Annotated in this window: 57 protein-coding genes (1 of these 57 only partly in view); 17 read left to right on the top strand and 40 right to left on the bottom strand. The window is 63.3% G+C overall.

The window, feature by feature from the left end:
- Window positions 1-203 precede the first annotated feature (203 nt).
- Together rimM and rpsP are read right to left on the bottom strand one after the other, a co-directional pair.
- Window positions 204-794: a ribosome maturation factor RimM gene (rimM, locus tag GPT34_RS09780; RefSeq protein WP_291011622.1), complete on the bottom strand. Its 591-nt coding sequence runs from the start codon at window positions 792-794 to the stop codon at window positions 204-206.
- Window positions 795-870: 76 nt separating this feature from the next.
- Window positions 871-1,125, bottom strand: a complete 255-nt coding sequence (rpsP, locus tag GPT34_RS09785) for a 30S ribosomal protein S16 (RefSeq protein WP_291011625.1) — start codon at window positions 1,123-1,125, stop codon at window positions 871-873.
- Window positions 1,126-1,348: 223 nt separating this feature from the next.
- Between rpsP and GPT34_RS09790 the strand changes: the two genes are divergently transcribed.
- Window positions 1,349-1,879 carry an N-acetyltransferase family protein gene (locus GPT34_RS09790; RefSeq protein ID WP_291011627.1) on the top strand — a complete coding sequence of 177 codons (531 nt, stop codon included), beginning with the start codon at window positions 1,349-1,351 and terminating at the stop codon, window positions 1,877-1,879.
- Window positions 1,876-2,334, top strand: a complete 459-nt coding sequence (locus tag GPT34_RS09795; protein ID WP_291011630.1) for an NINE protein — start codon at window positions 1,876-1,878, stop codon at window positions 2,332-2,334. The genes GPT34_RS09790 and GPT34_RS09795 overlap by 4 nt, the downstream gene beginning before the upstream one ends.
- Window positions 2,335-2,345: 11 nt before the next feature.
- Here the strand turns inward: GPT34_RS09795 and GPT34_RS09800 are convergent, their stop codons facing one another.
- The 19 genes from GPT34_RS09800 to GPT34_RS09890 all read right to left on the bottom strand — a co-directional run bounded on the left by GPT34_RS09800 (window position 2,346) and on the right by GPT34_RS09890 (window position 21,856).
- Window positions 2,346-3,419 (bottom strand): putative sulfate exporter family transporter, encoded by a 1,074-nt coding sequence (locus GPT34_RS09800; protein WP_291011633.1) that lies wholly within the window; start codon window positions 3,417-3,419, stop codon window positions 2,346-2,348.
- On the bottom strand, window positions 3,412-4,422 hold the full coding sequence (locus GPT34_RS09805; protein WP_291011637.1) for an Ldh family oxidoreductase: 1,011 nt from the start codon (window positions 4,420-4,422) through the stop codon (window positions 3,412-3,414). The genes GPT34_RS09800 and GPT34_RS09805 overlap by 8 nt, the downstream gene beginning before the upstream one ends.
- Window positions 4,419-5,342 carry a hydroxyacid dehydrogenase gene (locus GPT34_RS09810; RefSeq protein WP_291011639.1) on the bottom strand — a complete coding sequence of 308 codons (924 nt, stop codon included), beginning with the start codon at window positions 5,340-5,342 and terminating at the stop codon, window positions 4,419-4,421. Before GPT34_RS09810 ends, GPT34_RS09805 begins: the two co-directional genes overlap by 4 nt.
- A 107-nt stretch (window positions 5,343-5,449) precedes the next feature.
- The gene (locus GPT34_RS09815) at window positions 5,450-5,896 is read right to left on the bottom strand and encodes a tripartite tricarboxylate transporter TctB family protein (protein ID WP_291011641.1); all 447 of its coding nucleotides are present in this window, start codon (window positions 5,894-5,896) and stop codon (window positions 5,450-5,452) included.
- Entirely contained in the window at window positions 5,889-7,394 is a 1,506-nt protein-coding gene (locus tag GPT34_RS09820; protein ID WP_291011642.1) for a tripartite tricarboxylate transporter permease, read from the bottom strand. The genes GPT34_RS09815 and GPT34_RS09820 overlap by 8 nt, the downstream gene beginning before the upstream one ends.
- Window positions 7,395-7,430: 36 nt before the next feature.
- Window positions 7,431-8,393, bottom strand: coding sequence for a tripartite tricarboxylate transporter substrate binding protein (locus tag GPT34_RS09825; RefSeq protein ID WP_291011644.1), 963 nt, complete (start codon window positions 8,391-8,393; stop codon window positions 7,431-7,433).
- A gap of 103 nt (window positions 8,394-8,496) precedes the next feature.
- Window positions 8,497-9,498, bottom strand: a complete 1,002-nt coding sequence (locus tag GPT34_RS09830; protein ID WP_291011646.1) for an alcohol dehydrogenase catalytic domain-containing protein — start codon at window positions 9,496-9,498, stop codon at window positions 8,497-8,499.
- 250 nt (window positions 9,499-9,748) lie between these two features.
- On the bottom strand, window positions 9,749-10,924 hold the full coding sequence (locus tag GPT34_RS09835) for a UxaA family hydrolase (protein ID WP_291011648.1): 1,176 nt from the start codon (window positions 10,922-10,924) through the stop codon (window positions 9,749-9,751).
- Window positions 10,925-10,965: 41 nt separating this feature from the next.
- On the bottom strand, window positions 10,966-11,247 hold the full coding sequence (locus GPT34_RS09840; RefSeq protein ID WP_291011650.1) for a UxaA family hydrolase: 282 nt from the start codon (window positions 11,245-11,247) through the stop codon (window positions 10,966-10,968).
- A 360-nt stretch (window positions 11,248-11,607) separates the two neighbouring features.
- Window positions 11,608-11,808, bottom strand: a complete 201-nt coding sequence (locus tag GPT34_RS09845; RefSeq protein WP_291011653.1) for a hypothetical protein — start codon at window positions 11,806-11,808, stop codon at window positions 11,608-11,610.
- 264 nt (window positions 11,809-12,072) lie between these two features.
- Window positions 12,073-13,272, bottom strand: a complete 1,200-nt coding sequence (gene serC / locus GPT34_RS09850) for a 3-phosphoserine/phosphohydroxythreonine transaminase (protein ID WP_291011656.1) — start codon at window positions 13,270-13,272, stop codon at window positions 12,073-12,075.
- A 271-nt stretch (window positions 13,273-13,543) separates the two neighbouring features.
- Window positions 13,544-14,308 (bottom strand): SDR family oxidoreductase, encoded by a 765-nt coding sequence (locus tag GPT34_RS09855; RefSeq protein ID WP_291011658.1) that lies wholly within the window; start codon window positions 14,306-14,308, stop codon window positions 13,544-13,546.
- Entirely contained in the window at window positions 14,305-15,921 is a 1,617-nt protein-coding gene (gene betC / locus GPT34_RS09860) for a choline-sulfatase (RefSeq protein WP_291011660.1), read from the bottom strand. The genes GPT34_RS09855 and betC overlap by 4 nt, the downstream gene beginning before the upstream one ends.
- Before the next feature lie 34 nt (window positions 15,922-15,955).
- Window positions 15,956-16,930 (bottom strand): tripartite tricarboxylate transporter substrate binding protein, encoded by a 975-nt coding sequence (locus tag GPT34_RS09865; protein WP_291011662.1) that lies wholly within the window; start codon window positions 16,928-16,930, stop codon window positions 15,956-15,958.
- A gap of 63 nt (window positions 16,931-16,993) precedes the next feature.
- Window positions 16,994-18,307, bottom strand: coding sequence for a histidinol dehydrogenase (hisD, locus tag GPT34_RS09870; protein WP_291011665.1), 1,314 nt, complete (start codon window positions 18,305-18,307; stop codon window positions 16,994-16,996).
- 58 nt (window positions 18,308-18,365) lie between these two features.
- Entirely contained in the window at window positions 18,366-19,703 is a 1,338-nt protein-coding gene (locus tag GPT34_RS09875) for a TRAP transporter large permease (protein WP_291011668.1), read from the bottom strand.
- 27 nt (window positions 19,704-19,730) lie between these two features.
- Entirely contained in the window at window positions 19,731-20,255 is a 525-nt protein-coding gene (locus tag GPT34_RS09880) for a TRAP transporter small permease (RefSeq protein WP_291011671.1), read from the bottom strand.
- A 37-nt stretch (window positions 20,256-20,292) separates the two neighbouring features.
- Window positions 20,293-21,456, bottom strand: coding sequence for a TRAP transporter substrate-binding protein (locus GPT34_RS09885; RefSeq protein WP_291011674.1), 1,164 nt, complete (start codon window positions 21,454-21,456; stop codon window positions 20,293-20,295).
- A 145-nt stretch (window positions 21,457-21,601) separates the two neighbouring features.
- On the bottom strand, window positions 21,602-21,856 hold the full coding sequence (locus GPT34_RS09890; protein WP_291011676.1) for a hypothetical protein: 255 nt from the start codon (window positions 21,854-21,856) through the stop codon (window positions 21,602-21,604).
- Between the two features lie 253 nt (window positions 21,857-22,109).
- Here GPT34_RS09890 and GPT34_RS09895 point away from each other — a divergent pair, with 253 nt between their 5' ends.
- A complete protein-coding gene (locus tag GPT34_RS09895; RefSeq protein ID WP_291011679.1) occupies window positions 22,110-23,117 on the top strand; it encodes a LacI family DNA-binding transcriptional regulator in 1,008 nt (335 codons plus the stop codon).
- A gap of 14 nt (window positions 23,118-23,131) precedes the next feature.
- Here the strand turns inward: GPT34_RS09895 and GPT34_RS09900 are convergent, their stop codons facing one another.
- The 7 genes from GPT34_RS09900 to GPT34_RS09930 all read right to left on the bottom strand — a co-directional run bounded on the left by GPT34_RS09900 (window position 23,132) and on the right by GPT34_RS09930 (window position 27,928).
- The gene (locus GPT34_RS09900) at window positions 23,132-23,914 is read right to left on the bottom strand and encodes an inositol monophosphatase family protein (RefSeq protein WP_291011682.1); all 783 of its coding nucleotides are present in this window, start codon (window positions 23,912-23,914) and stop codon (window positions 23,132-23,134) included.
- Complete coding sequence (locus GPT34_RS09905; protein ID WP_291011685.1) at window positions 23,911-24,624, bottom strand: GntR family transcriptional regulator; 714 nt, start codon at window positions 24,622-24,624, stop codon at window positions 23,911-23,913. The genes GPT34_RS09900 and GPT34_RS09905 overlap by 4 nt, the downstream gene beginning before the upstream one ends.
- A gap of 68 nt (window positions 24,625-24,692) precedes the next feature.
- On the bottom strand, window positions 24,693-25,253 hold the full coding sequence (locus GPT34_RS09910) for a DUF3299 domain-containing protein (protein WP_291011688.1): 561 nt from the start codon (window positions 25,251-25,253) through the stop codon (window positions 24,693-24,695).
- A 50-nt stretch (window positions 25,254-25,303) separates the two neighbouring features.
- Window positions 25,304-25,531: a hypothetical protein gene (locus GPT34_RS09915; protein ID WP_291011864.1), complete on the bottom strand. Its 228-nt coding sequence runs from the start codon at window positions 25,529-25,531 to the stop codon at window positions 25,304-25,306.
- A 20-nt stretch (window positions 25,532-25,551) separates the two neighbouring features.
- On the bottom strand, window positions 25,552-26,763 hold the full coding sequence (locus GPT34_RS09920; RefSeq protein WP_291011691.1) for an ABC transporter permease: 1,212 nt from the start codon (window positions 26,761-26,763) through the stop codon (window positions 25,552-25,554).
- Window positions 26,760-27,419, bottom strand: coding sequence for an ATP-binding cassette domain-containing protein (locus tag GPT34_RS09925; RefSeq protein ID WP_291011694.1), 660 nt, complete (start codon window positions 27,417-27,419; stop codon window positions 26,760-26,762). The genes GPT34_RS09920 and GPT34_RS09925 overlap by 4 nt, the downstream gene beginning before the upstream one ends.
- A 5-nt stretch (window positions 27,420-27,424) precedes the next feature.
- On the bottom strand, window positions 27,425-27,928 hold the full coding sequence (locus GPT34_RS09930; RefSeq protein ID WP_291011697.1) for a Fur family transcriptional regulator: 504 nt from the start codon (window positions 27,926-27,928) through the stop codon (window positions 27,425-27,427).
- A gap of 85 nt (window positions 27,929-28,013) precedes the next feature.
- On the opposite strand from GPT34_RS09930, the gene aztA reads away from it, so the two are divergent.
- The 4 genes from aztA to GPT34_RS09950 are packed head-to-tail and all read left to right on the top strand — an operon-like array spanning window position 28,014 to window position 31,649.
- Complete coding sequence (gene aztA / locus GPT34_RS09935; RefSeq protein ID WP_291011699.1) at window positions 28,014-28,835, top strand: zinc ABC transporter ATP-binding protein AztA; 822 nt, start codon at window positions 28,014-28,016, stop codon at window positions 28,833-28,835.
- The gene (locus GPT34_RS09940; protein ID WP_291011700.1) at window positions 28,832-29,737 is read left to right on the top strand and encodes a metal ABC transporter permease; all 906 of its coding nucleotides are present in this window, start codon (window positions 28,832-28,834) and stop codon (window positions 29,735-29,737) included. Before aztA ends, GPT34_RS09940 begins: the two co-directional genes overlap by 4 nt.
- An 18-nt stretch (window positions 29,738-29,755) precedes the next feature.
- Window positions 29,756-30,697, top strand: a complete 942-nt coding sequence (locus GPT34_RS09945; protein WP_291011701.1) for a metal ABC transporter substrate-binding protein — start codon at window positions 29,756-29,758, stop codon at window positions 30,695-30,697.
- A 55-nt stretch (window positions 30,698-30,752) separates the two neighbouring features.
- Window positions 30,753-31,649, top strand: coding sequence for an EamA family transporter (locus GPT34_RS09950; protein ID WP_291011866.1), 897 nt, complete (start codon window positions 30,753-30,755; stop codon window positions 31,647-31,649).
- Window positions 31,650-31,920: 271 nt separating this feature from the next.
- Here the strand turns inward: GPT34_RS09950 and GPT34_RS09955 are convergent, their stop codons facing one another.
- From GPT34_RS09955 to GPT34_RS09965, 3 genes are read right to left on the bottom strand one after another with little or no spacing between them, the layout of a single operon-like run.
- Window positions 31,921-32,355, bottom strand: coding sequence for a gamma-glutamylcyclotransferase family protein (locus tag GPT34_RS09955; protein WP_291011704.1), 435 nt, complete (start codon window positions 32,353-32,355; stop codon window positions 31,921-31,923).
- Between the two features lie 46 nt (window positions 32,356-32,401).
- Entirely contained in the window at window positions 32,402-32,950 is a 549-nt protein-coding gene (msrA, locus tag GPT34_RS09960; RefSeq protein WP_291011707.1) for a peptide-methionine (S)-S-oxide reductase MsrA, read from the bottom strand.
- Between the two features lie 35 nt (window positions 32,951-32,985).
- Window positions 32,986-33,888 carry a LysR family transcriptional regulator gene (locus tag GPT34_RS09965; RefSeq protein ID WP_291011710.1) on the bottom strand — a complete coding sequence of 301 codons (903 nt, stop codon included), beginning with the start codon at window positions 33,886-33,888 and terminating at the stop codon, window positions 32,986-32,988.
- 103 nt (window positions 33,889-33,991) lie between these two features.
- On the opposite strand from GPT34_RS09965, the gene GPT34_RS09970 reads away from it, so the two are divergent.
- Entirely contained in the window at window positions 33,992-35,194 is a 1,203-nt protein-coding gene (locus GPT34_RS09970) for an acyl-CoA dehydrogenase (RefSeq protein ID WP_291011713.1), read from the top strand.
- Between the two features lie 156 nt (window positions 35,195-35,350).
- On the opposite strand, the gene GPT34_RS09975 is transcribed toward GPT34_RS09970, so the two are convergent.
- The 7 genes from GPT34_RS09975 to GPT34_RS10005 all read right to left on the bottom strand — a co-directional run bounded on the left by GPT34_RS09975 (window position 35,351) and on the right by GPT34_RS10005 (window position 41,821).
- Window positions 35,351-35,827 (bottom strand): DM13 domain-containing protein, encoded by a 477-nt coding sequence (locus GPT34_RS09975; RefSeq protein ID WP_291011716.1) that lies wholly within the window; start codon window positions 35,825-35,827, stop codon window positions 35,351-35,353.
- Between the two features lie 261 nt (window positions 35,828-36,088).
- Window positions 36,089-37,015 carry a LysR family transcriptional regulator gene (locus tag GPT34_RS09980; protein WP_291011719.1) on the bottom strand — a complete coding sequence of 309 codons (927 nt, stop codon included), beginning with the start codon at window positions 37,013-37,015 and terminating at the stop codon, window positions 36,089-36,091.
- 90 nt (window positions 37,016-37,105) lie between these two features.
- A complete protein-coding gene (locus GPT34_RS09985) occupies window positions 37,106-37,915 on the bottom strand; it encodes an alpha/beta hydrolase (RefSeq protein WP_291011722.1) in 810 nt (269 codons plus the stop codon).
- Window positions 37,915-39,216 (bottom strand): TRAP transporter large permease, encoded by a 1,302-nt coding sequence (locus tag GPT34_RS09990; RefSeq protein WP_291011725.1) that lies wholly within the window; start codon window positions 39,214-39,216, stop codon window positions 37,915-37,917. The genes GPT34_RS09985 and GPT34_RS09990 overlap by 1 nt, the downstream gene beginning before the upstream one ends.
- 14 nt (window positions 39,217-39,230) lie before the next feature.
- The gene (locus GPT34_RS09995) at window positions 39,231-39,734 is read right to left on the bottom strand and encodes a TRAP transporter small permease (protein WP_291011727.1); all 504 of its coding nucleotides are present in this window, start codon (window positions 39,732-39,734) and stop codon (window positions 39,231-39,233) included.
- Window positions 39,735-39,740: 6 nt separating this feature from the next.
- Complete coding sequence (gene dctP / locus GPT34_RS10000) at window positions 39,741-40,745, bottom strand: TRAP transporter substrate-binding protein DctP (RefSeq protein WP_291011729.1); 1,005 nt, start codon at window positions 40,743-40,745, stop codon at window positions 39,741-39,743.
- 62 nt (window positions 40,746-40,807) lie between these two features.
- On the bottom strand, window positions 40,808-41,821 hold the full coding sequence (locus GPT34_RS10005; RefSeq protein WP_291011731.1) for a D-cysteine desulfhydrase: 1,014 nt from the start codon (window positions 41,819-41,821) through the stop codon (window positions 40,808-40,810).
- Between the two features lie 281 nt (window positions 41,822-42,102).
- Here GPT34_RS10005 and GPT34_RS10010 point away from each other — a divergent pair, with 281 nt between their 5' ends.
- From GPT34_RS10010 to GPT34_RS10050, 9 genes are all read left to right on the top strand, one after another.
- Window positions 42,103-43,587 carry a potassium/proton antiporter gene (locus GPT34_RS10010; RefSeq protein ID WP_291011734.1) on the top strand — a complete coding sequence of 495 codons (1,485 nt, stop codon included), beginning with the start codon at window positions 42,103-42,105 and terminating at the stop codon, window positions 43,585-43,587.
- Between the two features lie 155 nt (window positions 43,588-43,742).
- Window positions 43,743-44,498: a TetR/AcrR family transcriptional regulator gene (locus GPT34_RS10015; RefSeq protein WP_291011735.1), complete on the top strand. Its 756-nt coding sequence runs from the start codon at window positions 43,743-43,745 to the stop codon at window positions 44,496-44,498.
- The gene (locus GPT34_RS10020; protein WP_291011737.1) at window positions 44,495-45,676 is read left to right on the top strand and encodes an efflux RND transporter periplasmic adaptor subunit; all 1,182 of its coding nucleotides are present in this window, start codon (window positions 44,495-44,497) and stop codon (window positions 45,674-45,676) included. The genes GPT34_RS10015 and GPT34_RS10020 overlap by 4 nt, the downstream gene beginning before the upstream one ends.
- 12 nt (window positions 45,677-45,688) lie before the next feature.
- Window positions 45,689-48,883: an efflux RND transporter permease subunit gene (locus GPT34_RS10025; protein ID WP_291011740.1), complete on the top strand. Its 3,195-nt coding sequence runs from the start codon at window positions 45,689-45,691 to the stop codon at window positions 48,881-48,883.
- 42 nt (window positions 48,884-48,925) lie between these two features.
- Window positions 48,926-49,630 (top strand): protein-L-isoaspartate O-methyltransferase, encoded by a 705-nt coding sequence (locus tag GPT34_RS10030; protein ID WP_291011742.1) that lies wholly within the window; start codon window positions 48,926-48,928, stop codon window positions 49,628-49,630.
- A 21-nt stretch (window positions 49,631-49,651) separates the two neighbouring features.
- Window positions 49,652-49,999 (top strand): rhodanese-like domain-containing protein, encoded by a 348-nt coding sequence (locus GPT34_RS10035; protein ID WP_291011745.1) that lies wholly within the window; start codon window positions 49,652-49,654, stop codon window positions 49,997-49,999.
- A 31-nt stretch (window positions 50,000-50,030) separates the two neighbouring features.
- Complete coding sequence (locus GPT34_RS10040) at window positions 50,031-51,392, top strand: TolC family outer membrane protein (protein ID WP_291011748.1); 1,362 nt, start codon at window positions 50,031-50,033, stop codon at window positions 51,390-51,392.
- A 13-nt stretch (window positions 51,393-51,405) separates the two neighbouring features.
- Window positions 51,406-52,509, top strand: a complete 1,104-nt coding sequence (locus tag GPT34_RS10045; RefSeq protein WP_291011751.1) for a rhamnan synthesis F family protein — start codon at window positions 51,406-51,408, stop codon at window positions 52,507-52,509.
- A gap of 162 nt (window positions 52,510-52,671) precedes the next feature.
- Window positions 52,672-53,940, top strand: a complete 1,269-nt coding sequence (locus GPT34_RS10050; RefSeq protein ID WP_291011754.1) for an O-antigen ligase family protein — start codon at window positions 52,672-52,674, stop codon at window positions 53,938-53,940.
- On the opposite strand, the gene GPT34_RS10055 is transcribed toward GPT34_RS10050, so the two are convergent.
- Both GPT34_RS10055 and neuC read right to left on the bottom strand, forming a co-directional pair.
- Window positions 53,915-54,841 carry a class I SAM-dependent methyltransferase gene (locus GPT34_RS10055; protein ID WP_291011757.1) on the bottom strand — a complete coding sequence of 309 codons (927 nt, stop codon included), beginning with the start codon at window positions 54,839-54,841 and terminating at the stop codon, window positions 53,915-53,917. The genes GPT34_RS10050 and GPT34_RS10055 overlap by 26 nt on opposite strands.
- A gap of 277 nt (window positions 54,842-55,118) precedes the next feature.
- Window positions 55,119-56,130, bottom strand: partial view of a UDP-N-acetylglucosamine 2-epimerase gene (gene neuC, locus GPT34_RS10060; protein WP_291011759.1) — the 3' portion only. Its footprint extends 146 nt past the window's final position; only the last 1,012 of its 1,158 coding nucleotides appear in the window; the start codon falls outside the window, past its right edge; its stop codon occupies window positions 55,119-55,121.

Consider the following 56,130-nt stretch of genomic DNA (forward strand, 5'->3'; position numbering starts at 1 on the left):
CGGAGCCCTGAGTCGAAGTACCGCGCGCGCCGGTGAGTGGTAGAAGCAAGTGCGTTGGGTACGAGACGGATTATCAAACCCGCACGCCTGGGAGGGAATTCATGGCGCGAGGTGACCCATCTCAGCGAACGCCGTGGACCCGGCTCCGCCGGGCCGCAGGCATTGTCCCCCTGAAGGGCAAAGCCGCGCAGCGGCGCAGGGGGTCAGTAATCGGTCTGCCAGTCGACCACGATGCGCCGGGCCTTCAGATCCACCTCGTCCACGTAAGCGGCGACAAACGGGATCATGCGTTCGGTGGCCTGCAGCTCACCTTCTGCAGTGTCGGTGGATTCCAGCACCAGCACCGAATGAGGGCCGGTGGGCATGAGGTCGCGCACCACACCCATGGGCTCGCCTTGGCGGTTGACCACGGCCAACCCGATCAGGTCGACCCAGTAGTACTCGCCTTCGGGCGTGGCCGGAAAGGCGCTGCGTGGCAGGTAGATGCGCACGCCTTTGAGGGCTTCGGCGGTGTTGCGATCCTCCACCGATTCCAGCCGGGCCACCACACCGTCGGCGTGCGGCTTGATCTCGGCCACTTGCACCCGAACGCTGTCCGAAAACGCGTCAAAACCGCGCGCGAAGCGAGCTTCGGGCGGTTGCAAAAACCAGGTGGTGGAAGCAAGCAGAGCGTCGGTGTCGGCGCTGTGCGGCTGGATACGGACCCAGCCTTTGATGCCCCAGGCGTCTTGAATGCGCCCCAGCTCGATCGCATCGACCGGCAGCGGGGCCGGCTCGAACGGGCTGGGCGACATGCCTGAAAGGACGCAGATCTGAGGGGATCAGGTCAGGCAGGCCATTCCTCTCGGGAACAACCCGCCTGGAACCACCTCAGGCCGGGGCCTTGGCGGCGTGTTGCTTGACCAGACGCGCCACGGTGGGCGACGGCTCGGCACCGACGCCGGTCCAGTAGGTCAGGCGGTCCAGGGCCACGCGCAGCGGCTCTTCACCACCGCGGGCCAGCGGGTTGTAGAAACCGATGCGCTCGATGAAGCGACCGTCACGGCGGTTGCGCTTGTCGGCCACCACAATGTTGTAGAACGGACGGGCTTTTGCACCGCCGCGGGAGAGTCGGATGACGACCATGATTTATCCTTCGGGTGGAGAGGCACCAAAATCGGTACCCCACCGGGTTGCTAAGGCCTTGGCCACCGCAACCCGTTTCATTGCAACGCTTGAGACACACGACTGACCACCCGGTCAGCGAAACGCCACAAAACCCGCGATTATAGCCCTGCGCCAGCGCTCCATCGACAGGAGCGCCCACGGGCGAGAGCGCCTGCACCGCCCACACGTCACCACCCACCTCATGCCTCTGATTCGCCCCAGCCACGAGCAAGACCTCGCCGCCATCACCCGCATCTACGCCCACCATGTGCTGCACGGCACCGGCACCTTCGAGACCACGCCACCCAGCGAGGCCGACATGACCACCCGGCGGGCCGACGTGCTGTCCAAAGGCCTGCCCTGGCTGGTGGTCGAGGAAGATGGCGTGGTGCTGGGCTTTGCCTACGGCAACTGGTTCAAGCCGCGCCCGGCCTACCGTTTTTCGGTGGAGGACTCGATCTACATGGCGCCCGAAGCGGCCGGCAAAGGCCTGGGCCGCGCCCTGCTCACCGAGCTGATGGCCGCGCTGGAGCGTGCCGGCGTGCGGCGCGTGATGGCGGTGATTGGCGACTCTGCCAATGTGGGCTCCATCGGCGTGCACAAAGCGCTGGGCTTTGAAGTCGCCGGCACCATCCCGTCCTGCGGCTGGAAGTTTGATCGCTGGCTCGACATCGTGCTGATGCAGCGCAGCCTGGGTGCTGGTGACAGCACGGTGCCAGAGGCCCAGCCATGAGTGGCGCGGCCCGCAACAAGACCCTGGCCGCCTGGCTGGCTGCGCTGTTCGGCAGCCTCGGCCTGCACCGTTTCTACCTGCGCGGTCTGGACGACTGGATCGGCTGGCTGCATGCCATTGCCGCCGGACTAGGCTGGTGGGGCGTGGAGCGGGTGCAGCTCTACGGCCAGGACGACAAGCTGTCCTGGGTGCTGATTCCGTTTTTGGGGGGATCGATCGCGGCGGGATGCCTGGCCGCCATCGTCTATGCCCTGACCGACCCGGAGAAGTGGGCGGGCTGGTTCAACGCCGACCGCCGTCCCTCAGTGCAGGCCGCCACCACCAACTGGCTGACCATTGCCGCGCTGGTGTTCGCCCTGCTGCTGGGCACGATCGCCTTCATGGGCAGCCTGGCCTTTGGCGTACAGCACTACTTCGAATACCAGATCGAAGAGGCGCGCAAGATCAGCCAGTGACCCTGGCCAGGTCAGCGTGCCCCGGCCAGGCCGAGACCCATCACCGCCAGCAGCACAAACAGGCCGATGAACAGCGTCTCGCTGACGAACAGCATCAGCGGTTTCCAGCCCAGTTGCAGCAGCTCCTCGATGCTGGTCTTGATGCCAGCCGCCGCGATCGCCAGCACCAGGCACACGCGCGAAGCATCGGTGGCGCCCTGCACCACCACCGCCGGGACCAGCCCGGACGATGCGAGCAGCATCATCACCACGAAGGCCAACAGAAAGCCCGGGATCAGGGGCATGTTGAGATCTTTGCCTTCGGCCGGCTGCTGGCGGCGATAAAGCAGCGAAATCACCATCACCACCGGCATCAAGAGCATCACGCGAAACAGCTTGACCACGGTGGCGGTGTCGCCCGCGTCAGGGCCGAGCATCATGCCCGCGGCCACCACCTGCGCCACGTCGTGAATGGTCCCCCCCAAAAACACCCCCGCCGGCCCGGCCGCCAGGCCAAGTACCTGGATCAGCAAAGGGTAGAGCACCATGGCCACGGTGGAGAGCACGGTCACCGCCACCACCGCCAGCAAGGTGAAGCGCTCGTTGGCTTTGGTCTGTGGCAACACCGCTGAGATGGCGAGTGCCGCCGAGGCACCGCAGATGGCCACCGAGCCGCCCGAGAGAATGCCCTCCTCGCGGGTGCGCCCCAGCAGCTTGGCCCACCAGACACCCATGAAGATGGTGAGCACCAGCGCCAACAGGATCACCACCGCGACCTCCACGCCCAGTTGCGACACCTGGTTGAGCGTGATGCGCACACCCAATAGCGCCACGCCCACACGCAGCACCGTGCGGCCACAGAACTCGATGCCCGGCTTGGCCTGCGGGTTACCATGAATGAAGTGAAACGCCAGGCCGATCAGCAAGGCATAGAGCAGCTGCGGGCCACCGTAGTGTTCGGAGAGAAAGGTGGAGGCCAGGGCGATGACGCCGCACACGAGCACCCCGGGTGCCAGCACACGCGAGCGCGCCACCCAGTGCAGCGGGTGCCAGGCCGATCGCTTCGGTGCTGACGCGGCCATGCCTGTTTCGCCGGTATCAGCCATTCGCCAGCGCCTTGAGCGATGCCACCACGGCGTCCGCCACTTCCAGGCCATGCGCCTCGGCGTGCCGATGCGCCACTTCGCGCCGCGCGCCCGGCAGGCGAACGCCCTCGTCGGTCAGCATCTCGCTGAGCAGGACTTCAATCCGGTCGAAGTAGCCGTTCTGACCCGCCAGCGCACCCGGGTCCACCACGATGAAGAGCTGGCCCAGGTGCGGACGGTTGCCCTCGTCGACAAAAAAGCTGTCGGCCTCGAAGCCGAAGTTGGCGCCAATGAGGGCGGTCACCAGCAGCTCGACCATCAGCGCCAGCATCGCGCCCTTGGGGCTGGAGGCGGCGCCCAGCGGCAGCATGGAGCCCGCGAGCGCAGCGTGGGCATCCGTCGTGGGCTGGCCCTGGGCATCGAGCGCCCAGCCGGCCGGAATCGGCTCGCCCTTCTTGGCCGCCAGCATCACCTTGCCGCGCGCCACCTCGGACAGGCTCAGGTCAATAAGCAACGGGTCTGCGTCTCGGCGCGGGAACACGGCGGCGATGGGGTTGGTACCGAAGATCGCGTGCTTGCCACCCGCCGCCGGCATGGCGGCCGGCGAGTTCGCCAGACCCAGACCGACCATGCCGGCATCGGCCACCGCGCGCAGGTGGTCCACCACTACACCGCAGTGATGGCTGTTCATGACACCGACCAGCGCCACGCCCTGCGTGCGCGCCAGGGCAACGGCTTCGGTCATCGCGAGGTCGCAGGCTGGAAACGCTAGGCCTTCCTGCGCGTCCACCAGCAGCGCACCGCCCTTTCGCCGAACCACCGTGGCCTGAGCCGAACCATTGACGCGCCCGTTGCGCAGATGGGTGGCGTACTGCCCCACCCGCGAGAGCCCATGACCGCCCTGCCCCTGGGACTCAGCCAGCACCAGCGCGCGCGCTGTGCTCGCCGCCATCAGGGGACCAGCGCCGGCGGCCTTCAGGGCAGCGGTCACCAGGGTGCGGGCTTCTTCGAGAGACAGGTTCATTTGAGTGCCTTGAGCAATTGGTCGGCGATGAGGTGACTCACCCGTTCGTTGGACTCCGTGGTCACGCCGGCGATATGAGGCGTGAGCACCAGGTTCGGACATCCCTGCCAGTGCGGTGATGCGGGCAAAGGCTCGGTCTCGAAGACATCGATCGCAGCGCCTCCTAGCGATCCCCCCTTGAGCGCAACAGCCACCGCCAGCTCGTCCACCACCCCGCCCCGCGCGGTATTGATCAGCACGGCGCCCGGCTTCATCTGGCCCAGGCGGGTGGCGTCAAACAGACCCCGCGTGCTGTCCACCAGAGGCACATGCAGGCTGATCACATCGGCACGCGCCACCAGCTCATCCAGGTCGACGCAGCGCACACCCGACTGACCGTAGGCAGGTGCGTCCGCGGCCATGAAGGCGTCGTGGGCAATCACGTGCATGCCGATCGCTTTCGCCAGGCGCGCGGTGAGCTGACCGATGTGACCGAAGCCCACCAGTCCCAGGGTCTTGCCCGCGACCTCACGCCCCTGCGACAGGGCCGCTCGCGGCCACTGGCCGGCCGCCACCGCAGCGGTGCTGGTGTAGCCACCCCGCAGCAACAACATGGCGGAGGCAATGACGTACTCGGCCACGCTCAAGGCATTGGCGCCCGTGGCCGGAATGACAACCAGGCCTCGCGCCTCGCAGGCTGCGACGTCGATGTTGTCCAGGCCCACCCCGAGGCGCGCCACGACACGGCAATGCCCCAGCGCATCGAGCAGCGGACCCCGCACCTGGGTTCGGTTGCGCACCACCAGGGCATCGGCCAGAGATGCCTTCTTCAGCAGGCTTGGTGCGTCGTCGACCAGATTGGGCTCGTAGACCACGGTGTGCGATTCGCGCAGGCGGTCGACAGCTTGCTCGTCCATGAACTCACAGATCAGGATGTGCATGACAAGGCGCTTTCAAGTTCGAGAAAAAGAGATGACAGCAGAGGCCACGCTCAGGCAAGCGCGAGTACCCGTGTTCGTTGCGTTAGCCGGTACGTGGAGTCGACAGATCAAGGCAGCGGAACCTGCAGCACCATCTTGAAAAGCACATAGAGACCCACCAGCACCACCGCTCCCGCGGCGCCATACAGCATCGCGACGCGTGGTGTCCATCGGTCGTGTTGCGCGAGCACCAGCAACAGGGCAAAAGCGATGGCACTGCTCGCCAGAAAACCCAGCGCTGGCAGCGCAAAGGCCCAGCCGAGCATGACGGCCGCCACGCCCAGTCGCCGCCCATGAGAGCCCTCAAGGGCGCCGCCGGCGCGGGTCCTGCCCAGCGCCACCAGGACGATGTACAGGCCACCCAAACCCACCAGCAGGCTACCAATGGCGCGCGGGAACACGGCACCCAGGTCCGAAAAATCGGCCGAGTAAAACAACGCGGCGGCGCCCACCGCGATCAGCAGCACGCTGCCGATGGCGCCACGCAGGTCGGGACGCGACGATGAATCAGCCATGTCTTGCCTGGGCCAGCCGGTTGCGCCGCTTGATCCACAGAGGCCAGAGCAGCCCGAGCACGATGAAGGCGATGATGGCCAGCGAGATCGGTCGGCCGAAGAACTCGTCGAGCACGCTGCCCCTGGCGCCGCCGATCAGGTGACCTTGCACAAAGCCACGTTCGGCAATGGCGCCCAAGATGAGTCCAAGCACGATCGGCGAGGCACTGAAACCCCATTGCGCAAGGCCCCAGGCCAGCACACCCAGCACCACCATCTGCTGCACTTCGTGCACGTTGTTGTGCACAGCGAAGCTTCCCAGGATGGTGAGCAGTGCCACCGCAGGCACCAGCACCGCCTTAGGGATAGCGAGGATGGAACGGAATGCAAACCGCCCGATCAGCAAGCCCACCGGCAGCATGATGATGGTGGCCAGGATCAGGCCCCAGATGAAGGTGTAGACGATGGGGCCCTGCTGGGTGAACAGCGTGGGGCCGGTACGAATGCCTTGCACCAGCAGGGCGCCCAGGATGATGGCGTCGGGGGGCGTGCCGGGAATGCCGAGCACCAGCGTCGGGATGAAACCGCCGCCCACGGTGGCGTTGTTGGCAGACTCGGTGGCCACAATGCCATCGGGCTCACCGCGGCCGAAGTTGTCGCGCCGGGGCGATGTGCGTTTGGCTTCGGAGTAGGAGACCAGTGCGGCAATCGAGCCGCCAGCGCCGGGCAGGATGCCGATCACCGTGCCGATGACGGAGCTGCGCGCCAGGTTGAACTTGGCGCGCCGAAGAATGCCGTAGGCTTCGCGCAAGCGGAAGCCTGCGACTTGCTGGGTCGCCTGAAGATGGCGCACCGGGGTGGCAGCCAGCTCGATCAGCACCGGTACGCAATACAGGCCGATGAGGGCCGACACCACGTCGATGCCGCCCAGCAGCGACTTGAACTCGCCCACGTAGCGCACATCGCCACCCACCTCGGCCACGCCCACCATCGACAGCAGCAGCCCCAGGCAGCCACCCATCAGACCCTTGACGATGCTGCCCTCGCCCAGCGAGGCGATCAGGGTGAGACCAAAGACGGCCAGCCAGAAGTACTCGACCGGTCCGAACTTCAACGCCACCGTGGCCATGGGTGGCGCGAGCAGCAACAAGAAACCGGCGCCCACCAATCCGCCCACGACAGACGACAGGCAAGCCAGTGTGAGTGCGAGGTCGCCTTTGCCGGCACGCGCCATCGGGTAGCCGTCGAAGGTGGTGGCGATCGACGACGGTGTACCCGGCGTGTTGAGCAGGATAGCGGCGTAAGCACCACCGTAAATGGCACCGGTGTAGATGGCACCCAGCGCAATGAGCGCGGTGGACGGTGGCATCGAAAAGGTGAAGGGCACCAGCACCGCCACCGCCATGGTGGCGGTGAGACCGGGCAGAGAGCCGATCACCGTGCCCGCGATCACGCCTGCCAAAGCAAACATGAGGTTCAGCGGTGTGAGCGCCTCCAGCAGGTATTCGAAGCTTCCCATGGGGTGTGGCGGCGCTCGATGAAGGGCTCTGCGGACTTATTTTTTGACGATACCCATGTCCTTCGCCAAGGCCTCGTAGCGAGTCTGGATGCCAGACATGAAAGCAGCCATCTTGTCAGGACCGACGTTCAACATGGCAAACCCGCCCTCTTCCATTTTCTGGATGAAACCCGGGTCGGCATTGATCTTGGCCAGGATGTCGGCCATCTTGGCTTTGACGTCGGGCGGTGTGCTCTTGGGCACGGCCACACCCCGGTAAGCACCGCCCACCAGATCAAAGCCCTGCTCCTTGAAGGTCGGGCAGTTGGGCAGCTTGGGGTGACGCTTTTCCATCGCCACGGCCAGGCAACGCACCTGGTCACCCAGCTGTATCTGCACCGTGGTGTAGGCCCAGCTGCCGGCCACTTGCTTGCCCAGCAGCGCTGCGTTGGACGGCCCGGTACCACCGAACGGCACGTAGGTGGTCTTGATGCCGGCGAGCTTGTCGAACTGCTGCTGCGCAAGGTGGTTGGCCGAGTTGGTGCCCGAGCCCGACAAGGTGGTGGCGCCTGGTGCCGCCTTGGCCCCGGCAACAAAGTCTTTCAGCGTCTTGAATGGGCTGTCGGCCGGCACGATCAGCGCGTCGGGCGTGTAGTGGAACCAGTACAGCGTGGTGATTTCGTCGGTCTTGTAGCCCACGTCCTTTTGCAGCGGCTGCAACACGATGTGCGGCAAGTTGGTGCCCATGACGGTGTAGCCGTCTGCAGCCATGCCGTTGAGCTGCGACCAGCCTGCGGCACCACCGGCGCCTGGCCGGTACTGGATCGCCATGCTCTGCCCGGTGAGCTGCTTGAACACGGGCTCTTGCAGTCGGGCAGACACGTCGGACTCACCGCCTGGGCCAAACGGGATGATGTAGTTGACCGTTTTGTCCGGGAAACCGGCGGCGCCGGCCATTGTCGCGGCGGCCACCAGGGCAGCGGCGGTGAGTGTTTTGTGCAGGGAAATGCGCTGGGTCATGATTTGTCTCCTAATTTCTCTCGTTTCAAAAGGCCTCGAAATCTTCGCAATGACAAAGAAGCCGAGACAGCAAGCCAACTCCAACAAAGCCGACTTGCCACCCCTAAGGTATCAGAACCACCTTGCTGGTGGCCAGACGGCCACTGTCCAGATCGGCAAACGCCTGCGCACCTTCGTCAAGCGAGACGCTCTGCACCCAGGACAAGTCCCCAAATGCACCTTCATGCAGCAGCTTCACCGTCGCGCGCAAATCGGCTGTGGTGTAGGTGTAGGTGCCCATGAGCGTGATCTCGGCCAGGGTCAGCTTGCGCATGTCGATTTCACTGGCCCAGTCCTGCAGACCCACATGCATCAGGACGCCACCGGGCTTGACGGCTGTCAGCGCAGCGGTCCGGGTCAGCTTGCTGCCCACCGCGTCGATCACGTAGTCGAAGCCGTTCTCCTGCGGCTGGGTTTCGCGCGGATCGTAGGTTGCTACGCCAGCGTGCTTCTCGGCCGACCGGCGGCGCAGCGGGTTTACCTCGGCCAGCACCGTATCCCGACAGCCGTAGGTCTTGAGCAACAGCGCTGCCAGCATGCCGATGGCACCGCCGCCGATGATGAGGGTGCGGTTCTCTGGCAGCGGCCGCGCCATGGCCTTGAGGCTCATGTTGATCGCGTGCAGCGCAGTAGCAGCCGGTTCGGTGAGCGCGGCATACAGGGCGGGCATGTCCTGCGGTATGTCGATCAGCGAGGCCGCCGGGATCGACATGTATTCGGCAAACGCACCTGGCCGCGTCATACCCACCATGGTGCGGCGGCTGCAGAGGTTGTTGCGGCCTTGCACACAGTAGTCGCAGGTGCCGCAGGTGATGAGGGGATTGCCTGTGACACGCAAACCCTCCTGGTAGGCGGGCGCCGCGCTCTTGACCACCGTGCCGCAGAACTCATGGCCCAGCACCAGGCCTGGCTTTCGGCGCGGATCGTGGCCATGGAACGCGTGCATGTCAGAGCCGCAGATGCCCACCGCATCGATGCGCAAGACCACTTCGCCATCGCACAGCTCAGGTTCCGGCCGATCGAGCAATTGCACTTCCAGGGGCTGGGTATAGACGAGGGCTTTCACGGGCTGATCTCCGGTTGGCGCAATGGACTTGCTGGGCAGTGTGGCCGCGATTCATCGTGATGAATTGGCCGATGAACGGTGAGCAGCGACAGCCTTGGTGCGAAACCCCCTGCGGCCTTGAAATCTCGCAAGGCCACTCGCCTGGCCGCCCGCATCAACGGACGCCTTGGCGCGATCGCCAGGGCACCGAAGAAGCGAACCGATCCAGACTCAGGTCATCCAGGACTGCCCATCGGGCCGGCATAGGGCATCAAGCGCTCTCGTAGAGGCGCGTCAATACAAATTCGCGGTGGCCCAGGGCTTCGGCCGCCGTGAGGCGTCCGTTGGCCGTTCGCAGCATCATGTCGAGCAGCAGGTCCCCGGCTCCGTCCATGTTGATTTCTCGCTGCAGCAGGCCCGAGGTATCGACGTCAACGTGCTCACCCATCGTGCGCACCGTGCGCGGGTTCGCGCACAGCTTGATCACAGGCACGATCGGATTGCCGACGATATTGCCCTGCCCGGTCGGGAAGAAGTGCACCACGTAGCCAGCAGCTGCGCACAGCGTGACCATTTCGGCTGCGGCCGAGCTTGACTGCATGAACCACAGACCCGGGCCAGAGGGCGTCTCGGCGTAGTCGAGCACACCGTCGACCATGCACTTCTTGCCGATCTTCTGGATGTTGCCCAGCGCCTTCTCTTCGATCGTCGTCAGGCCGCCGGCGATGTTGCCCTTGGTCGGCTGCGAGTCGGAAAGGTCCGACGTCTTGTGGCGATCGATCATGGCCTGATAGCGATCAAACATGTCCATGAACTTGGCTTTGACTTCCGGCGTTCTGCACCGCGCGGCCACCAGGTGCTCACCACCTGTCAGCTCACTGGTCTCGCCGAAGCACAGCGTCGTGCCCAGGTCGTACATCTTGTCAAAGGCATTGCCCACGGTGGGGTTCGCGCCGCAGCCCGAGGTGGTGTCGGACTCGCCGCACTTGGTGGACACCCACAGATCGCTGATCGGGCAAACCTCGCGCTGCTTTTCCGAAGCATCCTGAAGCAGTTCGCGGGCGGCTTTCGACGCCTTCATGATGGTGGCGTGGTCACCATTCTGCGAAATCGAGAAGCTCTGGACAGGCTTGCCGGTCTTGGCAATGCCGTCGGCCACGAGCTTGGTCCAGGCGGGTTCGATGCCGATCACGACCACGGCAGCCACGTTGGGGTTGGCGCCGGTTCCGATCAGGGTGCGGAAGTGCAGCTCAAGGTCGGCACCAAACTGCAGGCGGCCATACGGGTGAGGGATCGCCATGGTCCCCTTGATGTTGTTGGCAACCGATTCGCAGGCGGCGTTGGAAATGTCGTCAACCGGGAGAATGATGACGTGGTTGCGCACGCCAACACGGCCGTTTTCTCGGCGGTAGCCGAGGAAGGTGGAGTCTTTGCTGATCATCTGCATTCCTAAATGTGTTCGAGAGGGATTCGGCGCTGGGCGGGCATTTACCAACGCTTGGTTTTGACGTTGTGCACGTGCAGGTGCTCGCCTGCCTTGATCGGCGCGACGACGCGACCGATGTCGACGCCGTACTTGATCACGGTGTCGTCCTTGTTGAGATCCCGCAGCGCGATCTTGTGACCAATCGGAATTTCGCTGATGGTCGGCAGCGACACCATCTTGTCCTGCTCCATCACCCAACCAGTCAGCGTCTCGCCGCTCTTGACGCCCTCGACAACGATCGTGCCGACCGAGTCGCCATCTTCATGCACCACGTAATGAATCATCTTTGCTTCCTCATAAGTTGCCGGGATGATTTATTAGACACTCAGGCCCACAGTAAGTCAACTAGATGATTCATATGTTTGTAAAGGGTTTCCCAGATTTACTGGGAGTGCGCGGCCAGCTCGTCTGCGAGTACAAGCGACCTCAGCGGTCGCAGGCGAAATACCTCCTCCACAGCCCTGCCCCGTTGCCCTCAAGCGCTGCTGTGGAAATCCAGTGAAGCCGATGGGAGGGTCGGCTGGCAAGCAGCACGGGCAAGGCCCAGCGGTTGCGCGAAGGCCAGGTTTTCAGGCAGCCATTGCCGACGAACAGGCGCGGACCTGGATCGCGCCGGCGAGCCGATCGGCCATGGGCCGGATGCTCTACCGGGTGCAGACAAACGGCGGCGCGAGCTCCAGGGTGTCGCCCAGTGCGCGTGTGTGCAGCCCGCGGTCGAACGTGTCGGCCTGCATCGGAGCGCCATGCCGGCCAGGCTGTCCGTCAATCACCGCCAGCTCGATGCAGCCAGCCAGGCCTTGATCGCGAACACTGACCACACCGGGCAAGGTTGCAAGCTGGTGCACCGCGTCTTCAAACGGCAATGCGAGCAGCCCGGCGCCGGCAATCAGATCGTCCTACTGCAGCACATCAAGCAGAAGCAGCTCAGCGGTACAAGACAGGATATGACCCGAACAGGAGCAGCCGAGCATCAGCTCGGCGAGGTATGGCGGACTCTGCATGCTGGCGTCGCGAATATCGCGGAGCACGATCACACCGCCCAGCGGTGACTGGCAGATGCTTCACCAGCCTACCCACCATCGGTTGAAACCTGACAGCAATCGACCCTCTTAAGGATAGGCACGTTTGGCGCGAGCAGCTTTCATAAAACCTGCCATGAATGACGCCAGTACTTCAACCTGATGCTCACTGACACCGTTGTACAAACTGGCCCGCAAGTACTTGCCCACCCCAAAAGGGGTCAGCGTTCTGAGGCCGACGATTCCTCGTTCCCAGCCCTGAATCAGGAAGTCCCGGGTGGTTTCCTCGTCGCCACCGGCAACATCAAAGGGGACGTTCATGCGGCTGCGGATCGATGGATCTGAAATAGGGGTGCCATAGAACCCCTCTGAGCTATCGATCAGGTTGTAGACCATGGCCGACTTTGCGATTGACCGGCGCTCCATTTCATGCACACCGCCTTGCGCGATCAACCATTGCAGGTAGATATTGATCACCTCCACATTGAAGGTGGCGATGGTGTTCCACAAGTTTCCCTCACGGACATTGGTGGTGTAGCAGAGCACCCCCGGGCAATGTTTGCTGGGTGTGCCCAACAAGTCCTTTCGAATCACGCACAGGGTGACCCCAGGATGTCCGAGGTTTTTGGACGCGCAGGCATACAGAACGCCGACGTTGCAGCCCACCCAGTCGATGGGTTTGGTGGAAAAGTCCGACGACGCGTCAACCACCAAGGGTGCCTTGATGCCCAGCTTGGGAAGCTGGTGCATCTCAATTCCGTTGACGGTTTCGTTGGAGCACAGATACACGTACCTGGACTCGGGATCCAAGTGGGCAAACGATGGGTTGTGGGTGAACGTGCCATCCGGGTTTTCGGAGGACACGACGATGGGGCGGCAGTATTTCGATGCCTCGGAGAGTGCGCGTTTGGACCAGGTGCCATTGACGAGGTAGGTCGCTTTTTCATCGCCTTTGGGGCACAGGTTGAGCGGAACCGCAGCAAACTGCCCGTGCCCACCGCCGTGCATGCAAAGAATCTCGTACTGATCAGGTATCTCCATCGCCACACGGCAGCGTTGCACCACGCTGGCGAGAATGTCCAGAAATTCAGGGGATCGATGCGAGAGGTACATGGAGCACATGCGTTCCGCGTCGAACAAGGCCTTGATGGCGGCCTCGACCTCGGCCGCAAGCGATGTGGGCCCAGGGCTGAAGTTCAGCGGCTTCACGCCGCTGGGGGGAACCAATGATCCGAGCATCACCGGATGGGTGTCGACTGGGTTCAGCTGGGTTTGATCACGGTGTGCCATTGGATGTGTTCAAGACAAAAGGTTGAGCGAGCGAAGTCTTTATCCCGGTAACGCAGACTTACAAGCCTCCGTTGACCAGTCACGCCCGGTCCGTGTCGGCAGGCGGGCGCTCGGCGATGCGCTCAGCCACGGGAAACGCGCTCGGGAGCCCACCCGGAAACTTGAACCGCAGTCCAGCGTGTCGATCGGTGCCATCATCGCCGCGCTGATGCCAGCGCGGCGGTGGACGGTACCCCGAAAGCAGCGAGACCGGGCACAGCCATGGCGTGGCTCATTTCGCTGTGTAGCCGCCGTCCAGCATGATGGTCTGGCCGCTCACGTAGGCAGATGCCTCGCTGGCCAGGAAGACGGTCAGTCCATTCACATCCTGCAAAGCACCATTGCGCCCCAGGCAGGTCTGCGCAGCATGCCGAGATGCCAGCTCGCTGTTGTCGAACACGGGGGCGGTGAGTGCGGTGGGGAAAAAGCCCGGTCCGATTGCATTGCAGGTGATGCCGTGCGGGCCCCACTCAACAGCGATGGCGCGCGTGAGCTGCACGATGCCGCCCTTGCCTGCGCCGTACGGTGCGCTGTTGGGAAAAGCACGGAAACTCTGCAGGCTGGCGATGTTGATGATGCGGCCCCAGCCCCGCTGCTTCATGCCGGGTGCGAGAGCCTGGGTGAGGAAGAAGGGTGCGCTCAGGTGCAAGTGGATCTGGGTCAGCCAGCTCTCTGCTGTCACATCGGCAAAGGCTTCTCGCAGGTTCACCCCGGCGGCGTTGACCAGGATGTCCACTACGCCGAGCGCCAGCACATCAGCGGCGCCCTGCTGGGCACCTTCGGGAGTGGCAAGGTCAGCAGCAATCCATTGAGCAGCGATGCCTTCGTCCGCCAGTCGTCGGGTTGCAGCCTCGAGTTCTGCGGAGCGGCGCGACACCAAAACGACACTCGCTCCGGCCAGGCCCAAAGCGCGCGCCATCGCCTCACCGAGGCCTGAACTGCCTCCTGTGACCAGCGCACGCTTGCCGTGCAGGCCGAACAGCGTGTCGAGCTTCATGACCGTGACAACTTCCCGCTGTCAGCATTTGGCTCCAGCTGGAGATTCGCCGCGGGGTCGCGCGGGTGATCCGGTGGATACGCCGCCACAAAGGGGAACCGCTTCTTGGCCTTGGTTGCCGTGGTGTTGGGATCCACGGCACCACGCACGTACTTTCGCGCGGCATCCGCCGGCGGCTGGTAGTCCCATGATGTCCAGCTCCCCTGCAACAACGACTCCTGGGCAAAAAGCCGGCGCTGCTGAGAATCCAGAATGGTCTTCTCGAGCCCAGGGTAATCCCAGCGCTTGAGCACTTCGCTGTGCAAGCGGGACTCGACGTCCGCATGCCCCGGCTGGCCTGCGAGGTTGGTGCGCTCATCCGGGTCTGCCTTGAGGTCAAACAACATGGCGGGGTCGTGGCGGCAGTACACATACTTGTACCCGTCCTTGCGAAGAATGCATGCGGGCGCATAGACACCTTCGCCGAGAAACTCCATCATCACGTCGTCTCCCCGCGATGCGTCGGTTCCGTGAAGCATTCCAGCCAGACTGGTACCGCTCAGGCGATCAACCGGTGTGACAGGATTGCCTTCGGACACCAAATCGTTGAAGGTTGGCAACAGGTCCATCAGCGACACACCCCGCTCCTCAACGAGACCCCTCTTCAGACCGGGTCCCGCCGCAATCATGGGCACACGAACCGACCACTCAAAAGGCTGGAATTTGAACCAGGAGCCGCGCTCTCCAAGCATTTCACCGTGGTCGGAGACCACGAAAACGAAGGTGTTGTCGGCCGCACCAGTGCGGTCAAGCACCTCAAGAAGGCGGCCGACCTGCGCGTCGAAATAAGAAGTCATGGCGTAGTACGCATGGCGCGCGACACGGACCTGCTCTTCCGACACGTCATGCTCATCGGCCCTGATGGTGTAGGCGTACCGCCTGGACCATGGGTCTCGCTCTGCAATTGGAATGAAGGGCACGCTGGGCATCACGATCTTGTCGTGATCGTAGAGATCCCAGTACTTCTTGGTCGTGATGAACGGGTTGTGCGGATGGGTGAACGACGCCCACAACAGGAACGGCCTGTCATCGTCGCTGCGCGCCTGGTCGTAGAGCCACTGCTCGGCGCGGTAGGCCACTTCCTCGTCGTAGTCGATCTGCAGATTCCTCTCACACAAGCCAGCTTCGACGATAGAGCGAAGACTCATCCGGGACGGCGAGTAGGGCTGCTTGACCTGGGTCCAGTCAGCCGTCCATCCGAAGTCCGAGGGGTAGATGTCGGTGGTCACCCGCTCCTCGAAACCGTGCAACTGCTCAGCCCCGACGAAATGCATCTTTCCCGACAGGCAGGTTCGGTATCCCTGGCGACGCAGGTAGTGCGCCAGAGTCAGTGTCGACGAAGGCATATCCGCCGCGTTGTCGTAACACCCCACTTCCGACGACAACCGTCCTGTCAGCATGGCCGCCCGCGAAGGCGCGCAAACTGGGTTGTTGCTGTAAGCGTTCAGGAACGTCACGCCCTGCTCCGCCAGTCTGTTCATGTGGGGCGTGATCAGCGCTGACCCGCCATACATGGGCAGCACCTTTGCAGTCAGCTGATCGGCCTGAATAACGAGAATGTTGGGACGGGACAATGTGTGCTCCTGTGGAAGATGCAGACCCAAACGTTCAGTCGATTTTGATGCCTGCCGATTGAACGAAAGAGACCCAGTACTTGTGTTCCGAGCGCACAAAATTCGAGAAGTCGGCTGACGCACTGCCCACGGCCATGTCACCCTGCGCCGCCAGCTGTCGCTTGACCTCGGGAACAGCGAGCGCCTTGCGCGCCGATGCGTTCAAGCGCTCAACCACAGCAGCGGGTGTGCCCTTCGGTGCCCACAGCCCAAACCATGTCGTGATGTCGACGCCCGACACGCCAGCCTCCTGGAGTGTCGGCACATCGGGCAAGGCGTCGAGGCGCTTCGCTCCGGTGACAGCCAGGGCCCGCAACTTATCCGCCTTGATGAACGCCATGACTAACTGCGGGTTGGCGATGATGTAGCCGACTTCTCCCGCGAGCATGGCGGCTCCGGCCTGAGCACCGCCTCGGTAAGGTACGTGCACCACGTCGATCTTTGTCGCAGCGCGAAAGACCTCTCCTGCGATGTGCAAGGCTGTGCCGTTGCCTGTGGATGCGTAGTTGATGGTCCCAGGTGCTGCCTTCGCCGAAGCGATCAGCTCCGCCACACTGGTGGCTTTCAGCTGGGGTGATGCCGTCAACACCAGCGGGCTGCTGGTGAGCTGCGTGATAGGTACAAAGTCGCTCAGCGGGTCGTAGGGAAGTTTTTGATAGAGGCCTGCTGCAATGGCGTGGGTCGCAACGGATCCAAGCAAGATGGTGTAGCCATCAGGCTCTGCCCTGGCCACCACCGTGCTGCCGACCGTTCCGCCTGCACCGGCGCGGTTGTCAACGATCACCGGCTGCCCCAGGTCGATCCGCATTTGTTCAGCGATGACTCGGGCGACCGTATCGAGCGCCCCTCCGGCAGGGAAGGGCACCACGATCGTCACCAGCTTGGATGGGTATGTTTCCGCTGCTGCCCAGGAAAGTGGAAGCGCCAAGCACAAGGCGAAAAGACTTTTGCAAAAACTGCGTGTGATCATGATCAATTCTCCGGTTCGATTGTTGAAGGGACCAAGGGATTCATACTGCCTTTCTATCTGGCCTCATACCTTCACCGGCTCGCCGAGATCAAAGGTCTCGCCCGGGAAATATTTGGCCAGCCGGTCGTCCGCGGTTCGCGCATGGGCCTCCATTCCCTCCAGGCGCGAGATGCGTGCGGTAGCCAGGCCGATATCGCGCGCCGCCTCGCGCGTCATCTTCTGCCAGGTGAAGGTCTTAAGGAACTTGTGCACCGACAAGCCACCCGAGTAACGGGCCGCGCCCTTGGTGGGCAAGACGTGGTTGGGGCCGCTGGCCTTGTCGCCGTAAGCCACCGTGGTCTCTTCACCCAGGAACAGCGATCCGTAGCAGGTCAGGGTCTCAAGCCACCAGTCGAGATCGGTGGCGTGCACCTCTAGGTGTTCGCTGGCGTAGCGGTCGGAAATTTCCACTACCTCATCGCGGGTATCGCACAGCATCACCTCGCCATAGTCACGCCAGGCGGCGCCCGCAGCGTCGCGCGCGGTAGGCGGCAGGGCCTCGATCAACACTGGTACGCGCTTCATCACGTCTTCGGCCAGCGCCTGGCTGGTGGTGAACAACCAGGCCGGTGTCTCGTGTCCGTGTTCTGCCTGGCCCACCAGATCGCTGGCAACGATGGCTGGGTCGGCGGTCTCGTCGGCGATGATGCCGACCTCGGATGGGCCAGCAAACACATCGATGCCAACCTTACCGAACAACGTGCGCTTGGCCTCTGCCACGAATTTGTTGCCCGGACCCACGATCACGTCGGCCGGCTTGCCAGTGAACAGGCCAAAGGCCATGCTCGCAATAGCCTGCACGCCACCCAGCGTCATGATGACATCAGCACCCGCCTTGTTGAAGGCGTACATCAGATAGGGATGCATCGATCCGCCGCGAAACGGGCCGGAGCACGCGATGATGGTCTTGACGCCGGCGGCCTTGGCGGTGGCCACGCCCATGTAGGCGCTGGCGATGTGCGCATAGCGCCCGGCTGGTGCGTAGCACCCCGCCACATTGACAGGCAACACACGTTGCCCCGCTGTCACGCCAGGGTGAAGTTCGGTAGAAAACTCCTTCAGAGAATCCCGCTGCGCGAGCGCAAAGTTGGTGACCTGCTCGATGGCGAAATCGATGTCCTTGCGGACCTGCTCGGGGACAGACTTGGCGTTCTCCGCCAGTTGCGCCTTGGTCACAACCATTTCTCCATCCCATTTGTCGAGCGTCTTGGCGTAGGCACGCACTGCGGCTTCGCCATTCTTCTCGATCTCAGCCAGCATCTCATTGACAACAGCCTGCGCAGTGGCGGTTTCGGTTTCAGGCGTCTTGCTCGCCTTTTTCAGGTATTTGATGGTCATGCGGTCTCCATGGGATCCAAGGTGGATGAAGGGGGCCGTTTACGCCCCGCGCGAAAATTCACTTGTAGATATCGGGCAGCAGGATCGTGGTCATCTCTGGTACGAAGGCGATCAGCAGTGTGACCGCGAGCATCGACAGGACGAATGGCACCGCTTGCTTGGCGATCTTCAGGATCGACTCGCCGGTGAGGCCTGACACCACGAACAAGTTCAAGCCCAGTGGCGGTGTGATGAAGCCGACACCAAGGGTCGTGATCATCATGATGCAGAACTGGATCTCGTTCATGCCGATTTCGTCGGCCAGCGGCTTGAGCAACGGCGCCAGGATCACGATGTTGGGTGTGGTCTCCATGACGCAACCAGCCGCGACCAGGATCACGATCATTAGCAGAATGATCACCCAGGGCTCGGTCGACAGGCTGGTCACCAGTTGCACGAAACCTTGCGGGACACCCATCGTGGCCAACGCCTGCGCCAGCGGCAGTGAGAAAGCGATGATGGGCAGGATGACGCCGTTGACCTTGGCCGAACTCACCAGCATCGCCGGGAAATCGGCTAGCTTGAGTGTGCCGAGCACGAATCCGATGATGATGGTGACGATGACGGCCACAGCACCAGCCTCGGTGGGTGTCAGGCGGCCAGAGAAGATTCCATAGAAGATGATCACGGGCACGATGAAGGCATACCAGCCGTTCTTGAGCGAAAGACCCAGGGTGCGCAGCCACTCATTGAGATTGACAGACGTCTTGTTTTCGTAGGCGTAGATGCGGTTGACGACGCTGTTGGTGATGAAGATGCCGGCCAGGATCATCAGCCCCGGAATCAGCGCCGCTTGAAACAACGTGGACGCCGAGATACCCAGCACCAGCCCGATGATGATGTAGGCGATCGACGGCGGGATCAGGATGCCGGTGCAAGCACCAGCCGCCACCAGCGCACAGGCGTAGGGGCGTGGATACCCCGATTCCACCAGGCGATTGATGGTCATGCGACCGACTGCGGCAGCGCCTGCGGCATCCGACCCGGAAATGGCGCTGAACATGCCGCACACCAGCACGGTGGCCGACCCGAAGCCGCTGCGCGACCAGGTGGTGAGCGCTTCGGCCACATCCAGAAATTTCCGGCTCAAACCGGTGCGCACCAGCACGTCTCCGGTCAGGATGAAGAGCGGGACCGCGGTCAGCGCGAAGGCGTCGATGCCTTCGAACAGCGAGCCGCCAAGCAGCGACATCGGCAGCACGCCCGACCACAGCAACAACGCAATCGAGGTGGCGCCAATACCCACCCAGACTGGCACGCCCAAGCCAATCAGCACGACAAAAATCAGCACTGGGCCGTAGAAGCTCCAGTCGAGGTCGAGGACCTGCTCGCCCGAGCCGGGAAAAAGTGAGTTCACAGTAGCGCCCTTGGTTCTGAGGCCAGGTCAGTCGAACAGACGCTCGCCTTCGAACACGGGGCGGCCATGTCGCAGGTCGGACAGGTCGCGGCGAATCGATTGCAGCAAGCGGTAAAGCAGCAGGGCGAAGCCGACAGGCACCGCGCTGAGGAACCACGTCAGGGGCAGGCGCAGACCGTGAGAGACCGAGCCGTACTTCAGGCTGACGGCCACACTCTCCCACGACCAATACAGTGCGAACACCGCCACCACCAGCATCACCAGGTCACCGAACAGATACAGCAGGGCCTTCACGCGCGGCGACACAAACTCGAAGATGACGTCAATGCGGATGTGGGCCCGCTCGCGCACAGCAGCTGCAGCGCCGATCCAGACGAGGTAGATGAATGCATAACGCACGATCTCCTCGCCCCACACCGATGAGTACGAGAACACCTCTCGCCGCAACACCTCGACCGCCATCGTGATGACGAGCATGCTGTAGAAAACCAGCAATGCCCAGCGCTCAAGGTTACGGTCTAGGTCACTCAGCCAATGGCGGGACGTGTTCATCGATACCTCGCTTCGGTTGCTTCAGCGTCAGCCGAAATCAGGCGTCGTGCACGAAAAGGCGGCCCATGGTGTTCGCGGCCGTCTCAAGCTTGCCGAACAGCTCCTTGGCAGCCAGCTCATTGCGGAACTCCGTCCATTCGCTGCGCTTGTAGCCGCCAGTCTTCTCCCATTCGGCCAGCTGTGCGCTGCTCAAAGAGTGGAACTGGACGCCCGCCGTTGCCAGTTCGGCGATCGCGTAGTTGCGAGCCGATGGCACTTTGGCCAGGTTCATCTGGGCAGTAATTTCCGACGCGAACATGATGCCCTCCTGAACGTCCTTGGGCAGTCCATTGAACCAGGCCAGGTTGCAGGAATAGACCTGGCTGTCTGGCACTGCACGTGTGAAGGTGATGTGGCTCAGGATGTCCTTGAAGCCGAACACATGCAGTGCGCCGGCGGCTGGATCCAGTGCATCGGCCACCCCCTGCTTGATGGCCGACGGCGTCTCGCCCCAAGCCACGGGCGTCGGATTGGCACCCACCATGCGGTAGTACTGCTGCAACATCTTCGAACCGGGAACTCGGAATTTCACGCCGGCCAAGTCCGCAGGTGTGATCACCGCCTTGCCACCCTTGCGGATCGCCACCACACGCGGGTCAATGACGACATAGAACAGCGGCTTGAAGCCCTTGGCTTCAACCTGAGGGTGGACCTCCTTGGTCCATGCATCGGAATTCACCAGGTTGACAAAGCGCTGGTTGGAGCCACAGAAGTAGGGCAGGTTGATGATGTCAACGACCGGCGCGAAGGGTGCAAAGTTCGCCAGCGAGTGCTGCGCGGCCTGAATCGTGCCTTCCTGGACTTTTTGCGCCAGGGCTCCACCAGAGCCAAGCTGGCCCGCTGGCGCCAGGCGCACATAGACCTTGCCGCGTGTGGCGTTCTGGATGTTTTCCTTGAAGTCGCGCTGCAGGATTGGGTAGCTTCGCGAGGCTCCAAGCTGGTAGGCCGACGCGATCGTCATCACGTGCTTGGCGGCCTTCTCGCGGTCGGACTCCTCATTTCGGGTCTGCGCGACGGCAGCAGGCGAGAACAAGGTACCGGCGGTAGCAGCCATCGCAGCGACGGTGAAGCCGCTGGCCTGGGCCACTCGAAGGAATTGGCGGCGCTCTGCAGCGATCGGTGAGTTGTCTGGTGTCTTCTCAACGTTGGACGTATTTTTCATGCTTGTCTCCTTGGGGTGGGTGGTGTCATGGGGTGAACTTCTGCGTGAACCTTTGCGGGCCTTTGCCGCGCAGTGGTTGCATTTTTTTCTTGTGTTCGGCAATCGGCTTTCATTCGGTGAGCGATGGCAAACTCCTTTCGCTGGCCTATGTGTTGTCTTTCGTTGCCTCGACTTTCGCTGCGTTGGCCTCTGCCTCCCGAGCTAGCGTGCCGGCAACAAAAAGGAGCACCGCCAGGAACAGAACCAACATCTCGCTGACATCGCTCATCCAGGGTTTGTGCCCCAGCGGCCCGCCGAACAGCACGTTAAGGAAATAGACCGCGAAGGTGAGCAAAGAGAGCCCGAGGGCGACGTTGCCGATGGCATGCGATCTTGATGTGGTCACGACGGTGATCCTCATGATTGAAAGTCGCACCCCACGTGCGAACACAGGGGGCGCTTGCCGAAATCCAGAAGGACTTCCCTCGCGTTCGCTGCCACAGAAACCACGCACTGTGAACTGCAAGCGCTTGCAGTCAATGTGCTGCGATCAGATGTCCATGTCAACCGCAGAATCCCTTGATCAGCCAAAATCAAGGGGAAACCCTAAAGAATTATCTGCAAGCGCTTGCAGTTTTGAATGTGATGAGACACCGTATGGCATGCTCTGGCCCATGAATCAGCGCACCACACTGGAGGACGTGGCCCGGGTCGCCGGCGTGTCCACTGCCACGGTTTCACGCGTGCTCAGCAAACCCGAAGTGGTGCGCGCCACCACGCGCGAAATGGTGATGTCCGCAGTGCGCCAGCTCGACTACCAGCCCGACGCTTCTGCGCGCGCCCTGGCCTCCGGGCGCACCCACACGGTGGGCTGCGTCATCCCCACGCTGGACCACGCCATCTTCGCGCGCAGCACCCAGGCCATGCAGACCACGCTGGCGCGTGCTGGCTACCAGCTGCTGGTGGCCAGCCACGACTACGACCCAGTGATTGAGTTCGAGGTAGTGCGGGTGCTGCAGCAACGCGGCGTGGATGCGCTGGTTCTGGTGGGCACCGATCACGCACCCGGCCTGTGGAAGGCTCTGCACGCCTGGAACAAGCCCAGCCTGCTCACCTGGTCGTGCGACGCACGGCTTCCCTCCATCGGTTTCGACAACGAGTCCGCCGCGCGCCTGGCGACCGAGCACTTGCTGGGGCTAGGCCACCGGCGCATCGGTGTCATCTCCGGCCTCACCTCGCACAACGACCGCGCGCGCAGCCGCATTGAGGGCGTGCGTCAGGCGCTGAAGCGTGCCAACCTCAAGCTGCTGCCCAGCCTGTTGACCGAGCAGGTCTTTAATCTGAACGGCGGCCGCAGCGGGCTGCGCGCACTCATGGCCACGCGCCAGCCGCCCACCGCCATCTTTTGTGGCAATGACCTGCTCGCCACCGGGGCCCTGCTCGAAGCGCAGCGCATGGGCATCAAGGTGCCGCGCCAACTCTCCATCTGCGGCATCGACAACAACGAACTCGCCGAGGCGATCAACCCCGGACTGACCACCATCGCCCTGCCTACACAGGATCTAGGCCGCATCACCGCCAACGCCGTGCTCTCGGCCATTGCCGGCGAAGCGATTGCTGCCCAATCCCTGCTGCCCTTTGAACTGGTGGTGCGCGGCAGCACCGCCGCGGTACCTAGGTAGCGCGAGCGTTCGATTCAGCGCGTGAGCAGGTCGCGCCAGGCATCGCTCAGGCCCGGGGTGGCAGCGGCAATCTGCGCTGACTGCATCCACGGCAGCCCGTCAAGCGTGAAGACCTCGCCTCCCGCCTCCCGGATCAGCAGCACACCAGCAGCTGCATCCCAGGCACCCATGCCCCGCTCCCAGAACAAGTCGACCCGCCCAGCGGCCAGGTAGGCCAGGTCCAGCGCCATGCTCCCACTGCGGCGCGCACCCGCCACCTTGCTGAGCACGCGACCCAGCTGGTTGACATAGCTGGGCAGGAAGCCAGCGTGAGGCTTGGGAAACACCGTAGCGGCCACCGCATCGAGCAAGCGCTGCGGCGAACCCACTTGCAGCGGCTCGCCGTTCAAGTGCGCGCCCCTTCCACGAGCGGCACTGAACAGCTCGCCCCGCACCGGGTCCACCACACAGCCCACCAGCGGCTCTCCTCCCTGCACGAGCGCCATGGATACAGCGAAGTGCGGCAGGTCGCGCAAAAAATTCATGCTGCCATCGATGGGGTCAACCACCCAGATGCAATCCTCCGCACCCTGCGCGCCCGCCGCGCCACCCTCCTCGCCCAGGAAGCCGTGGTCGGGGTAGGCCTGTGCAATGCGCTGGCGGATGTGTTGTTCAATCTCGCCGTCGAGCGCGCTGAACCAGTCGCCCGCGGCCTTCTCTTGCACCATCACACTGCGCCGCGCCTGGCGCACCCGCTCGGCGGCGTCCAGCGCAAGCGCCTCGGCAAACTGGCGCAGTTCGGTCAGCGATTCGCTCATGGCGGTGCGCTCGCCGAGCTCACGAATTCGTGGGCGCGGGTGTCGATGATGGAAATACGCAACTCGGCGGGCTGCCGATCAAAGGTGCGCGCCACGCGGGCCACGCGCAGCACCGGTGTACCCACCGGCAGCTGCAACAGCGCGGCGCTGGCCGGATCTGCCCCTTCGGCGCGCGCGCGCTCGTCGGCCCCCACCACGGTGACCCCAAACGCCCGCTGATAGAGCTCGTAGATGGTGCCTGGGCGCTGCTCGAATTGCTCGCGGGTCAGCCGCGGAAACAGCGCGCCATCTAGTGTGATGCGGTCGTGCACCACCGGACGACTTTGTAGCGACAGCAGATTTTCAATGCGAAGCACGCGGGCAGAGCCACGCAGCCCGAGCGCCTGGGCCTCGTCGGCGCTGGCGCGAGCCGTGGCAAAAGCCAGCAAGCGGATCTGGGGGAACTCGCGCGTACCGTCCCGCCGTTCGATCTTGAAGAACTGGTACATGAAGCGGTCGTTGTCCTGCTGGCCGACGAAGGTCCCTCGCCCCTGCTGGCGCAGCAGCACGTGGTCGGCCACCAGCTCATCCACCGCGCGCCGCAGCGTTCCGATGGACACACCGAAGCGTTGTGCGAGCTCGGTTTCATTGGGCAAAGCCTTGCCGGGCTGGAACTTGCCCGACTGGATGTCGGCAATCAGCTCGCGTTTGACCTGGCGGTACAAGGCCATCAGGAAGCTGCGGAGTGGGCGGCATGGAACATGGCCCGATTCTATGCAGGCGCGGCCTGACCTCGCCGCTACTTCACACCCACAGCCTCGGTGATGCGGTAGTACAGCCCCTGGGGATCGCTCTGCAGCACCTGCAGTTTGCCTTGCACGACCACCGCGCCCAGGCTGTATTTCACCGGCTCTCGGGTGCGCACCTCGACCATGCTTTCCGGCCCACCAGGCGTGCAGAACGAGCAGGTCAGGGGCACCGATGCGAGCAGGAAATGCCGCTGCATTTCCCCTGGCCCCAGCGGCATCATGAAACCTTGCAGGCGCACCTGCTTCTGGTCGAGCTGGCGCACCGCAGGCGAGTACACCGGCACGATGCGCCGATTTTCAATTTTGGTGTCGACATCGGTCAGCACCGACCAGGGCACCACGTCGCTTCGTTTGGGCAGCGGTGCAAACGGGCTGAGCGGGCTGTGTACGCCAGCGCCCTGGCCACTGGGCAGGCCGCCAGACGGCGCCCCGGGCGCCGGTGCGGGCGCGGTCGCAGGCCCTGAACCGAGCGGCGAACTCAGCAACTGGGCCGTGGCCGGCAGCGCCAATGCGGCCGACAGCAGCAGGAAAGACGAGTGTGACAGCTTCATGATGAATCGGCGGCTTGCGCCTGAAGGTGGGAACCCTACACCGCACCCGTTCAGTGCTGGTGTTTCATGCCACAGTATTTTCCGATCGCCAGACCTTTGCAAGCGGCCTGAAGTTCCGCCACACACACTCTTTCGCCCTTGCCCGCCTCCAGACACTTGGCCGCGGCCTCGTGGGCAGCGGCCATGGCGCGGTGGCGGATGATGTCTTCCTGGATTTGCTTGTCGGCATGCTGGGCCAGCGCCACCGTCGACAGACAAGCAACGCCTACGAACCACATCAAAGACTTTTTCATTCGATTCACCTCACGTTCAACAACTGGGTCACATCGACCCGATAAGCACTGATGGCCGGCACCAGCGCCGCCACGACCGCCACCCCCAGGGCCAGCACCGGCACCCACCCTTCGGCGGGAACCCACTGCCAGCCAGAAATGGCCAGCGACTGCTCGGCCATCAACATCGCACCCATGGCGGCCCCCAGCCCGTGTGCGGCCAGCAGGCCCAGCACACAGCCCATGGCGGCGAGCCAGAGTGATTCGGCCATCAGCAGCGCGCCCACCTTGATTGGCGACGTGCCCAGCATGCGCAACATGGCCAGATCGCTCCGGCGCTCGCGTACCGCGCTCCACAGTGCGATGAACACCGAAAGCGCCGCCACGCCCAGCAACACCCCGCCTAGCCCGTTCAGCAACCTCGTACCTACGCCTACCATGCTCAGCAAGCGGGTAATCTCCAGCGCGGGGGCTGCGGCCTGCAGCGTGGTGCTCTCGTTCACAAATCGCGGAAAGCTCAGCGCCGCCATCGGCGTGTTGTAGCGCACCAGCGCCATGGTGATTTCGCGCTCGGCGGTCAGGGCGGCGCGGTCGGCATCGTCCATGTCGGCGCTGCCGTGCATTTCGTCGTGCACATGCCAGACCGACTCGATGGCGGTAAGCGCCAGGCGGTCCAGCACGCAGCCGCATGGCGCGAGTACGCCGCTCACGGTGTAGCGGGCTTCTTCGTGCACCGTGCCGCCCATGCCCAGCCCGTGCGCGCCCTCAAACGCTTGGCCCGGCACCAGCCCCAGGCTGCGCGCGACCTGCGCGCCCAGCACCGCCTGCATGGGTGCGCTCCAGAGCGCACCCTGCGCCAGCTCGGCGCCGTAGTGAGCGACGTAGTCGGGCGTGGTGCCGACGATGCGAAAGCCTTGCAGGTTGTCGCCCAGGCTGAGCGGGATCACCTGCGCCACCTGCGGGTGCTGGCGCAACCGGTCCGCCTCGGCCAGCGGAATGTTGCCGGGCGGCACATCGATGTGCAGCACGCCGGCCAGGATCAGCTGCAGCGGGCTGCCCTTGGCGCCCACCACCGCGTCAATGCCTTGCAGGTCGCGCTCGAACGCGCGGTCAATCTGGTCTTTGGCGATCAACACAAACGCCATTGAAGCCAGCCCCAGGCTGAGCAGCAACAGGTTGAGCAGCGTGGTCAGCGGGCGCGACCACAGGTAGCGCCAGGACAGGCCAAGCAGGCTCATGCCGCCAGCTCCGTCTGCGGACGGCCCAGCGCCAACGTCTGCGCCTCGGGCAGGGCACCCACCACGCGCACATCGTGGGTAGCGATCACCAGCGTGGCGCCGGTCTGTGCCGCGCCTTGTTGCAACAGAGCCAGCGCTGCGTCGCAGGCGGCATCGTCCAGGCTGGCTGTCGGCTCGTCGACGAGCAGCACCCGGGGCTGGTTCAGCAACGCCCGCGCCAGCGCCACGCGCTGTGCCTGGCCCACCGAGAGTTGCGCCGGCTTGCGATCGGCCAGCGCCGCCACACCCAGGGCGTCCAAAGTGGCCACGATGGCCGCGCGGTCCACCGCCTGACCCGCGGCAAAAAACACCAGACCCAGGTTGTCGGCCACGCTGAGCGCCTCGCTCAGCAGCAGTTTCTGCGGCAGAAAACCGATGCAGTGGGCGCGCCAGCGGTCGCGCTGTCCGCCTTTCAGCGCCGCCACCGCCTGACCTGCCACCAGCAACTTGCCGGCGCTGGGCGTGAGCAGACCAGCGGCCAGCGCCAGCCAAGTCGACTTGCCGCTGCCCGAAGGGCCGCGCAGCAGCAGCACGCCCCCCTGAGGCACGGACACGTCGGCAAAGCGCAAGGTCGCAGCCAGTTCGTAACCATGCTCAAGTTCCCGGGTCTCGATCATCGCGACTACCCCTGGCTTTTGGAGGCGCCGCGCGCCGGCAGGCAGCCGGCACAGGTGCCGTGAATCGCCACATCCACGCGCACGCCCTGATGCCCCAGTTGGGCCAGGGTGCGCAGCAGGTCGGTGGCTGCCGCCTGGGTCGGGGCGCTGCCCTCGGCCACGCGGAACTGGCGGTGGCAGGCATCGCATTCGAAGCGCGGCGCCAGCCCGTCGTCCAGATCGGCGAGGCTGTAGCGCCAGGTGCGCGCGTCATCGTCGGCATGGCGTTGCAACGCCCCGCAGGCGGCCAGCCGATCCAGCAAGCGGTACAGCGTCACGCGGTTGATGTCCAGCCCCCGTACTTGCAACGCGCTCAGCGCCTGAGCATGGGTGAGCATGCCTTGCGGATGGTTAAGGAACAGCCCAAGCGCAGCCCGGGTGGCGAGCGTGCGACGCAAGCCGGCTCGCTCCAGCCGAGCCTGCAGCTCGGCAGGTACCGGTACCGACTCCCTGGGTGATCGAGTGGACATGGCCATACTTTCATTATCGCAACACAGCTGCGTTAGTATCGAGGCTAACGCAATTCAGTTGCAAGAGTGTAAATCAGCCCAGGTCATGAAAATCCCACCAGCGCCACGGCCGACAGGCGGCCGAACAGCGATCGAAATGCACGATCTGACGCTGGGCTATGAGCGCCATCCGGCTGTGCACCACCTCAGCCTGCGCATCGAGCCGGGTTCGCTGGTTGCCCTGGTCGGCCCCAATGGCGCGGGCAAATCCACGCTCATTAAGGCGCTGGCGGGTGAACTGCGCCCTTTGAGTGGCCACCTGAGTGGCCTGAGCGGACAGCGCATCGCCTGGCTACCCCAGCAAAGTGGACTGGACCCGAGTTTTCCGATCGATGTCCGCCGCATGGTGTGCATGGGCCTCTGGCACCGCATGGGCGCGCTCGGCCGCTTCACCGCCGAACACCGAAGCCTGTGCGAAAAAGCGCTCGCTGCGGTCGGTCTCACCGGCTTTGAGTCGCGGGGGCTGGACACGCTCTCGGGCGGCCAGCTGCAGCGCGCCCTGTTTGCCAGACTGATCCTGCAAGACGCGCCTCTGGTGCTGCTGGACGAGCCATTTGCCGCCGTGGACAACCGCACCAGCGCAGAGCTGCTGGCTTTGCTGCACCGGTGGCAGGCTCAGGGCAAGACGGTGATCGTCGTGCTGCATGATCTGGCCCAGGTCCGCGCGCACTTTCCGCTCACCCTGTTGCTGGCGCGAGAGCTGGTTGCGTTCGGGCCAACCGCAGAGGTCTTGACCGAGGCCAACTGGGCACGTGCCCAGCACATGCGCGAACCGTTTGACGACCACGCGCCGCCATGCCACACCTCGCCGGACATACACCCCCACTTGCAGGCACATACCTACGCGATCGGTGAGGCGCACCCATGAGCGAGCTAGCCATTTCCCCGTTCATGCCTTGGCTGCTCGCCAATCCGCTGTTCGGCCCGCTGGTCGAATTCGGCTTCATGCGCAATGCGCTGCTGGGCTGCGTGGCGCTCTCACTGAGCGCAGCACCAGTGGGCGTGTTCCTGATGCTGCGCCGCATGAGCCTGATGGGTGATGCCATGGCCCACGCCATCCTGCCGGGTGCGGCCATCGGCTACCTGGCAGCTGGGCTTTCGCTCACCGCCATGACCATCGGCGGCATCGTGGCCGGTCTTGCGGTTGCCGTGGGCTCGGGCCTGGTGTCGCGCAACACGGTGTTGCGTGAAGACACTAGCCTGGCCGCCTTCTATCTGCTCTCGCTGGCCCTGGGCGTGCTCATCGTTTCGGTCCGAGGCAACAGCGTAGACCTGCTGCACGTGCTGTTCGGCACCGTGCTCGCGCTAGACGATGCGGCGCTGGGGCTGCTCGGTGGCATCAGCGCCGTCACGCTGGTGTCGCTCGTCCTGCTCCGCCGGCCGCTGATGCTCGAATGCCTGGACCCGGGCTTTCTGCGCCAGGTCAGCCGCTGGAGCCCGGTGGCGCATTACGGCTTTCTCGGCCTTTTGGTGATCAACCTGGTGGCCGGCTTTCACGCGCTGGGCACGCTCATGGCGGTGGGCATCATGGTGCTGCCCGCCGCCACAGCGCGTTTCTGGGTTCGCCGCCTCGGCCCGTTGGTATTCCTGGCCACCGCGCTCGCCCTGGCCGCCTGCCTCACCGGCCTGCTGCTGTCTTACCACGTGGACCTGCCCACCAGCCCGACGATCGTGCTCACGCTCGGCGTGTCCTACCTCCTCTCAATGGTCTTCGCCCCACAAGGCGCGTTGCGCCACCGTCGCCCCGCCTCTTCCCACCTGCAAGCCTGAAGTCCCAAAGGAAATGCCATGACCGCCCTCTCCCGTCGCGCCAGCGCGCTGTCTCTCGTCGGCTTTGCCTTCGCCGCCCTCAGCCCGGCAATTCACGCCCAAACCGCTGCGCCGGTCAAGGCCGTGGCCAGCTTCAGCATCCTCGGTGACCTGGTCAAACAGGTCGGCGGTGAACGCGTAACGGTCGATGTCCTGGTCGGACCCGGCAGCGATGCCCACGTGTTCCAGCCCACACCGGCCCAGGCCAGGCTGGTCGGCCAGGCTCAGATCGTGTTCTCCAACGGCCTGGGCTTCGAAGGCTGGATGAGCCGCCTGCTCGACACCTCCGCCTACAAGGGTGGGCATGTGGTGGTCAGCCAAGGCATCAAGCCGATCAAGGCCGAAGAGGATTCGCATGACCACAAGGGTGGTCATCACCATGAAGAGACCGACCCGCACGCCTGGCAAAGCGTGACCAACGCAATGACCTACGTGGGCAACATCGCCAAGGGGCTGTGTGAGGCCGATGCCGCTGGCTGCGACAGTTACCAGCGCAACGCTGCGACCTACGCCACCGAACTCAAGGCGCTGGACACCGACATCCGGGCCGCCTGGGCCAACATCCCCGCGCTGCAGCGCAAGGTGATCACCTCGCACGACGCCTTTGGCTACTACGCGAACGCCTACGGCGTGAAGTTCCTTGCCCCCCAGGGGGTGAGTACCGAGAGCGAAGCTTCGGCCAAGGGTGTGGCGCAACTGGTGCGCCAGATCAAGAAGGAACAGATCAAGGCGCTGTTCGTCGAGAGCATTTCCGACACGCGCCTGATTGAGCAGATCGGCCGCGAGACGGGCATCAGACCCGCCGGCGCGCTGTTTTCCGATTCACTGTCGGGCGCCCAGGGACCCGCGCCCTCCTACCTGGCCATGATGAGGTTCAACACCCAGGCGCTTACCCGGGCCATCACCGCCACCCGTCGCTGACAGGGGGGCACCCGTGCGCCTACACTGGGCGCCCGTTGTGCTCTTGGAGTCCCTGTTGCCGTTCACCCATGTGTTGCTGGCGTTGGCGGTGGTGTTGGTCTGGGGCACCAACTTTGTGGTGATCCGCTGGGGCCTGGACGAGTTGCCGCCCTTTCTGCTCGCCACCCTGCGCTTTGCCCTCTCGGCCCTGCCGTGGATGCTGTTCATGCCGCGCCCGGCCGTGTGCTGGAGTCGGCTGATAGCCTTTGGCATGCTGCTGGGAGTGGGTCAGTTTGCGCTGCTGTTCCTGGCCATGCGCAGCAGCATTTCTCCCGGCATGGCCTCGCTCGTGATCCAGATGCAGGTGTTTTTCACCATTGGCCTGGCGCTGCTGATCTGGCGCGAGTCTCTTCGTGTGTACCAGGTGATGGGCCTGCTGCTGGCCGTGGGCGGGCTGGGCGTGATCGCCAGCCATCTCAACGCGGCCGTCACCGGCGTCGGCGTGCTCATCGTGCTGGCGGCCGCGTTTTCCTGGGCTTGCGCCAACCTAGTGGCCAAATCGGTGGGGCGCGTCAACATGCTGCATTTCGTGGTGTGGAGCAGCGCCTTCGCGGTGCCGCCGCTGTTCGCGCTGTCCTGGTGGCTCGAGGGCGCGCCGACGGTCATGCTGGGCGTGTTGCAGCAAACCAGCCCTGCGGTCTGGGCCACGGTGGTCTGGCAGGCGGTGGGCAATACGTTGTTTGGCTACGGCGTGTGGAACTGGCTGCTGTCTCGCCACAGCGCCGCGCAGGTCACGCCCATGGCGCTGCTGGTACCCGTGTTCGGCATGAGCGCCTCTGCTTTGGCGCTGGGCGAAGCGCTGCAACCCTGGAAGCTGCAGGCGGCGGCGCTGGTGCTGGCCGGGCTGGCGGTAATTGTGCTGTGGCCCAAACTCACCCAGCCGCGACCGGTGAAGGCCGTCGTGAAGGGTTAAGGAAGCTCTGCAAAACCTGCGGGTGCGCGGCATGGCTTTTGCAGGATGAGGCGCGAGGCGCGAATTCCAGGGTGAGCCTAGACGGCTCACCCGAATTCGCAACGAAGCGAGGCGCCCGCAAAACCACGGCACGCTAGGGTTCGGCTCCAAATGGGCGTCTGACGCACCAGATGGCTTGCGTGTGCCACCCGACACACGACGCGCCAAGCAGGCACGCCAGCCATCCCGTTTGGGACCCGAACGCGCATGGCGGAGGTCTTGCAGACCTTCCTCATGGAATCTCCAGCCGGTAGCCCACTGCAAGCTCGGCGGTGTAGTCGGCAAACGGGCCTTCAATCAGCAGACATTCGACGAGTTGGTGCTGCTCTTTCATGTAAGCATGGGCACGCAGCACGTCGCCCTCATGGCTCGCCGGCTCCAGCTCCAGCTCAACCCGCGCATACCCGGTCGGCAAGCCGACCTCTTCGAAGGTGTCCATGGCCTGAAGCGTGGCGTCGTCCACCTCGAACACCTGCCCCAACACGGGCACGCCCTGCCCTGGGTTGTTCATGAGCCAGGGGGCGCGGTCTTCCACCGGCAACTGCACCACGTAAAACGGAAAAGGCTGCCGCGTCCGGTAGGTGCCCGGCATGCGCTTGCCCAGGTTGAAGGCGAAGTTGGGAAAACCCTCTTTGAGGGTTCCGTAGACAAAGATCAAGGATGGCATGACGTGTCAACGGTGCATGAGAAAGATCGCAAGATACCCGCGCTGTCTACTTCGCCAGGCGCGCAAACGTCTTGCGAAACTTCGTCACCTTGGGCGCCGCCACGGCCATGCAGTAGCCCTGGTGCGGGTTGCGTTCGAAAAAGTCCTGGTGATATGCCTCGGCCGGGAAGTAGTGCGCCAGCGGCAACAGTTCAGTCACCACCGGTTTGCCAAACAGGTTTTCGTTGTTGAGCTCGTCGATCAGCGCCTGCGCGGTGTGCTGCTGCTCGGGCGTGTTGAAGTAGATGCCGCTGCGGTACTGCGTACCCACGTCGTTGCCCTGGCGGTTCAAGGTGGTCGGGTCGTGGATCACGAAGAAAATCTCCAGGATCTCGCGCGTGCTGATCTGGGCCGGGTTGTAGGTGAGCTTGACCACCTCGTTGCAGCCGGTGCGCCCGGTGCAGACCTGCTCGTAGGTGGGCGCAGTTTCCTGGCCGTTGCTGTAGCCCGACTCCACGTCGGTCACGCCTTTGACGTTGACGTACACCGCCTCAGTGCACCAGAAACAGCCACCTCCGAGCACGAGGGTCTGGGTGGTTTCGGTGGATGGGGTCATGTTGAGCTCCTGGTTCATGTGTCGATAGGACCACTTTATGCCGGATGCGCCGCTGCGCGCACCACCTGCAGCAATGCCCCCAGCGCCGGTGTCTGCTGCGCGCTTTCGCTGCGGGCGGTGCGCCACAGGCAGTGGGTTTCGTACGGAGGCGTGGCGGTGTCCAGCGGCACAAATACGGCGCCCGGCACGCCAGCCGACTGCAGCGCGGCCGGTACCAGGCCCACGCCCAGTCCTTGCGACACCACCGAGACCACGCTCAGCCAGTGCCTCAGTTCGTAGCGCAGCTCGGGCGCATAACCCGCCCCGGCGCACAGGCCCAAAATGCGGTCGTGGTAATCAGGCGAGACAGCGCGCGCCACCATGGCAAAGGGCTCGCCGGCCAAGGCCTTGAGCGACAGCCGCCGCTTGGGCGCCAGCGGGTGGGCCGCCGGCAGGCAGGCCACAAACGGCTGGCTCGACACCAGAATCTGGTCAAACCCCGGCGGCACGCGCGTGGTGTGCACAAAACCCAGGTCCAGCCGGTCGTGCAGCAGGTCGATCAGCTGGTCGCTCGAACTCATTTCGCGCAGCACTAGGCGCAGCCGCGGGTGGGCCACGGCAAAGGCTTGCAGCATCTGCGGCAGGCCGCGGTAGAGCACTGTGCCTGCAAAGCCCACTTGCAGGCTGCCGCTCACGCCCTCGGCCACGTCGCGCGCCTCGCGCGCAGCGTGGGCAGCCTGCTCCAGCAGCGCCCGCGCCTGCGGCAAAAAGGCCTGGCCTGCCGCGGTGAGCGCCACACCCCGGCTGTTGCGGGCGAACAGCTGCGCGCCCACCGACGCTTCCAGCTGCTGGATGTTGAGCGAGAGCGGTGGCTGGGTCAGACCCATGCGCGACGCCGCCCGGCCGAAGTGCAGCTCTTCGGTGAGCACCAGGAAACAGCGCAGGTGCCGGAACTCCATGAATACGCTTTCTGTATGGCTGAATACAGGATCAATATTAGACAAGTATGCAGCTGAGGGCGACAATGTTTCCCACAGAAAACCCCAACCGGAGACACCCACCATGCTTTCCCCCGTCAAGGCCACCGCCAAAGCCCGCTTCAGCTGGGAAGACCCGTTTCACCTCGCCGCCCAGCTCAGCGACGACGAGCGCCAGGTGATGGACGCTGCCCACGCCTACTGCCAGGAAAAGCTGCTGCCGCGCGTGACCGAGGCGTTTCGCCACGAAAAGACCGACGCCGCCGTCTTTCGCGAGATGGGCGAGCTCGGCCTGCTCGGCGCCACCATCCCCGAGCAGTACGGAGGCGCCGGCCTAAACTACGTCTGCTACGGCCTGGTGGCGCGCGAAGTGGAGCGGGTGGATTCGGGCTACCGCAGCATGATGAGCGTGCAGAGTTCGCTGGTGATGGTGCCCATCAATGAGTTCGGCACCGAAGCGCAGAAGCAGAAATACCTGCCCAAGCTCGCCACTGGCGAGTGGATCGGCTGCTTCGGCCTGACCGAGCCCAACCACGGCTCCGACCCGGCCAGCATGGTGACCCGTGCCAAGAAAGTGGCCGGCGGCTACTCACTCAGCGGCAGCAAAATGTGGATCACGAACAGCCCGATTGCGGATGTGTTTGTGGTCTGGGCCAAGGACGACGAAGGTGCCATTCGTGGCTTCATCTTGAACAAGGGTGCCAAGGGCCTGAGCGCCCCGGCCATTCACAGCAAGGTGGGCCTGCGCGCCAGCATCACCGGCGAGATCGTGATGGACGGAGTGTTCTGCCCTGAAGAAGACGCCTTCCCCGAGGTGCGCGGCCTGAAAGGCCCGTTCACCTGCCTCAACAGCGCGCGCTACGGCATCGCCTGGGGCGCGCTCGGCGCCGCCGAAGACTGCTACTTCCGCGCCCGCCAGTATGTGATGGACCGCCAGCAGTTCGGCCGCCCGCTCGCCGCCAACCAGCTGATCCAGAAAAAGCTAGCCGACATGCTGACCGAGATCAGCCTCGGCCTGCAGGGCTGCCTGCGCCTGGGCCGCATGAAAGACGAAGGCACAGCCTCGGTGGAAATCACCAGCATCTTGAAGCGCAACAGCTGCGGCAAGGCGCTGGACGTCGCAAGGATGGCGCGCGACATGATGGGTGGCAACGGCATCAGCGACGAGTTCGGCGTGGCCCGCCACCTAGTGAACCTGGAGGTGGTGAACACCTACGAAGGCACGCACGATGTGCATGCGCTGATCCTGGGTCGCGCGATCACGGGCATTGCAGCATTTTCAAACTGACACAGCAATCGCGCCCGCGTCAGCCAAGCCTTCGTGCCGAACTCACCTGCGACGCAGGTGTGGTCGTTGTCCCTCTGGCCAGTCCAAATCTGGCTGAGAGCCAGTGGATCTCCACACAAGCAAAGCACCATGGGTCTCAGGGAGACAGGACGTCAACTACTTGTACTGGGCTGATGTGATGAATTCACCGAAGGTCTCGCACCACACGATGACGCTCGTGTACCTTGAGGGGTCTACGCCGGGCGGCACTGACACCAGGAAGTTGTTGAACGTCTTGACGTCACCCACCAGTGCCATCCGGGATTTCAAGCGGTTGAAATCGCGTTCTGTCTCAACAAACTCAGGCGACAGATAAAGCTTGTAGTCTGGTCCGGGCGCCAGTTTCCCCATGTGAGAAATCGAACCCGCGCCCACGGATACTTTTCCTTCGCCCCAGTGCAAGGCATCGCTGTCCTGGAGATCCCGCCGGAACTCCCCGGTGTAGGAGGCCGAGGCCGCCGCGGCTGACACCTGGGCCTCAGAGGGCGCGTCTGGCGCGATGAGGATGGGCAGCGCATAGATGCCACCCGCAAAACCGAGTGCACCGACGATGCCGTGGGATGCCAGCAGCAGGATGAAATTTTTCGTCTTCAAGGGAAGCCTCTCCGATAACGGTGTGTGAGGCCCTGCCGCCTGCGGTGGACACCACGAAATACTTGGATCACCAGCTATCCGAGCCCTGTCGGACAACACAGGGGCCCTGCGGTCATCCTAGGCGAGCGCACGGAGAATGGAAACCCGGCAGAGCTCGGGCGCTCAGCAAATGACTTGCGGAATCCCAGGACACAGCGAGTGGTGAGCACGTGCCTCAATCGGCCTCAAGCGGGCGTATCTCATTCGCCCTACGGCGAAGGGTCAAGCCGTGGTGGAGCCAGGCGCAGCTGGGTCCATCCCTCGCGCGGCCGTGAACTGGCTCAGCAGCTCTTGCAGAGCTTTGCCGCCGCGGCTGGCGAAATAGGCCACGATGGTCAAGGGCACAGGGCGCCCTACCGAGCTGAGCTCACACAAGGTGCCTGCGGTCAAATCCTGAGCGATCAAGGCCCTTGGAAGCCATGCGGCCCCCTGATGGATCAGCGCCATTTCGCGCAAACCCAGGCTGAACTCGCTGACGTACTGCACGGCCACCAGGCGGTCACGCATGAGTTCGGGCAGGGCTCGAATGCGCACCGCCTGTCCAAAAAAGCTCTCGGGCGGGAAACACAGCAGGGGCAGCGGACGACCGGCCTGCAAGAAGTCGGCCGACGCGCATAGCTTGGCGCTGGCCACCAGCACCAGCGCATCCTCACCCAGGGCGCAAGATGTGGCCAACTGGGGCGGCACGCCGCTGAGGGTTTGCGGGCTCTCGTAGGTCAACAGAATGTCTGCGTGACCGCGCACCAGCAAGCCCACGCCTTCATCGCGATTCTCCGATCGAATCCGAAACCGCTGCTCGGGCATGAGTGCGCGCAGCTCCTCCAGAAACGTCGGCAGATAGGCGGCTGCCAGACTGTGCTGTGCGGCCAGAACCAGGCCTGGGCTGTTCGTGGCGTCCGATTTGAGCGCGGCTTGGAATTCGTAGATGTGCGTGGCCAGACTGCGAAAAGCCGCTTCATGCTGGCTGGCCAAAGGGGTGAAACGAAGCGGTTTGCGCGAGCGGTCGATCAACGCAACGCCCAACCACTCCTCCAGCAGCTGAATTCGGCGGGAGAAGGCAGGCTGTGACACGTGGCGCTTTTCAGCCGCGGCGGAAAAGGTGCCTGTCTCGATCAAGGCCAGGTAGTCGTCCAGCCACTTGAGTTCCATGGGCGTTCCGGTCCATCGTATTGGGATGCCCCAGTCTATGCGGCAGTGGGGTGGCGCGGGGGCACCAGCCCCATCAGCGCGCAAGAAAACTCAGCTCGCGGTGCGGGGCGACATCGGCTGGTTGCTGGGGCCCAACAAGAAATCCAGCACCACGGCGTGAAAGAGCTTCGGATACTCGAGGTGAAGCGCATGGGAGCAGTAAGGCAGCACAGCCAACGATGCGCCTTTAATCTGGCGCCACAGGGTCTCGACCTGGGCCCACTGGTAGCTGCGGTCCTGGTCCCCCCAGACGATGAGCGTGGGCTGGGTGATATGAGGCAGGTGAGCCCGGCCATCCCAGCGCTCCATCGCCCAAAGTCCGGCCTCAGCGGCCTGCTCACTGGCTTGCGCCGCCAGATCCCCGAGCGCCTGGGCCATGGGCGAGGCCTCGCGGTGCAGCAACCAAGTGGCGCTGATGCGCCGTGCCGTGGTATCGACCCCGTCTTGCGCCAGGCGCTCGCGTGAGCGCGCCATGGTTTCGAAACGCCCTGGCAACAGGCCCAGGGGCCCGGTGCCGTACAGCACCAGGCGATTGACGCGCTCCGGCGCGAGGCGAACGACCTCTTGCACGATCATGCCGCCCATCGAATGCCCCAGCAGGTGGAAGCACTGCACGCCCAGCCGATCCAGACAGGCCAGCACCGCTTGCGCATAGCCCGTGATCTGGTCGGGCGATGTCAGGTGACGGCTCTTGCCAAAACCGGGCAAGTCCATGGCGACCACGTCCAGGTGCGGGCTTAAGGCCTGGATTTCGGCGGCCCACTGGCTGGATCCACCCAGGTAACCATGCACCAAGACCAGCGTTTCACCGCTGCCGGCGCGCTCAACGTGAAGGATGTCAGGCGCGGTGGGAGCAGTCATCATTTCATGACCGAGGGCAACCACAGTGCTACATCAGGCACGGCGATGATCAGCGCAATCAAGACCACCATGCAAGCCAGGAACGGAAGGCATCCAATGATCACATCACCAATGGGAATCGTTCCTCGACTGATACCCTGTATGACATAGAGGTTCAGCCCCACCGGTGGCGTGAGTACCGCGATCTCCATGGTGATGGTGAACACAATGCCAAACCAGACCAGATCAAAGCCAGCCGCGTGCATCAAGGGGTAGATCGTGGGCAAGGTGATGAAGGTCATCGATACCGGCTCCAGGAACATGCCCAGCACCACGTAAAACGCCACCACGATGGCTAGCACCGCATATGGGCTCAACTGGTAGGACATGAACAGCTCGGTGAACTGCTGTGGCACGCGGTAGTAGGTGAGCACAAACCCGAACAGCACACCCGCCGAGAGCAGCAGACCCAGGTAGCCCATGGTGCGCATGGTGGCATACAGCGCTTCCTTGAACCCGTTGAAACTGAGCCCACCCACGGTGAAAGCCAGCACGATGGTCAACAAGGCGGCCACGGCAGCGGCTTCGGTGGGTGTAGCGATGCCAGTGTAGATGGACAGCGTGATGACCAGGCCAATGGCAAAAATGGGGCCAATGGCCAGCAGCAGGTCGCGCACACTGGCGCGCGCCGACTCTTCAGCATCGGGGATGTGGCTGGGGTACAAGCGCCCCCAGATGTAGACCACCAATGCAAACAGACTCACCAGCACCAGGCCGGGAATCACACCGGCAATGAACAGCTCACCAATCGACTGGTCGGTGACGATGCCGTAAAACAGCAAGATCAGGCTGGGTGGAATCAGCACGCTGAGCGTGCCACCGGCTGCCAGCACGCCGCTGGACAGTCGTTTGTTGTAGCCCAGCTTGGTCATCTCGGGCAGTGCCACGCCACCAATGGTGAGCGAGCCCACCATGGAAGAGCCACACACCGCACCAAAACCGGCGCAAGCGGCGATGCTGCCGTAAGCGGCAGAGCCGCGCACCCGCACACCCTTGTGCATGAACTGGTACAGGTTGGGCCCGATGTTGGAACGCCCGATGAGTTCGCCCAGAAAAACAAACAGCGGTACCGCCAGCAGGATGTAGTCGATCCACACTCCCCACAACTTCAGCTCCGTGCTAACCAGGGCAGTGGACCAGCCCTGGATGTGCAGCAAAAATGGCATCGCGGCCAAGGCCAATGCAAACGGGATCGGCAGCCCGATACCGATGAACAGCACCAGTAGCGACAACAGGCCCAACCCGACGTGATACCACTCCATGGATCGACTCCTGCTTACGTTTTTGAAGGCGCTTCGACGGGGCTAGACATCACCGATGCCAGGCGCACGGCGGCGTAGAAAGTGAAGACCAGCAGGGCCAATGCGCCCGGCGCCCAAAAAAGGTACCGAGGCCACAGCAGGATCTCGGACGCCGAGCCTGACTCAAAGGCGCGAAAGGTCGCTTCGACGCTGGCGATGGAGAAAAACACCCCGACAACGACCATCAGCAGCAGGTTCAACGCCTCCAGTGCGCGGCGAGCGCGAGGCCCCAAGGCATCCAGCAGGAATGAAACCTTGGGGTAGGCGTTTTCTCTGAGCGCAAACGCCAGGCCGAGGAACGCGGCGGGAAACAGCAGCATGGCCGTGGCTTCGGTCACGGTGCCGTCGGGGCGGCCCAGCACGTAGCGCACGAACACGCCGTATGAAATCCACACCGTCTGCACCAGAATGATCAGCGCACCCAGAGCGGCCAGCCAGACAGCCAGCCTTTCTGTGCCGCGTTGGATGGCCGCCAGCATGGTGGATCAGAGCGCGTTCTGGTTGAACAGCGTGCGCACTTTGCCCGCGAGTTCAGGGCCGCAGCCAGCGTCCACCTCAGCCGTCCATTTGCCCGCCACGCTGGCAATCAAGGCCTTGCGCTTGTCCGCACTGATGGGGGTCACGGTACCGCCTTGCTTGACGGCATCGGCCATGCTTTCGTCGACCCAGCGCTCGTACTCGGGCTTAAGCCAGACTTCGGACTCCGCCGCTGCGGCTTGAAGCGCTTTCTGATCAGCCGGCGACAGCGATTCAAACTTCTTTTTGTTGATCATGTACTGGATGTTGCCGTAGAACAGGTTGGACTTGACCATGTGCGGCATCACGCCCCAGAGCTTCCAGGCACTGTAGGTGGCCACGCCCATGTTGATGCCATCCACCACACCCCGCTCGGCGGACTGGAACACCTCTTTGGGTGCGATGAAGACCGGCTTGCCGCCCCAGGTTTCGATCATCATGGACACCAGCGGACCGATGGAACGCACCAACTTGCCGTCGAGTTTGCCCAGGTCGGTCTTTGCGTCCTTGAACCACCACTCCTGGTCATAGGAATAGTTGGAGTTGATCAAGGGCACCAGGCCCGCTTTGCCTGCCTCACCAGCGATCAGATTGGCATAGGCCGCGTCCAGCGGAATCTGCTTTTTCATGTCGATCGCGATCGGATAGAGCGACGTGACGCGGTAGCAAGGCAAGCGCTTGTCGGCCGACACCCAGCTGATGTCGGAGACACCGCCAAGCATTGCGTCGACACCTTCACTCCAGCCGTGCAAGGTAGAAGATGGAAAGATTTCCACCTTCACTCTGCCAGCCGTTTTGGTGTTCACCAGATCGGCGAATTTCTTGAAGCCCTGGTACCGGATGTCGACCTCGTTGACATAGGTCGACAAACGCAGGGTGGTGGTCTGCGCATGGGCGGCGGAAGCCAGTACGGCTGAAGCAGCCAGAGCGAGTGAGGTGAGGCGCAGCAGCGTGCGAGCGTTTTTCTTGAACATCGTGATTTCTCCTGTTGAATGAACCATGAACCATTGAAAGCGCCTTCTCCCGGCGCACCAAATCAACCCTGAGGACCCTTGAGGCCAAACGCCTCTGCATACCCAAACAACGCCACCGAGCCACCGGTGTGCAGGAAGACCACGTTGTCCGTGGTTTTGAAGTGACCCTTGCGAATCAAATCAATCAGGCCTGCCATGCCCTTGCCGGAGTAAACCGGATCCAGCAGCAAACCTTCCGTGCGCGCCAACAGCTCCACCGCCTCCTGCATGCCCGGTGTGGGTATGCCATAGCCAGCGCCCACGTAGTCGCAATTGGCCACCACCGACTCGCGTGCAACGGGCGCGCGCATGCGCAGGTGCTCGGCCGTGCGGCAGGCCAGGTCGTAGACCATGGTCTCCTGTTTCTCTTTGGGCGCTCGCGTGCCAATGCCCAGCAATTTGATGTCGCTGTTGAGGCCATGCAAGCCAGCCACCAGGCCCGCCTGCGTACCGGCACTGCCGGTCGCGTGCACCAGGTGATCGATCCTCAAACCCAGCGTGGCAGCCTGGCTGACCAGCTCTGCGGCGGCGCTCACGTAGCCCAGCGCGCCCACCGGGTTGGAGCCACCACCAGGAATCACGTAAGGACGCGCACCGTCGGCCTTCAGGCGCTCGGCCAGCTGCTCCATTTCCTGCTGCATGTTGGTGCCGCCCGCTCGCCGCTCCACCGTGGCGCCGTGCAGGCGGTTGAGCAATACGTTGCCGTTGTCCGTGTAGTCCGGGTCGGTGCTGCCGGTGCGGTCTTCCAGCAGGATGTGGCACTTCATGCCCAGCTTGGCCGCCGCCGCTGCCGTCTGGCGCGCGTGATTGGACTGGGTCGCCCCTTGCGTGATCACCACGTCGGCGCGCGCCGCGATGGCCTCGGCCATCAGGTACTCCAGCTTGCGTGTCTTGTTGCCCCCGCTGGACAACCCCGTGCAGTCATCGCGCTTGACCCACAGCCGAGGCCCGCCCAGCACAGCCGTGAGGTTCGCCATGGGCTCCAGCGGCGTCGGAAAGTGCCCCAGCTGAATTCGGGGAAAGAGAGACAGATCCATGAAAGACTTCGATTTTTTGCTTGATTGCCTGCACGATGACCTGAAATAACCTCGGTGTCCAGCGGGTTTGCCACGATGTATTTTTCGTTTTCTGCATACTGAGGAAGACATTGACTTTGTTATCAAGCAGCTTCCATGCCCACAAGAACCGCGAACACGGCACCGAACCAGTGCATGCGCTCTCACAACCTGAAAAGTCTGCTGAACGTGTGAATGCCCGCCCTGAAACCGGGCTAACTCAAGACCACAGGCTCGTTCGCGCTTTCTGATAGCGTGACCTCATGGCCCTCTCGCTCGACTTCCTCACCTTGCCGCTGCTGATCGCCGCAGCGCTGGTTTTCGTGAGCGTGCTGGCTGGGGTGTTCTCTGCGCGGGCAGGGTTTTCATTTCTACTGGTGTTTCTGGTGGCCGGCACGCTTGCCGGAGTGGATGGGCCGGGCGGGCTGGTCTTTGATGATTTCCGGCTCAGCTTTGTGGTGGGCAACGTGGCGCTGGCGGTGATCCTGCTGGACGGCGGGCTGCGCACCGACTTCACCACCTTTCGAACCGGGCTCAAGCCCTCGCTGCTGCTGGCCACGCTGGGCGTGCTGGTGAGCGCAGGCATCACGGGTGCAGCGGCCTGGTGGCTGCTGGACCTGAGCTGGCCGCTGGCACTTCTGCTGGGCGCCATCGTGGGCTCGACCGACGCGGCGGCCGTGTTTTCGCTGCTCAAGTCCTCGGGCGTGAAGCTCAACGAACGGGTGGCAGCGACGCTGGAAATCGAGTCGGGCATGAACGATCCCATGGCGGTTTACCTCACGCTGACTTTCATCGGCGTGGCGCTGGTGGCCACGACCGCACCAGCAGCGGGCGCCGGGCTGGATGCGGCTCAGGTGGTGCGCAGCCTGCTGCTGCAATTCGGCTGGGGTGCGGCGCTGGGCGTGGCAAGCGGCTTTGCTCTGGCCGGGCTGCTCAAGCGCCTGGGACGGGGTGAGGACGGCGGTGGCGGCATTCGCGCACTGCTGGTGGTGTCGGCCGGGCTCACGGTGTTTGCGGGCACCACCTGGCTGGGCGGCTCGGGTTTTCTCGCGGTGTACGCCATGGGCGTGATCACCGGCAATCGCGCGCGGCGGCTGGTGCGATCGTCGCTGTCGGCCATGGACGGCTACGCCTGGCTGATGCAGGCGAGCATGTTCCTGTTGCTGGGCCTGCTGGTGACGCCGACCGATTTGTTGCGCACCATCTGGCCGGCGCTGGGGGTGTCGCTGGTGCTGATGCTGGTGGCGCGACCGATTTCCGTCTGGCTCTGCCTTGCGCCGCTGCGTTTTGACCGACGCGAGATGACCTTCATTGCCTGGGTGGGGCTGCGCGGCGCGGTGCCGATTGTGCTGGCGGTGTTTCCGGTGATGGCGGGCGTGCCGGGAGCGCAGATTTTTTTCAACGTGGCGTTTGTGGTGGTGCTGACTTCGTTGCTGCTGCAGGGTTCCACCATCGCCTGGAGCGCGCGCCGCCTGGGCGTGGTGCTACCCGACCCGGAAGACGAGGCACTGACCCGCGCGGTGTTTGGCGACTTTGTGCTCGATGCCTCGGTGCCGGTGGGCCAGCTGTGCGCATTTTACGGCCTGCCCACCCCACCCGAACCGGAGCAACCGGTTGGCGACTGGCTGACGCTCACGCTGCACCGCCCACCCGTGGTGGGCGACAGCGCGCAGCTTGGCCACGCCGAACTCAGCGTGCGCAGCATGGACGGCAAGCACATCCAGCAGGTGGGCATCCGGCTGGAGTGAGTCCACTCGCAGGCCAGCGCGCTTGATTTTTCGCAAGAGCAAGCTGGGGGCCTAGGTTACATTAATAACCCATCGGTCATTAAAAACTGTTCACGCTGTTTTCACCTCGTTCGCACACAGCAAAGTCGTGCGAAAAGGCCCTATCCGCTTACGCCATGCCCAACGCCCGTTCTGCGCCTGCCTCGCGCCCGCCCGCCCCACACGGGGCGAAGGCGCCGCAGCGACGTGAACGCCGCAAAGAGGCTCGCCCGGGTGAGCTCCTGGCAGCGGCGCTGGCGCTGTTCGTTGAAAAGGGCTTTGCCGCCACACGGGTGGAAGAGGTAGCGGCGCGAGCTGGCGTGTCCAAGGGTACTCTGTTCCTCTATTTCCCAAGCAAGGAAGAGCTGTTCAAGGCGCTGGTGCGCCACACCATTTCGGGCCGCTTCACCGAGTGGAATGAAGAGCTCAATCATTTCACCGGCAGCAACGCCAGCCTGGTGCGTTACTGCATGCACTCCTGGTGGGAGCGCATCGGCATGACTGAGGCCGCAGGCATCAGCAAGCTGGTGATGAGCGAGGCTGGCACGTTTCCGCAGATCGCGGCCTTCTACCAGCAAGAGGTGATCGGCCCGGGCCACGACCTGCTCAAGCGGGTGTTGCAGCGCGGCGTGGATAGCGGCGAGTTCCGGCCCCTGAACATGGAGTACGCGGTCTACAGCCTGATCGCCCCCATGATTTTCCTGCTGATGTGGCAGCACTCGCTGGCGCCCTGCTGCCCAGCCAACCAGCAGATCGAGCCAGTGAGCTTCATCGACAGCCAGCTGGATTTGCTGCTCGGTGGCATGCTCGCGCCGGGCTCAACGCCCTCCCCAGCGGCCAAGGTCCCTAGGAACACCGTCCCCAAGTCCAAGTCTCGGATCAAGACACCATGAACGCCCCGACACGCCGCACCGCCTGGATCAAATGGTTGCTGCTCGTCCTGCTGGTACTCGGCATCGCCCTGGGCGTGGCGCGGGCACTGCAAAAGCGCGCCGCGCAGGCCGCCGCAGCCAACGCGGCAGCTCAGGCCTTGCACACCGCCCCGGTGTTTCAGCTGCTGCCGCAGGACGTGATCACGGTACAGTCGCTGGCGCTGGACCAGACCGTGGCCTTCTCGGGCTCGTTGCGCGCGGTGCAGACCGCGATGATCAAGGCGCGTGTGGCTGGCGAACTGCAAGGGCTGAACAAGCGAGAAGGAGACACTGTGCGCGCAGGCGAGGTGGTCGCGCGCATCGACAGCACTGAAGCGCAGGCGCGGGTGCGTCAGGCCGAGCAGCAAGCCGCCGCGGCCCAGGCTCAGGTGGCAATTGCTCAGCGAGGTTTCGACAACAACCAGGCACTGGTCAAACAAGGCTTCATCTCAGCCACGGCGCTGGACACGGCCAGCGGCAACCTGGCCGCCGCGCAGGCCAACCACCAGGCGGCGCTGGCCGCGCTTGACATCGCCCGAAAATCGCTCGGCGACACGGTGCTGAAATCGCCTCTGGCCGGGGAGGTCGCGGCGCGAATGGTGCAGAACGGTGAGCGTGTGGGCGTGGATGCGCGGGTGCTGGAGGTAGTAGACCTCTCGGTATTCGAGATCGAAGCCGCACTGGCACCCGCCGATGCCGCTCGGGTGCAGACCGGGCAGGCAGCACGCCTGCTGGTGGAGGGCCTAAGCACGCCAGTGGAGGCCACCGTGGCGCGCATCAACCCCAGCGTACAGACGGGCAGCCGCAGCGTGCTGATCTACCTGCGCGTGCGAGCCGCAGCGGGCATGCGCCAGGGCCTGTTTGTGCAGGGCGCGATCGTGACCGGAAGCCTCAATGCGCCGGCGGTGCCGCTGTCTTCGGTGCGCAACGACAAGCCCCAGCCTTACATCCAGGTGTTGCGCGATGGCGCCATTGCCCATGTGCCGGTGCCGCTGACGCGCCAGGCGCAGCACGATGGCGAGCCCATGGTGGTGATCGACGGCGTGAGCGCCGCGCCTGTGGGTGCCATCGTGTTGCGGGTTCAAGCCGGCTTGATCCGCGAGGGCACAGCCGTCACCCTGCTCGACGCGAGCGCGGCGGCTGTGAAGCCCGCGAACTGAGCGCCGCCCGCCATGTGGTTCACCCAGATCTCATTGCGCAACCCGGTCTTCGCGACCATGGTCATGCTCGCGCTGATGGTGCTGGGCGTGTTCTCCTATCAGCGGCTGCAGATCGACCAGTTCCCCAATATCGATTTCCCGGTAGTCGTAGTCACCACCGAGTACCCCGGCGCCTCGCCCGAGATCATCGAGTCGGAGGTAACGAAAAAGGTGGAGGAAGCGGTCAACGCCATCGCAGGCGTGAGCTCGATCAGCTCGCGCAGCTACGAGGGCCGCTCGGTGGTGATCATCGAGTTCCAGCTTTACGTGGATGGGCGCAAGGCGGCCGAGGACGTACGTGAAAAAGTCGCCATCCTGCGTCCAGCGTTCCGCGACGAGGTTAACGAGCCGCGGGTCTTGCGTTTCGACCCGGCGAGCCGCTCAGTATGGTCGGTGGCTGTGTTGCCGACCGAAGTCGATGGCAATTCGCCCTCAGCGGCTGAACTCACCACTTGGGCTGAGCAGACGCTCAAGAAGCGGCTGGAAAACGTGCGCGGCGTCGGCTCCGTGACGCTGGTGGGTGGTACGCGGCGTTCGGTCAACATCGACCTCGACCCCAGGGCTATGGAAGCACTGGGCGTAAACGCCGAGCAGATCGCCAACGCGGTGCGCACCGAAAACCAGGACCAGCCGGTCGGTACGCTCAAGACGGCCAACCGTGAGCGCGTTGTCCAAATGCTCTCCCGCCTGCAGAACCCGCAAGACTTCGGCGCCATCATCGTGGCGCGCCGCGGCGGCAGTCCGGTGCGGCTGGACCAAGTGGCGCAGGTGAGCGATGGCACCGAAGAGGTGGAGAACCTCGCGCTCTACAACGGCCAGCGCACGCTGCTGCTGCAGGTACAAAAGGCACAAGACGAAAACACGATTGCGGTGGTCGATGGGCTGAACGTTGCCCTCACCTCGTTGAAAGCCGACCTGCCTCCGGGCGTGAAGCTGGAGCCGATCGCTGACGGCTCGCGCCCCATTCGCGTCTCGGTGAACAACGTGCGCCAGACGCTGATCGAGGGTGCGGCGCTCACCGTGCTCATCGTTTTTCTGTTCCTGAACTCGTGGCGCTCCACCGTGATCACCGGCCTCACGCTACCGATCGCGCTGGTGGGCACGTTTTTTTTCATGAACCTGTTTGGCTTCACCATCAATATGATCACGCTGATGGCGCTCACGCTTTCGGTGGGTTTGCTGATCGATGACGCCATCGTGGTGCGCGAAAACATCGTGCGCCATGTGCAGATGGGCAAGACGCCGTACCAGGCGGCGATGGACGGCACGCAAGAAATTGGTCTGGCGGTGCTGGCGACCACTCTGTCGATCGTGGCGGTGTTCCTGCCCATCGGCTTCATGGGTGGCATCATCGGCAAGTTCTTCCACGAGTTCGGCATCACCATGGTGGCGGCAGTGCTGATCTCCATGTTTGTCAGCTTCACGCTCGACCCGATGCTCTCCAGCATCTGGCACGACCCGGAAATTGAAAAGCAGGGAAAACACACCGCACCGGCCAGCCTGTACGACAAGACAATTGGCCGCGTCACCGGCTGGTTTGACCGCGTGCAGGACGACCTGTCCGACACTTACCAGAGCGCGCTACGCTGGTCGCTCAGACACAAGCTGATCACCTTGCTGCTGGCGCTCGCCACCTTCGTCGGCAGCCTGTTTTTGGTGCCACTGTTGGGTACCGAATTTGTGCCCAAGGCCGATTTCTCGGAAACCTCGATCAGCTTCAACACCCCTGTGGGCTCGTCGCTGCAGGCTACCGAAGCAAAGGCGCGGCAGGTAGAAGAGGTGCTGCGCGAGTTCCCGGAGGTGCAGTACACGCTGACCACCATCAACACCGGCAACGCTCAGGGCAGCATGTACGCCAGTATCTATGTGCGCCTGACTGATCGCAAGAAACGCACGCTCAGCGTGGACGCGATGTCGGCCAAGCTGCGCGAGCGCCTTCGCAGCATCCCTGGCATTAGCGTGACCCATGTCGGCCTGCTCGACGCGGTGGGTGGCAACAAGCAGGTGGAATTTTCACTGCAAGGTGACGACCTGGCCGAATTGGAGCGCCTGACCAACCAGGTGATGGAGCGCATCCGCCCGATCGTGGGGCTGGTCGATCTGGACGCCAGCGTCAAGCCCGACAAGCCCACGGTGGACGTGCGGCTGCGGCGCGACATCGCGTCCGACGCCGGGCTCAACCCGGGCGCGGTGGCGAGCAACCTGCGCACCCTGGTAGCGGGGCAGACAGTGGGCAACTGGCGCGCGGCCGATGGCGAGAGCTACGATGTCAAGGTGCGGCTCGCGCCCGATCAGCGCGAGCGCACCAGCGATCTGGCGCAGCTGCCGCTGGTGGTGGGTGCCGCGCCCGACGGCTCGGCGCGGGTGGTTCGCCTCGCCCAGGTGGCCGAGGTGAGTGAAGGCACCGGGCCGAACCAGATCAACCGGCGCAACCTGAACCGCGAGGTGGCGATCAGCGCCAACGTGTTCGGCCGCTCCGCTGGCGAGGTCTCGGCAGCCATCCGGCAATCGCTCGACACCATGAGCTTCCCGCCCGGTTACCGCTACGAGTTCAGCGGCTCCACCAAGAACATGGCCGAGTCATTCGGCTACGCGCTCTCGGCGCTGGCGCTGGCCGTGATATTCATCTACATGATCCTGGCCAGCCAGTTCCAGAGCTTCCTGCAGCCACTCGCGCTCATGACCGCGCTGCCACTCACACTGATCGGCGTGGCCCTGGCGCTGCTGATGTTTGGTTCGACCATGAGCATGTTCTCGGTGATCGGCATCGTGCTGCTGATGGGGCTGGTGACCAAGAATGCGATTTTGCTGGTGGACTTTGCGATCCGCGCCCGCAACGGCCTGGATGGCGCTGCGCCACTCGACCGCGAAAGCGCGCTGCTGCTGGCGGCACGGGTACGGCTGAGACCCATTCTGATGACCACGCTGGCCATGGTGTTCGGCATGGTGCCGCTGGCCTTCGCCATCACCGAGGGCTCGGAACAGCGCGCTCCAATGGGCCAGGCGGTGATTGGCGGGGTGATCACCTCGTCGGTGCTGACGCTGGTGGTGGTGCCGGTGGTCTACTGCTACATGGACGACCTGGCCCATTGGTTGCGGCGGCTGTTCGGCGCCCGCCCGGCAAATCCCAGCCCGGCTGTCAGCGGTTCGGCGGGTGGTGCTCGCTAAAATGGGTCAACCTGGTTTAAGATACCCCCTGGAGTATTAAAGATGACATCCCCCACCCCAGTCGTGCCCGACGCCTTCGAGCAGGCGCGCTTCAATATGATCGAGCAGCAAATCCGCCCCTGGGAGGTGCTGGATGCCCGGGTGCTCACGCTGCTGGGCACCGTACGGCGGGAAGACTTCGTGCCGCCCGCGCACCGCGCCCTGGCGTTTGCCGACATGGAGCTGCCGCTGTCCCAGCCCGCCGTGGAAGGCCAAGTGATGCTGCCGCCTCGTGTCGAAGCCCGCTTACTGCAAGACCTGAACATTCAGCCGGGCGACAAGGTGCTGGAAGTGGGTGCCGGCAGCGGCTACATGGCGGCTCTGCTCGCCCACATGGCGCAGCGTGTGGTCTCGGTGGAGATTGATGAGGCGCTGGCGCGCACCGCCCGCGCCAACCTGCAACGAGCCGGCATTACCAACGCTGACGTGCGCGTGGCCGATGCCACGGCGCAGAATTTTGCCGCCTGTGCCAATGAAGCACCGTGGGACGTGATTTTGCTCAGTGGCTCGGTGGCTGAGATCCCCCCTGCCCTGCTGGCGCTGCTCGCGCCCGACGGCCGACTCGCCGCCATCACGGGCCATGAGCCGGTGATGCGTGCCACCATCGTTACCCGCACAGGCGAAGCCTCGTTCACCACCGCCCAACCGTGGGACACCACGGCGCCGCGGCTGCGCCACTTCCCCGAGCCGTCGCGCTTTCACTTCTGACACTGTACAACCTGCACCACAATGCAATCTATCCACCCCGCCCAGCTCGACGAGTGGCTTGAACAGGCCCGCCAGGCCGCACCCGGCAAAGCACCAGTGGTGCTGGACGTGCGTGAGCCCTGGGAGCTGCAGACCGCCTCGGTAAAACCTGACGGCTTCGAGCTGCTCGCCATGCCCATGCGCAGCGTGCCGGCTCGCTACCTCGAGCTCGACCGGCACCAGCCCATCGCCTGCCTGTGTCATCACGGCGCACGCAGCGCGCAGGTGGTGCACTTTCTCATGAACCAGGGGTTTGACCAGGTGGTCAACATCCACGGCGGCATCAACGCCTGGTCGCACGAACGCGATACGACCGTGCCGCGCTATTGAGGCCCTGAAGAAGCCGCTCCAAGGAAAGCCCATGAAACACCTCCACCCATCCATTGGCCAAGCCCGTTTACGCGGTCACGCCCTGAGCCGGCTGACCGCTGGCATCTGCCTGGCGCTGGGGGTCGGCGCGGTCCACGCACAAAGCCTGGTGGAACTGTACGAAGCAGCGCGCGGCTTCGACGCCACCTACCTGTCGGCCCGCTCCCAGTTCGACGCCAGCGTGGCCCGCGCCGAACAGGCCCGCGCCGGCCTGCTGCCGCAGGTGGGGCTGGGCGCAGGCGCCAGCTGGACCAATCGCGACAGCTCGGTGGCTGCGCTCGACGGTACCAGCAACAGCCAGAACGTCACGCTTTCGGCCAGCCAGCCCCTGTACCGCCCGGCCAACAAGATCATCAACGACCAGGGGCAACGCTCGGTGGAAGTGGCCAAGGTGCAGCTGCAGGCGGCTGAACAAGACCTGATCGTGCGCACTACGCAGGCGTATTTCGACGTGCTCGCTGCCGAAGACACGCTCACCTTTGTCAAGGCACAAAAAACCGCGGTGTCCGAACAACTGGCCGCCGCCAAACGCAATTTTGAGGTCGGCACGAGCACCATCACAGACTCGCGCGAGGCGCAGGCTCGCTTCGACCTCACCACGGCGCAAGAGATCGCCGCCGAAAACGATCTTCGCGTAAAAAAGCTGGCCCTTGATCAGCTGGTTGGCCAGAACGGCACTGCCCCCAAGCCTCTGGTGGCACCCGTCCAATTGCCACCGCTCTCACCCGCTGATCCGCAGGCGTGGGTCAGCCAGTCGGAAATACTCAGCCCCAATGTGTTGCAGGCGCAAAAGGGCCTGGAGATCGCGCAGCTCGAAACCCAGAAAGCCGAAGCGGGACACCTGCCCACACTGGACTTGGTGGGGCAGTACCAGATCGCTCGCGGGCCTTCAGGTTTCACCACGATCCCAGGCAACGTCCGCAACAACAACGCCACCGTCGGCCTGCAGTTCAACATGCCGCTGTTCGCCGGCTACGCCATCCAGAACCGAGTCAAGGAAACCCTGTCGCTGGAAGAAAAAGCCCGCGCCGACCTCGAAGCTGCCAAGCGCGCCGTAGCCCAGGCTACCCGCACTGCCTATTTCGGCGTGCTCTCAGGTCAAAGCCAGGTCAAAGCCCTTGAAGCTGCGGAGGCCTCCAGCCAGAGCGCTCTCGATGCCAACAAGCTCGGCTACCAAGTGGGCGTGCGAATCAACATTGACGTGCTCAACGCCCAGAGTCAGCTGTTCCAGACCAAACGCGATCTGGCCTTGGCACGCTACAACGTGCTGATCGGTGAGCTGAGGCTGCGGCAGGCGAGTGGACAGCTCACGGCTGACGACTTGCTCCCGGTGAATGCGCTGCTGGCACGTTAGGGCTTTCTGAAGAATGGGCCTTCTGAAATGGAAACTGGTCCGCGAGATCAACCGCATCAGGCAACAGCTGCGCGGCATCCCTGAGTTTTTCAGTGAGCCGGCTCAACGAAGGCAGCACGATGCGCAGCGCTCGGTGTTGCTGGAGCCCCAGCACGGCGATGTGGCGAAGAGAAAGAAGATTGCCCTGTTGCTTGTGTACCAACCCCAAGGGGTAGCAGACTCCACGCGGTGGACCTGCGAACACCTGGTGGCCAAAGGCTACTCGCCGCTCATCATCAGCAACGCCCCACTTTCTGCAGCTGACCGTCAAATGCTCGCGCCCTGGGTCTGGCGCATGGCCGAACGTCCCAATTTTGGCTATGACTTTGGTGGCTACCGAGACGGCATCTGGCTTCTACAGCAGTGGCAGATCGCCCCCGAGACACTGATCGTGCTCAACGACAGCATATGGTTTCCATTGACTGGCAACGAAACGCTCATCGATTGCATGGAAGGCAGTTCAGCAGACTTTGTCGGGGCGCTGCAGCTCGATCCTCTTCGCCAGGTTGAGGGTATCCCACGTAAAAAGCGCCCCTTCTTCGGATCTTTTTTCTTGATGTTCAAGCGCAATGCCTGGGAGCACTCGGCTTTCCGGATGTTCTGGAGTGGATACGAGAACACCAGCAACAAATACAAGACCATCCGACGGGGAGAGCGGGGTCTATCGCATGCGTTGATGGACGCTGGCGTTTCATACGAGGCCATTTACACGCGATCGGGACTGGATGCCTACCTTGGCCGACAATCCAACCATGCTTTGGTGCGGGTCTTGCAACAGTTAGTGACGATTGATGAGCGCCTGGAGACCCAGATCGCCGATGCGGTCATTCAGTTCGATTCCTCGCCAGAGTGGCGCAATAGAGCACTGGAACTCGCCATGGCCGCCACGGAAAAACAGAATATCCTCGCTACGGCGCCCATCGCCTCGCTCAGCGTCTTTGCTGTGCCATATCTCAAGAAATCCCGTGACTGGAACAACCTTAAGGCTTTGTACAAGGTGCGGGATGCCATGCTGGAAGGCAGCCTGCCGATCGCTCACGCATCCATCATGAATGACTTGAATGCGCTGCTGGACTGAGCGAGTTGCAGCAACCATGGCTCCGCAAAAATCGACCCGCAGGCAACTTGCAATGGCTCCGTCTGCGCCATCCGAACACGTGCTCTGTGTCTGCTTCCCTCGCCAGACCTGATCCAGAGTTCGCCCGATCTTGGGTGACACCTGTATTTCCCCTAGCCTCCAATGCTGTCCTCTGCATCTAACCCCAGCGCCTGGCCTCAGTGGCGAAACTTCACCGATCAGTGGTGTGGTTGGGCCGTGGTGGCCATGGTCTTTGCGGCGCCAATTTCTCGGTCACTCTTCATCGTGACGGGCTTGCTGTTTGCGCTCGGCTGGATGGTACAAGGCCAATTCCAGACGAAGGCGGCGCTCTTGGCCAAGCAGCCAGTCACAGCACCTTTGCTGCTTCTTGCTGGCATAGTTGTTTGCTGGTCTGTCTTCAGTCCTGCGCCATGGGACGCCATTTTGACCAGCCTGAAGGTCTACTCCAAGTTACTGTTGGTTCTGATGATTCTGTTCACATTGACTGAGGAACGCTGGCGAAACCGTGCGTGGTGGGCATTTGGAATCTCGATGAGCATCGTGGTGGCGTCGACCTATGCCAATGTGCTGCTTGATCTGCCATGGTCGAAGACACAAAACCAAGGGCTGGGTCAGGATCACAGTGTGTTCATTGAACATGTGTCACAAAGCGTGATGACCGCTGTGGCTGTCGCTTGGATACTCCAACATGCCACCACCTGCAAAACCTGGGCTGGCCGTTTTGCTTGGGGTAGCGCCGCCGTCTTGGCGTTTTGCAGCGTGCTGTTCCTGCTTGCAGGTCGCTCCGGTCTGGTGGCCATGGCTCTGGTCACAGTGGTGTTCATTGCCTTGGCCACACCCAAGTCTAAGCGTCTGCCAGTGACCCTGGCCGCTGGTCTGATCGGCCTTGCCGCCATGGTTTCCAGCCCCTTGATTAAAGACCGTATCCTTCTCGGATACCACGAGGTGATCAACTACCAGCCCTTTGAATTGACTTCACTGGGTGCACGCATCGATATGTGGCGCTTTGCCCTGGATCGAACACTGGACCAGCCCTTGTTGGGCAGCGGCATCGGCACCTACCACCAACAGGCAGCGAAGCACTTTGGGCACTGCACCTGGGTTTGCGACCATCCGCACAACCAGTACCTCTTCTTCGGTATGGAACTTGGCTTGCCTGGTTTGCTGGCGTTCGTTTGGCTGCTGTGGCGCATCGGTGCGGTCGCACACGCATCGCCCTTCCCCGAACGAGCAACGCTCTTCGCTTTCTTGCTGATTCTTGTGGTGGACAGCCTGATCAATGTGCCGTTTTGGTGGCGCGGACAGAGCTATTTCACCTACTCAATGCTCGGCCTTTTGCTCGCCAGCAATTCGCTGGAAAAGTCGACCGACAAGGGGCAAAGGCTCAAGGCTTGTGAGCCACCAGCTTGATGAAGTCTTGCCCGTGAGGTGTTCTATCCAGTGACTGCCGCAATTGCCTCGCTTGCGCCCGATCTTGTGAGCGTATCCGCTTGTTGCCGTTTGCGATGCGTGCAGACTCCCTGATGGTTTCCAGTTGCTGATCACACCTTGAATCCACCACAAAGCCCTGTTCCATCAAGAGACCACTCAACGTGGACTCAGAAAAGATCATGAGGTGTCGAGGTGCCTCCAGTCCACGCCAATAACGACCAAAGTGGAGGTGCACATCGCTGAGCGCGTTGGGCGTGGCCAAGATCAGAGTGCCTCCTGGCTTGAGTGCTGCAAACACCACGCGAAGCAAATCTCTGGGATCAAAGACGTGTTCGATGACATGCGAGCAGTGCACGCAGTCAAAGCTCGAAGGGGACTGAGAGAGACGCTCGTATCCACCATCCCCCACGCTCAAGCCCGCCGCCTGCGCCGCTCGCACCGCTTCTGGGTCCATTTCTAGACCCTCCGCCTTCCATCCCAGTTGCAAGGCCAGACTCAGCGTGGCGCCCGAACCGCAACCGACATCCATCAACCGGCCAGGCGGTAAATCAGCGAGCTCCTGCCACCCGAAGGGCAATGCGATTCGCTGCGCACGCTTCGCAATCGAGGACCTGAACAGCCGAGGCAAGTTGAGGCGCGGTTCGATGTTGCGATCAAATCGTTCAGACAAGCGCTCGTTCTTCCACCGTTGCCGCCAACTCTGGAACATCGAGTGTGTGCCTTGGCCTGAATGGGTGTAGTAGCTTGCATAGGCACGACCGATGGACTGTGGGGTAGGCCGCGGGTTCAGATACAAAGTCTCGCAAACAGTGCATCGCCAATAGTGCCAGTGGCCCGGCGCCGTGTTGAAGCTCCAGTCGGCAACACCTTCGTGTTGCAAGACCCCCTCCGCACTCGAACAAACCGGACAGGCCGAGACAACGTCCAAGTCCTCAATCGGCCATTCGGAAAACGTCTCGTGATTCAAAATCTTACGCCCCTGTAGCACTTAATAGAAATCCTCTCGAGGCTCCTGTGGCTATTTGCCAGCCACCTTGACAAAGCAGCCATGCCGCTGGATCACACCCAGCCTCGACTGCCATGGCCTACGTTGCAGTCTGACCAACAAACCATTGGAACAAACCATGTTAAGCAGCTCGGTAGATGCAGATGAGCCGTCAGGCATCGGCAAACACCTTTTGCAGCGTCCGGTCCCAGAAGGTGGCATCCGAAAGCACCGCGGCAAACTTATGCGCAGCGTCACCCGCACCGAAAGAAGAATCCAATTCGAACCTGACTTTCCACCGATCAATCAGGAAACGATCAATGATCGAGTGCTCATCGGCGCGACAACCGACCACCGACGGAGATTGGGCACGATTGGTCTGCCGCGTGCCCACATCCAAACTCGGTAGCCCGAGAAACGGCGCCTCCCGTACACCAGCACTGCTGTTCCCGACCATTACAGCAGCGTGTCGCATCAGCTCAGAGAAATAGGCGAATCGCATCGACGGTATCTGTCGAAACCGTTCCCTTGGCAGCTCGTCAATTACCGCAAAAATATCCTCCGTACCAGGGTCGTTGTTGGGCGAGATGACAATAAAGTTGCGTCCACTGGCCTCGAGACGATCGAATAGGGCGCGAGCCTGGGCTCCCATGGTGGCGACCTCGGAGGTCACCGGATGGAAGATCACGATGCCGTAATCATCAAATGGGATTTCGTAGCGCGCCTTGACCTCCTCGATGGTCACGCCAGATGGTTGGGCGTGGGTATCGAGTTCGGGTGAGCCGATGTTGTACACGCTGTCGGCGGACTCGCCCAGCGCCAGTACGCGAGCGCGCGCCGCCTCGGAGCTCACGAAATGCGTGGCGCACAGCTTGGTGTTGCAGTGGCGGATGCTCTCGTCAATGGTGCCCGACACCTCCCCTCCCTCGATGTGGGCCGAAGGAATGTACTTCATGGCGCAGACGATGGACGCTGCCAGTGCCTCGACACGGTCGCCGTGGATCACCACCAGGTCGGGCCGGTGTTCGTGCACGAAGTCGGAGAACCCGAGCAGCGTCTTGGACAGAATGAACTCCTGCGCGTCGCCCTCGCGCTGGTTCACGAACTCGAAGAACTCGGCACCAGGAAAACGCTTCACTTCCAACCGGGTTTCGCCGTAGCGTCGCATCATGTGCATCCCAGTG

The sequence above is a fragment of the Hydrogenophaga sp. genome, from assembly GCF_011390835.1.
Classification (GTDB): Bacteria; Pseudomonadota; Gammaproteobacteria; order Burkholderiales; family Burkholderiaceae_C; genus Hydrogenophaga.

Coding starts and splice junctions, on each gene's coding strand:
- rimM (WP_291011622.1), bottom strand. CDS start 794: ATGTCGCCCAGCCCGTTCGAGCCGGCCCCGCTGCCGGTCGATGCGATC.
- rpsP (WP_291011625.1), bottom strand. CDS start 1,125: ATGGTCGTCATCCGACTCTCCCGCGGCGGTGCAAAAGCCCGTCCGTTC.
- GPT34_RS09790 (WP_291011627.1), top strand. CDS start 1,349: ATGCCTCTGATTCGCCCCAGCCACGAGCAAGACCTCGCCGCCATCACC.
- GPT34_RS09795 (WP_291011630.1), top strand. CDS start 1,876: ATGAGTGGCGCGGCCCGCAACAAGACCCTGGCCGCCTGGCTGGCTGCG.
- GPT34_RS09800 (WP_291011633.1), bottom strand. CDS start 3,419: ATGGCTGATACCGGCGAAACAGGCATGGCCGCGTCAGCACCGAAGCGA.
- GPT34_RS09805 (WP_291011637.1), bottom strand. CDS start 4,422: ATGAACCTGTCTCTCGAAGAAGCCCGCACCCTGGTGACCGCTGCCCTG.
- GPT34_RS09810 (WP_291011639.1), bottom strand. CDS start 5,342: ATGCACATCCTGATCTGTGAGTTCATGGACGAGCAAGCTGTCGACCGC.
- GPT34_RS09815 (WP_291011641.1), bottom strand. CDS start 5,896: ATGGCTGATTCATCGTCGCGTCCCGACCTGCGTGGCGCCATCGGCAGC.
- GPT34_RS09820 (WP_291011642.1), bottom strand. CDS start 7,394: ATGGGAAGCTTCGAATACCTGCTGGAGGCGCTCACACCGCTGAACCTC.
- GPT34_RS09825 (WP_291011644.1), bottom strand. CDS start 8,393: ATGACCCAGCGCATTTCCCTGCACAAAACACTCACCGCCGCTGCCCTG.
- GPT34_RS09835 (WP_291011648.1), bottom strand. CDS start 10,924: ATGCAGATGATCAGCAAAGACTCCACCTTCCTCGGCTACCGCCGAGAA.
- GPT34_RS09840 (WP_291011650.1), bottom strand. CDS start 11,247: ATGATTCATTACGTGGTGCATGAAGATGGCGACTCGGTCGGCACGATC.
- serC (WP_291011656.1), bottom strand. CDS start 13,272: ATGGCACACCGTGATCAAACCCAGCTGAACCCAGTCGACACCCATCCG.
- GPT34_RS09855 (WP_291011658.1), bottom strand. CDS start 14,308: ATGAAGCTCGACACGCTGTTCGGCCTGCACGGCAAGCGTGCGCTGGTC.
- GPT34_RS09865 (WP_291011662.1), bottom strand. CDS start 16,930: ATGATCACACGCAGTTTTTGCAAAAGTCTTTTCGCCTTGTGCTTGGCG.
- hisD (WP_291011665.1), bottom strand. CDS start 18,307: ATGACCATCAAATACCTGAAAAAGGCGAGCAAGACGCCTGAAACCGAA.
- GPT34_RS09880 (WP_291011671.1), bottom strand. CDS start 20,255: ATGAACACGTCCCGCCATTGGCTGAGTGACCTAGACCGTAACCTTGAG.
- GPT34_RS09885 (WP_291011674.1), bottom strand. CDS start 21,456: ATGAAAAATACGTCCAACGTTGAGAAGACACCAGACAACTCACCGATC.
- GPT34_RS09890 (WP_291011676.1), bottom strand. CDS start 21,856: ATGAGGATCACCGTCGTGACCACATCAAGATCGCATGCCATCGGCAAC.
- GPT34_RS09895 (WP_291011679.1), top strand. CDS start 22,110: ATGAATCAGCGCACCACACTGGAGGACGTGGCCCGGGTCGCCGGCGTG.
- GPT34_RS09900 (WP_291011682.1), bottom strand. CDS start 23,914: ATGAGCGAATCGCTGACCGAACTGCGCCAGTTTGCCGAGGCGCTTGCG.
- GPT34_RS09905 (WP_291011685.1), bottom strand. CDS start 24,624: ATGGCCTTGTACCGCCAGGTCAAACGCGAGCTGATTGCCGACATCCAG.
- GPT34_RS09910 (WP_291011688.1), bottom strand. CDS start 25,253: ATGAAGCTGTCACACTCGTCTTTCCTGCTGCTGTCGGCCGCATTGGCG.
- GPT34_RS09915 (WP_291011864.1), bottom strand. CDS start 25,531: ATGTGGTTCGTAGGCGTTGCTTGTCTGTCGACGGTGGCGCTGGCCCAG.
- GPT34_RS09920 (WP_291011691.1), bottom strand. CDS start 26,763: ATGAGCCTGCTTGGCCTGTCCTGGCGCTACCTGTGGTCGCGCCCGCTG.
- GPT34_RS09925 (WP_291011694.1), bottom strand. CDS start 27,419: ATGATCGAGACCCGGGAACTTGAGCATGGTTACGAACTGGCTGCGACC.
- GPT34_RS09930 (WP_291011697.1), bottom strand. CDS start 27,928: ATGTCCACTCGATCACCCAGGGAGTCGGTACCGGTACCTGCCGAGCTG.
- aztA (WP_291011699.1), top strand. CDS start 28,014: ATGAAAATCCCACCAGCGCCACGGCCGACAGGCGGCCGAACAGCGATC.
- GPT34_RS09940 (WP_291011700.1), top strand. CDS start 28,832: ATGAGCGAGCTAGCCATTTCCCCGTTCATGCCTTGGCTGCTCGCCAAT.
- GPT34_RS09945 (WP_291011701.1), top strand. CDS start 29,756: ATGACCGCCCTCTCCCGTCGCGCCAGCGCGCTGTCTCTCGTCGGCTTT.
- GPT34_RS09955 (WP_291011704.1), bottom strand. CDS start 32,355: ATGCCATCCTTGATCTTTGTCTACGGAACCCTCAAAGAGGGTTTTCCC.
- msrA (WP_291011707.1), bottom strand. CDS start 32,950: ATGACCCCATCCACCGAAACCACCCAGACCCTCGTGCTCGGAGGTGGC.
- GPT34_RS09965 (WP_291011710.1), bottom strand. CDS start 33,888: ATGGAGTTCCGGCACCTGCGCTGTTTCCTGGTGCTCACCGAAGAGCTG.
- GPT34_RS09970 (WP_291011713.1), top strand. CDS start 33,992: ATGCTTTCCCCCGTCAAGGCCACCGCCAAAGCCCGCTTCAGCTGGGAA.
- GPT34_RS09980 (WP_291011719.1), bottom strand. CDS start 37,015: ATGGAACTCAAGTGGCTGGACGACTACCTGGCCTTGATCGAGACAGGC.
- GPT34_RS09985 (WP_291011722.1), bottom strand. CDS start 37,915: ATGACTGCTCCCACCGCGCCTGACATCCTTCACGTTGAGCGCGCCGGC.
- GPT34_RS09990 (WP_291011725.1), bottom strand. CDS start 39,216: ATGGAGTGGTATCACGTCGGGTTGGGCCTGTTGTCGCTACTGGTGCTG.
- GPT34_RS09995 (WP_291011727.1), bottom strand. CDS start 39,734: ATGCTGGCGGCCATCCAACGCGGCACAGAAAGGCTGGCTGTCTGGCTG.
- dctP (WP_291011729.1), bottom strand. CDS start 40,745: ATGTTCAAGAAAAACGCTCGCACGCTGCTGCGCCTCACCTCACTCGCT.
- GPT34_RS10005 (WP_291011731.1), bottom strand. CDS start 41,821: ATGGATCTGTCTCTCTTTCCCCGAATTCAGCTGGGGCACTTTCCGACG.
- GPT34_RS10010 (WP_291011734.1), top strand. CDS start 42,103: ATGGCCCTCTCGCTCGACTTCCTCACCTTGCCGCTGCTGATCGCCGCA.
- GPT34_RS10015 (WP_291011735.1), top strand. CDS start 43,743: ATGCCCAACGCCCGTTCTGCGCCTGCCTCGCGCCCGCCCGCCCCACAC.
- GPT34_RS10020 (WP_291011737.1), top strand. CDS start 44,495: ATGAACGCCCCGACACGCCGCACCGCCTGGATCAAATGGTTGCTGCTC.
- GPT34_RS10025 (WP_291011740.1), top strand. CDS start 45,689: ATGTGGTTCACCCAGATCTCATTGCGCAACCCGGTCTTCGCGACCATG.
- GPT34_RS10030 (WP_291011742.1), top strand. CDS start 48,926: ATGACATCCCCCACCCCAGTCGTGCCCGACGCCTTCGAGCAGGCGCGC.
- GPT34_RS10035 (WP_291011745.1), top strand. CDS start 49,652: ATGCAATCTATCCACCCCGCCCAGCTCGACGAGTGGCTTGAACAGGCC.
- GPT34_RS10040 (WP_291011748.1), top strand. CDS start 50,031: ATGAAACACCTCCACCCATCCATTGGCCAAGCCCGTTTACGCGGTCAC.
- GPT34_RS10045 (WP_291011751.1), top strand. CDS start 51,406: ATGGGCCTTCTGAAATGGAAACTGGTCCGCGAGATCAACCGCATCAGG.
- GPT34_RS10050 (WP_291011754.1), top strand. CDS start 52,672: ATGCTGTCCTCTGCATCTAACCCCAGCGCCTGGCCTCAGTGGCGAAAC.